We start from the raw sequence: 53,880 nt of genomic DNA, 5'->3' as shown, positions 1-53,880 counted from the left end.
GCCCCGGTTCCCGAGCCGGAAGCGCCGCGCCGCGCACCGGCCGCCTTGCCCCGAACCCCCTATGAGCTCTGACACCAACGCTGCACCACCTTCGCCGCCGCCTGCGCCGGAAGACCTTCCCGAGCCGGTGATCGAGCGCCGGCGCAGCTGGCTGCCGTCGCTGATCTGGGTGATCCCGATCGTGGCCGCACTGGTCGGCCTGTTCCTGGTCGCCAAGATCCTGCGCGAGCGGGGCCCGGAGATCGAGATCACCTTTCTCACGGCCGAGGGGCTGGAGGCCGGCAAGACCGCCGTCAAGTACAAGGACGTGGAAATCGGCACCGTGCACTCGATCCGCCTGACGCGCGACCGCCTGGGCGTGCGTGTGGGCGTCCAGCTCAAGAAGGAGGCCGAGGGCTTCGCGGCGACCGATTCGCGCTTCTGGGTGGTGCGTCCGCGGCTCGGCAGCACGGGCGTCTCCGGCCTCGGTACGCTGCTGTCGGGTGCCTACATCGGCGCCGATGCCGGCGAATCGGAGGAGACCGCCAGCGAGTTCGTGGGACTGGAGCAGCCGCCCATCGTCACCCGTGGCACGAGCGGCCGCCAGTTCGTGCTGCGTGCCAAGGACGCGGGCTCGGTGGACATCGGCTCGCCGGTGTTCTTCCGCCGCATCAACGTCGGCCAGGTCGCTTCGTACAACCTCGACGAGGACGGCAAGGGCGTCACGCTGCGCGTGTTCATCAAGACGCCGTACGACAAGTTCGTGGGCGTCAATTCGCGCTTCTGGCATGCCAGCGGCGTCGACGTGCAGCTCAATGCCAATGGCCTGTCGCTGCGCACCCAGGCGCTGGCGACCATCCTGCTGGGCGGTATCGCCTTCGAGGCACCCGACGGCGATACCGGTCCCCCGGCCGTCGAGGACACGGAGTTCGCGCTCGCGGCCGACGAGACCTCGGCCCTGCGTCCGCCCGACGGCGAGGCGCACACCTTGCTGATGCACTTCAACCAGTCGCTGCGCGGCCTGCAGCCCGGCGCGCCGATCGACTTCCGCGGCATCGTGATCGGCGAGGTCAAGTCCATCGGCGTGGAGTTCGACCGGGAGAAGCGCCAGTTCCGCATGCCGGTGTACGCCGAGGTGTATCCGGAGCGATTGCGCCGTCACGCGCGCGAGACCGCCGAAGACGCCAAGTGGACGCCCGAGCAGCGCATGCAGTTCCTGATCAGCCGCGGGCTGCGCGCCCAGTTGCGCACCGGCAGCCTGCTGACAGGCCAGCTCTACGTGGCGCTCGACTTCTTCCCGAAGGAGCCGAAGGTGCAGGTCGACATGACCAAGGACTCGCTTGAGCTTCCGACGGTGCCCAACAGCCTGGACGACATCCAGACCCAGGTGCAGGAGATCGCCACCAAGATCAACAAGGTGCCGTTCGAGGAAATCGGCCAGGACGCGCGCAAGGCGCTGGCCTCGCTCAACCGCACCATGGTCCAGGTCGAGGGCCTGGGCCGCACCCTCAACAAGGACATCTCGCCCGAACTGCTGGCGGCCATGAAGGACGTGCGTCGCACGCTCGACACCGCCCAGCGCACCATCGGCAGCGATTCGCCACTGCAGCAGGACATGCGCCAGACGCTGCAGGAGCTCAGCCGTGCCGCCAGCTCGCTGCGCGTGCTCACCGACTACCTCGAGCAGCACCCCGAGTCGCTGCTGCGCGGCAAGCCGGAGGACCTGAAGAAATGACACCAAGCCATTCGTTGTCCAACCGCCCGGTCGGCGCCGGCAGGCGGGCGTCGTCGCCGAGCCGGCGGCCGTGGGCCTTGGCCGCGGCCACGCTCGGCGCGCTGCTGGCGCTCGGCGGCTGCGCCGGCTCGGGACCGCCCGCCTACTTCACGCTGGCCGAGCCGGTTCCGCCGGCTGAGGTGCTCCGGGCGCCGGGGCAATCGCCGCTGGCGATCGAACTGGCGCCGCTCCAGATGCCCGAGCGCTGGGCGCGCCCGCAACTGGTGGTGCGCCAGGCCGGCGAGGCGCAGGGCAGGGCGCACATCCTCGAGACGGCGCGCTGGACCTCGACATTCGAGAGCGAATTGCGCGATGCGCTGTCTGCCGGTGTCGCCGGCAGACTGTCGGCGCTCGACCAGAGCCGCACGCCGGCCCCGCGCGGCCAGGTGGTGTACCGGGTGTCGGTGCAGATGGTCGATTTCGATGCCGAGCTCGGCGGCCAGGTGCGGGCGGCATTCAACTGGACGCTCCGGCGGGCCGACTCGGACGAACGGGCGCTGGCCTGCGGACTGGCCTTCAACCAGCCTGCGCCCGACGGCGTGGACGGCGTCGCACTGGCCACGCGGCGCATCAGCGGCCAGCTGGCCGCGGCGATCGCCCGGGGGATCGCTGCGCTGGCCGACAGCCGTCCCGCAACCGGCGCCGACGCCGGCTCGTGCCGTTGAACGGTCGTGGGCGCTTGCTGGCGCGGGCGGTTGCGGCCTCCCGCTGAGCTTTCCGGGCGGGCCCCGCGTGGACGTGACGCAACGGGCCGGGTTGCCGCGCCTTGCTGCTTGCACTTAAGCTTGCCTCCTGCCCGGCGCGGGGGACGCGCCACATGGAGGTCTGTCGCATGGCCACAGCACGTTCGATCGCATCGCTGACGCTGGGTTTCGGCCTGGTGTCGATTCCGGTGCGCCTGTATTCGGCCACCGAGTCGTCGGCCACCATCCACTTCAACCTGCTCGCGCGCGATGGCTCCCGGGTCAAGCAGCAGTACGTGTCGGAGCGCGACGGCGCGGTGGTGTCGCGCGCCGAGATGGTCAAGGGCTACGAATTCGAGAAGGACCGCTACGTCATCTTCCAGCCCGAGGAACTCAAGGCACTGGAAAGCGGCGCCAGCCACGCGGTCGACATCGTGGCCTTCATCCCGCAACAGGTGGTCGATCCGATCTACTACGACAAGGCCTACCTGCTGGCGCCGGACAAGCGCGGCGGCAAGTCCTACAACCTGCTCAAGGCGGCCATGCTCGAGAGCGGCCGCTGCGCGCTGGCGCGCTGGGCCTGGAAAGGCAAGCAATACGTGGTGCAGGTGCGCGCCACCGACGACGGGCTGGTGCTGCAGCAACTGTTCTATGCCGACGAGGTGCGCTCGCTCAAGGACCTGGACATCGAGCAGGCCGATCCTTCGGCCGCCGAACTGAAGCTCGCGCTGCAGCTGATCGACCAGATTGCCGCCGACTCCTACGAGCCGACGGAGTATCAGGACGAGGAGAAGAAGCGCATCCTGGCCGCCATCGACGCGAAGATCGCCGGCCAGGAAGTGGTGGCCCACGAAGCCGCCGACGAACGCGGCGGGGCCGAGGTGATCGACCTGACCGAGATGCTGCGTGCCAGCCTCTCGCGGGCCGGCAAGGGCGCTGCGCCGGTGAAGGCGCAACGCGGCGACGCCGCTGCGGCCGCGCCGGCCGTCGGCAAAGGCGCCAAGCGTGCACCGCGCTCGCAATCGAAGGCGCCGCCCGCGGTGGCGCGAGCCGGCGCACGCATGAAAAAGTGACGACCGCCACGGCCGCGCTCGACAGCACCCATCCCTATACCCTGCGCGGCATCATGCAGATGCTGGGCCTGTCGCGGCATGCCGTGCAGGGCCTGGTCGACATGGGCTTCGTCCGGCCCGAGCGCTCGCCCGGACCCGGGCGCCCCTGGCGGTTCTCGTTTCGCGACGTGGTCCTGCTGCGAACGGCGCAGGAGCTGCGTGCCGCGCGCATACCGACGCGGCAATTGCTGCGCGCACTGCGCCGCCTCCACAAGGCGCTGCCGCACGCCGTCCCGGCCGGTGCGCTGCGCATCCAGGCCGTCGGCGACCGCGTGGCTGTGCGCTGGGGCGGCACGCAATGGGATGCGGAATCGGGGCAACTGCTGATGGATTTCAGTGCGGCGGCCGCGCCTGCCGCGGCCAGCGTGCTCGCGCTGGACGGGCGATCGCGCCGACGCCCGCCTTCCGCGGCGCCGGAACCCCTCTCATCTGCCGCCGACGATGCCGCGGCACTCTACGCCCAGGCGGAGGCCCTGGAGGAGCCGGACCCGGCCGCGGCCGAGCGCCTGTACTGGCGCGTGGTGCGCCTGGCGCCGCGCCATGCGGACGCCTATGCCAACCTGGCTTTCCTGCTGTGCGAGGCGGGCCGCTTCGCCGAAGCGCTGGCGGTGTGCGCACAGGGCGCGGCGTGCTGCCCGGTCGCCCCGCTGATCCAGTACAACCGCGCCGTCGCACTGGAGGCGCTCGGGCGGGTCGACGATGCCATCGCCGGCTACCAGGCGAGCCTGGCGCTCGATGCATCCCTGGCCGATGCGCACCAGAACCTCGCGCTGCTGTACGAACGCCGGGGCGACAAGCAGCGTGCGATCCGGCACTTCAATGCGTTTCGCCGGCTGGCGCCGCACGCTTGAAATCCTTCGATGCCTCCCATGCGCGCCAAGCGGCTATTCTTATGACCTTCGTAACCTGCCGGGGAAACCTGTAGGGTTGCCATCGGTGTGATCTGGAGACTGTGGGATGAACGATGAAGAGACCTCGTCAGGGTCTGGCGATGAAGAGCACGAGACCGGCGCCACGAATGTCGCGCGGTCCTCGCGCCAGGCGGACGGCCCGGGCCTGAATGCGCTTGGCGGCGCCTCGATCCGCGAGAGCGTTCGCAGTGGCATCCGCGAAGCCCGGGCGCGTGGCGAAGGTGCTGCCGACCTGTCGCGCCACTACGCCCAGCAGGCGGGTGCCGCGGCGAGGGGGGCGGCCGCCGGAGCCCGCCACTACGCGCGCGAGGCCGTGAACGCCAGCGGCCGGCCGATCCGTCGTGCGCGGTCCCGCTTCGAAGGCGGGCGCCACCGGTGGCAGGGCGAGGACTACGTGAGCGACCAGCCGGTGCGTGCCGCGCTGCTGGCGGCGGCTGGCGGCGCCTTGCTGACCGCGGTGTTCATCGCGCTGCTGCGCGGCAATTCGCGGCGCTGATTGCTGGCTTCATGACCGGTCGGCGGCGCGGGGCGCCGCCGTGGGGTCAGGACTTCTTGGGTTCGATCCGGGTGGCGTCCAGCGCATAGAGCGCTGGCTTCTCATGCACAAGCTTGCCCGGCGCCGTCATCGGCCCTTCCTGGCCCATGCCGTAGATCTCGCGCTCCAGCCGCTTGGCGCGGTCGGTGTACATCCGGGCCAGCGCCGCGTGGTGTTCGGCCGCTGCCTGGTGCTCCAGGCGTGCCATCTGGGCTTCCTCGAGCAAGGCCATTGCGCGACGCAGATGGCTGTTGCGAGTGAAAAGATTGAACATGCGCCTTCCTCCTTCTCAAGGCAAGGGGAAGCGTGGGGCCCACACTCCCACTTGCACCGCGGGGGCCACTGTCAGCGCCAGTGTAGTGCGAGTTTTGTCTCACGTATGTGTCATTCAATCAACACCCTGGGCCGGGGCTTGCGGCGACCAGCCCAGTTCGGCGCACACGCGCTCGAGCAGGGCACGGGTGCCTGCCAGTTCGCGCTCCAGGTTGGCGACCCGGGCTCGCAGGTCCTGCAACTCGTCCGCCGCGGCGCCGCTCGCCGGGCGCGGCGAGGGGGCGGCGGCCTCGTCCGACTGCGGGGCCGGCTCGCCGGCCAGCAGGTGCGCCCAGCGTTGCTCGCGTGCGTTGGCCTGGCGCGGCAGCTTGCGCACCAGCGGACCGGCCGGGCGCTCGGCCAGCTCGTCCAGGAAGGCTTCCACCGATGAGACGTCGGCGAAGTTGTGCATGCGGTCGCAGGCAATGCGCAGTTCGCCGGCGGTCTGCGGGCCGCGCAGCATCAGCGCGGTGAGCAGCGCCATCGACTGGGACGGGATCCGCAGCACCCGGTCGGCGTTGTGTGCGTAGCGCATGGCGCGTCCACCGCTCGATTCATTGACCAGGCTGCGCCTGGTCAGTCCGGCCAGCGCGTCCTGGACCTGCGCCTCGTCAAGCTCCATCAGCGGGTAGCGGCTGGTCTTCTGGTTGCATCCGGACAGCAGTGCGTTGAGGGTGAGCGGGTAGCTGTCGGGCACGGTGCGCTGCTTTTCGGCCAGCACCCCGAGCACGCGGGTCTCGATGGCGGAAAGCGGAGGAAAGGAAACGGGCAGGTCGGTCATGCCGCCGAGCGTACCCCGGGCGGCAGAGTCGAGTCGAACGCCGCGACCGCCGGTGCGGACGGTCAGCGCTGCGCGGCCTTCAGCGCCTCGTAGCCGCTCAGTTCGAGGAAGCCGTCGCCCGCCTGTGCGCCGCCGACTCGCACCGGCCCTTCCCAATAGATGTTGGCCGAGCTGGCGGCGGCGTCGAATTCGCTGTCGTCATGCAGCGCATCGATCGCGAGTTCGCCCCATGGCACCTTCAAATTCCAGCCGACGACGTAGTCGATGCGGCTGCGCGGGCTGACCCAGCGGCGTGCGGGTTGCAGGCTGATCTCGTTCGCCGCCAGGGCACGCGCGGCGCCGTTCGGCCGGACGACTGTGCCGGTGGTGGCCACCGGCAGGCCCTGGCGGTCGAACAGCTGGTAGACCATGAGGTCGCTGCCGTCCGCCAAGTGCAGCGCAAACCAGCTCCAGCCCAGCCGGCCGACGTCGAACTCGCCCCATTGGTGGTCGAACCAGACCTTGCCGCTGACCGGCTGCGTGGCGCTGCCCGATCCCACGCTCCCCCGGGCCGACATGCGCGGGCGCGAGTAGTAGTAGCTGATGCCGCTGTCGCCGAAGTCGAGCAGGCCGGGCGTGAGCGATCCGGACGCATGGTGGGCCACCACCGGTGACGCATCCTGCAGATCCAGCGTGAGCGCGGCGCCGCCGATGTCATCGAAGCGCAGGTGATGGGCAGGCCCGGCCCCGCCGAGCGTCCAGCCGGTGCCTTGAAACTCGAAACCATGCGCGCTGGCCTGCGCAGGAATGCCGCCGGTGCGGCTTTGGGCGGTGTAGCGGCGGCCGGTGGCCAGGTCGGTCAGCGCCGCATGCATGACGGTGTGCTTGATCATGCTGTTGGCCACGAATACGGCGACGTGGAACGCCCAGCGCTGTCCGCCGGGCCCATCGAGCAGTCCGCTGTAGTACCACCATTCCATCGCACTGCCATGCGGGGCATCGTCGGCCGGCAGGCTAAGGGGGGGCAGTTTCGCGGTGCGCTCGACCGGGCCCGCCGGTGCGCTACCCGCCGGCGACGCGGTCGCGACCTGCGCTGCCGGCAGGTCGGCGTCAAGCACACGAAGGCCGTAGAAGCAGGCGACGGCCGCGAGGAGCAGCAGCGCAACCGGCGCCAGCAAGATGCGCCACAGCGGCCTTCGGCGCTGGCTGCGGCCGAATCGGTTGTAGCGCTGTGGCGGATCGTTACCGGCGAGCTTCATGACGATGAATGAAGAAGGAGCGCGCATGCGGCGCAATTTCGCGCGCGTGAGATCATGACAGGCCGCACCTTGCGGCCGATCCGAGGAGAACCCTTGTCCTGCAAACGGGCCAATCAGCGCAGCATCCAGGCGGCCGCCGCGTCGAGGATGCCGTCGAGCACCTGTGCGTCGGTTCGGCCCGAGCGTGCCGGCACGTGGAAGGAGTGGTCGGCCTGGTCGATCTCCAGCAGCCGGGCGCGCTCGCCCAGGCCGGCCACCAGGGCCTGCACGAGATCCCACTGCGCCAGCTTGTCGCGCGTTCCCTGCACGAACAGCATGGGAAGGTCGACCTGCCGCAGGTGATCGGCGCGGGCGCTGGACGGCTTGTCGGCCGGATGCAGCGGAAAGCCGAGGAACACCAGACCTTCGACGCCTGGCAGCGGCGCCAGGGCCTGGGCTTGCGAGGTCATGCGCCCGCCGAAGGATTTGCCGCCGGCGAAAAGGCGGGCGCCGGCAAAGCGCTCGGCCGCCCGGGCGACAGCGGCACGCACCGTTGCCTGGGCCACGGCCGGTGAATCGGGCCGCCGGCTGCCGCGCTCCATGTAGGGAAACTGGAACCGCAGGCTGGCGACACCGCGTTCGGCCAGGCCGTTGGCGCAGGCATCGAGGAAGGCATGCCCCATGCCCGCGCCGGCGCCATGGGCGAGCACATAGGCCGAGCGCGCTTGCGCTGGCGCCTGGACCAGTCCCGAGACGCTGGTGCCGTCAGGCAGGGCGATGGCGAGCGGCTCGGCCGGCGGGCTCACGAGACAACCTCGGCGCATCCCGCCGCGGCGCGAGCCGTCTTCGGAACAGGCTGGCGACGGCTCATTGCCGGACCGGCGAACGGCGCTTGGCGGAGCCTGCCGCAACGCGCGAGAATGGGTGATGGACCTGACCCACCACGACCTGAAAGACCTGTTCGAGCAATTGGGCCTGCCCAGCGCGCCCGCCGAAATCGATGCTTTCATCGCGCAGCACCGCCCGCTGGCCGACGACGTGCTGTTGCCCGACGCCCCATTCTGGAGCGAGGCGCAGGCGCAGTTCCTTCGTGAGGAATTCGACGAAGACGCGGACTGGGCCGAGATGGTCGACCAGCTCAATATCCGGTTGCGTGCCTGACGGTCCCGGGGCCGGCCGGCTCATCCGCCGCCCCCGATCGCCAGGGTGACCAGTACGTCCGCATCCTCGAGCGCCCGCAGGCCGTGCGCCAGCCCGCCCGCCAGGTAGGCGAGCTGCCCGGCTTCGAGTTGCGTCGAGCGGTCGGGCAGCAGCAGTTCGATGCGTCCGCTCAGGCAGTGCACGGTGACGGAGCCCGGCACGCTGTGCCCGGGCGTCTGCTTGCCGGCGGGCAGTACCAGCCGCATGGCTTCGAGGTCCGGTGCCTTGAAAAGGGCGATCGTGCGATCGGGCGTCGAGGGGCCGCGCAGATCCACCACGTCCCCGGATAGAGCATGTGCAATGGCCATGGCCGTGCAGTGTGGGCAGATGCGGGGCCGAAATCAAGCCGTGCCGGCCGGTGACGCGGGTGGGGGCTTCCCTTGCCTGAGCGGGTCCGCGGGAGTAAAAGACGCTTCCCCCGGATCCTGGTAACCCGATCGAGACGCAGCATGAACAGCGAAGGCTTTGCTCTTTTCGAGACCCGATACGGCAGTTGCGGCATTGCCTGGGGAGAGCGCGGCATCGTCGGCGTGCAATTGCCCGAGGCCGATGCGGCCGCCACCCGCGCACGCATGCACAAGCGGTTTCCGGCCCTGCGCGAAGGCGCGCCGCCACCGGACGTGCGGGCCGCGGTGGCGCGCATCACCCACCTGTTGAACGGCGCCATCGACGACCTGTCCGACCTGGACCTCGATTGGCACGGCGTCAACGAATTCCAGCGCCGCGTCTACCAGTTGGCGCGGCGCATCCCTGTCGGCGAGACCCGCACCTATGGCCAGTTGGCCAGCGAACTGGGCGACAAGGCCCTGGCGCGCGCCGTCGGCCAGGCGCTGGGGCGCAATCCATTCGCACCGGTGGTGCCCTGCCACCGCGTGCTGGCTGCCGGCGGCAAGCCGGGCGGCTTCTCCGCCTTCGGCGGCTCGCGCATCAAGCTGCGCATGCTGGCGGTCGAGGGCGCGGAGGCCGCGGCGCTCAACGGCACCGGGTCGCTTTTCACGCCCGAATCGCTGGGGCAGGGCGGGCCCGCCCAGGCGCGCTCTCCCGGCTAGCACAGCCCCGATGCGGGCGCGCGAGCGCGACCATTGCGCCTTGACGACAATCGGCGCATGACGTCCCGCATGCTGCGCCTTGCCCTGGTCCTGGGCCTCCTTTCGGCTATCGGCCCCTTTGCCATCGACATGTACCTGCCGGCGCTGCCGGCGATCGGCGCCAGCCTGCATGCGGACCCGGCCCAGGTGCAGATGAGCCTGACCGCGTTCTTCATCGCCATCGGCATCGGGCAACTGCTCTACGGCCCGGTGTCGGACATGGCGGGGCGCAAGGCGCCCCTTTTCTTCGGCCTGGGCCTGTACACCCTCGCGAGCGTCGGCTGCGCGCTGGCGCGCGACGTCGAGATGCTGGTGGCGCTGCGCTTCGTGCAGGGCCTGGGCGCCGCCGCCGGGATGGCGATTCCGCGCGCGGTGGTGCGCGACCTGCACACCGGCAACGACGCGGCGCGCCTGATGTCCTTGCTCATGCTGGTCTTCAGCGTCTCGCCGATCCTGGCACCGCTGGCCGGCAGCGGACTGATCGCCCTGAGCGGCTGGCGCGCGGTGTTCTGGTTCGCGGCGGCGGCCGGCCTGGCCGGACTGGCCCTGACGACGTTCAGCCTGACCGAGACACGCAGCCGCAGCCAGCGGCTCGACAGCAGCCTCGGCGGGGCGCTGCGCGCCTACGGCGTGCTGCTGCGCGATGGCCACTACCTCGGGCTGGTGTTCATCGGCAGCTTCGCCATGGGCGGGTTCTTCGTGTACCTCGCCAACTCGTCCTTCGTCTTCATCGACCACTACGGCTTCACGCCGACCCAGTACAGCCTGGCCTTCGGGCTGAACGCCGCGGCCTTCATCGGCGCGGCGCAGTTCACGGCCGCGCTCGGCGCGCGCCTGGGCCTGCCGCGGCTGGTGCGGCGCGCGGCGCTGGCCAGTGCCGCAGCCATGTGCGTCATGCTGGTGTACTTCCTGGCCGGCGGCGACGACTTCCGGGTCCTGATGGCGCTGCAGTTCGTCGGCAGCGCGTTCGTCGGCTGGGTCATTCCGAGCACCAGCGTGCTCGCGCTGGAGACGCATGGCGGCATCGCCGGCACCGCATCCGCGCTGATGGGGACGCTGCAGATGCTCACCGGCGCGCTGATGATGGGCGCCTCGTCGCTGTTCGTCGGCCATTCGCCCGTGATGATGGTGGTGGGCATGGCGGCTGGCGTGTTCGGCTCGCTGCTGCTGACCTGGCTGACGCTGGGTGCGCCCGGCCAGCGCATGCGGGTGCACGGGGCATGAGCCGTCCCGCGGCCACTGTCGAAGCCGGCGCGCGCCGCCCGGACGACGCCATGAACGCCGGTGCAGCGCCTGTACGCGACGGGCTGCCGCAGCCGCAGCGCGCCTATTCCATGGTGGTCATCTTGCTGGGCATCGCCGTGGCGGTGCTCGACGGCACGATCGTCAACCTGGCCCTCCCGGGCATCGCCCGCCAGCTCCAGGCCAGCCCTTCGGCCGCGATCTGGGTGGTCAACGCCTACCAGATCGCCACGCTGGTCATGCTGCTGCCGCTGGCCGCACTGGGCGACCGGGTCGGCTACCGGCGCGTCTACCTGGTCGGCATGGTGCTGTTCACCTTGTCGTCGCTGGCCGCCTGCTTCTCGAACTCGCTGGGCATGCTGATCGCGGCGCGCGCGTTGCAGGGGCTGGGTGCGGCCGGCATCATGAGCGTCAATGCCGCGCTGGTGCGCCTGACCTATCCGTCGGCCGGGCTGGGGCGAGGCATGGCCAACAACTCGCTGACCGTGGCGGCCGCCTCGGTCGCCGGCCCTTCCGTCGCCGCCGCCATTCTCTCGGTCGCTTCCTGGCCGTGGCTGTTCGCGCTCAACGTGCCGCTGGGCGTGCTGGTGCTGGTGCTGGGTTGGAAGGCGCTGCCGCACAACGTGGCCAAGGCCCAGGGCATGCGCATCGCCCCGCTGGACGTGCTGCTCAACGTGCTCATGTTCTCGCTCATCTTCATCGGCGCCGACGGCCTGGGCGTTCGCGACAGCGGCGCGGTCCACGGCGCGCCCCTGGTGGCATGGGCGACGCTGGGCGCGGGCGTTCTGGTCGGCGTCTTCTATGTCGGGCGCCAGCGCCGGATGCCGCTGCCGCTGTTCCCGGTGGACCTGCTGCGCATTCCGGTGTTCGCGCTGTCGATGTGCACATCGGTCATGGCCTTCTGTGCGCAGATGCTGGCCTTCATTGCCTTGCCGTTCCTGCTGCTGGGCGCCTACGGCCGCTCGCATGTGGAGGCGGGCCTGCTGATCACCGCGTGGCCGCTCGCCATCGTCGTGACGGCGCCGCTGGCCGGCCGCCTGATCGGCCGCTATCCGGACGGCCTGCTGGGCGGCGTCGGCATGTGCCTGATGGCCTGCGGCCTGGCGGCGCTCGCGCTGTTGCCGGCGCAGGCCGCCAACGCCGACATCGCCTGGCGCATGGCCCTGTGCGGCATGGGCTTCGGGCTGTTCCAGTCGCCGAACAACCACACCATCGTCAGCTCGCCGCCGCCGCACCGCAGCGGGGCGGCCAGCGGCATGCTCGGCACCGCACGGTTGACCGGCCAGACGCTGGGCGCGGTGCTGCTGGCCGTGCTGTTCAGCTTCGTGCCGACGCAGGGCGGCAAGGGGCCGATGATCGCGCTCGGACTGGCCGCGGCGTGCGCTGCCTGCGCGGCATTGACCAGCTCGCTGCGCGTGCGCGCGCCGCGTCCGGCGCATCTGGTCGGCAGGGTCTGACCCGCGCGTCGGTCCGCCGGCGCCCGGCAGTCGCAGCGAATAGGGTCAAAATGGCCATAATCTCCGAGAAATGTCCATTCCGGCCATAATGTGCGAAAGGAGTCCGACATGACCACCAGCACCTTGCCCAGCCTCGAGCGACTGCCGCGCCAGAACGCCACGCATGTGAAGAACAAGTGGGGCGAGGTGGTGCGCCAGGTCCGCCAGAGCGGCAGCGTGGCCATCACGAACCACGCCTCGGTAGAAATGGTTCTGCTGGACGCCGCCACCTATCAGCAATTGAGCGACGACCTGCAGGCCTTGCGATCGCGCGAGCAGAACCAGCTCGACGAACTGGCGCAGCGGTTCGACGAGCGCCTGGCCGTGTTGCAGCAACCGGACGCCGCGCACCGGGTCGACGCGCTGTTCGAATCGGCCGGCAAGCTCAGCCGGCTGGGCCGCAAGCGTCCCAAGGCGGGCGCCACCTTCTGATGGCCGTTGGCCGCCGCGCCGCTGCCGCGAAGGGGCGGCGGCCCTTCATCTTCGTGCTCGCCGGTGTCAATGGCGCCGGCAAGAGCTCGGTCGGTGGCGCCTTGCTGGCCGAGCATGGCCTGACCTGGTTCAACCCCGACACCCACGCGCGTGAACTGCTGGCGCTCGGCCTGACGCAACAGGAGGCCAACGCACGGGCCTGGCAGCATGGCCGCACCCGCCTGGAGGCCGCCATTGCGCAGGGGCTCAACTTCGCCTTCGAGACCACGCTGGGCGCCAACACCATCCCGCAGCTGCTGGCCGACGCCGCCGCCACGCACGACGTGGTCATGCTCTATTGCGGACTGGCCACGGTGGAGCATCATCTGCAGCGCGTGAAGGCCCGCGTCAGCGCGGGTGGGCACGACATCCCGGCGGCCAAGATCCGCGAGCGCTGGAGCGCTTCGCGCCTCAATCTCGTGCGCCTGATGCCGCACCTGGCCCGCCTGCAGGTCTTCGACAACAGCGTGGAAGCGGCGCCCGGTGAAGCCATCCCCGACCCGGTGCTGCTGCTCGAGACGGTGCACGGCCAGGTGCGATTTCCAGGCCCGGACGACGCCGAGGCCCTGCGCGCCACGCCCGAATGGGCGCGTCCCATCGTGCAGGCAGCGTTCGAGCAGCAGCCCCACCCGCCGGCGGGCCGCGGCGGCCGGCGGCGAACGCTCCAGTAGCATCGACCCGACGAAGGCGGCTGCCGCCGCCCCAGGCATTCAGAAACCAGGAAAGGCAAACCTCCCATGACATTCCAGGCTTTGGTGATCGACAAGGATGACGCGGGCTATCGCGCAGAAGTCCGCCCGTTGGCCAACGACGACCTGCCCGAAGGCGACGTGACGGTCGGCGTGCAGTACTCCACCATCAACTACAAGGACGGCCTGGCCATCACCGGCAAGGCGCCGGTGGTGCGCAAGTTCCCGCTGGTGGCCGGCATCGACTTCTCCGGCGTGGTGCAGCACAGCACGAACGACAGGTGGCACCCGGGCGACCGGGTGGTTCTCAATGGCTGGGGCGTGGGCGAAACCCACGGGGGCGGACTGGCGCAACTGGCGCGGGTCAAGGGCGAATGGCTGGTGGCGCTGCCCGACGGCCTCTCGGCGCGCCAGGCCATGGCCATCGGCACCGCGGGGTACACCGCCATGCTGTGCGTGCTGGCGCTGGAGAAGCACGGCGTCGCTCCGGGCGATGGCGACGTGCTGGTGACCGGGGCCAACGGCGGCGTCGGCAGCGTGGCCATTGCGCTGCTGGCCGGGCTGGGCTACCGCGTCGTGGCGTCGACCGGGCGCCTGGGCGAGGGCGAATACCTGCAGCGGCTCGGCGCCGCCGAGGTGATCGACCGTGCCGAACTGTCCGCGCCCGGCAAGCCGCTTGCCAAGGAACGCTGGGCCGGCGTGGTCGATTCGGTGGGCAGCCACACCCTGGCCAATGCCTGTGCCAGCACCCGCTACCGCGGCGTCGTCGCCGCCTGCGGCCTGGCGCAGGGCATGGACTTCCCGGCCACGGTGGCGCCGTTCATCCTGCGCGGCATCACCCTCTGCGGCATCGACAGCGTGATGGCGCCCGTGGCTGTTCGGCAGGAAGCGTGGACGCGCCTGGCGCGCGATCTCGACCTGGCGCGGCTCGACGCCATGACCCGCGAGATCGGCCTGCGCGAGGCCGTCGATGCCGGACGCGAGATCCTCGAGGGCAAGGTGCGCGGCCGCCTGGTGGTGGACGTCTCGCGCTGAACGCGCCGCAAGCGGCCCGCAGGCGTTGTCAGATCAGCGCCTTGATGGCCTTCTTGCGCCAGACCAGCCGGTAGTAGAGCGCCTGCAGCACCAGCATCGCGCTGAACGCCGCGGGATACGCGATCCACACGCCGTTGAGCCCGATTCGATGGCTCATGAACCACGCCGTGGGCAACTCGACCAGCAGGATGCAGACGACCGAGATCGCGGTCGGCACCAGCACCGAGCCGCTGGCGCGCATGATGCCCGACAGGGCCGAGGCCATGCCGAAGATGACGCAGCTCCACAACATGATGTGCAGCAGCGTCTGCGCCACCTCGATCACCGGCTCGCTGGTGATGAACAGTCCCATCAATTGGCGCGACAGCAGGTAGCCCAGCAGCACCAGGGCGCCGGTCAGCACAACGTTCATCTGGAGCGCCGTGCGCGTGATGGCGCCCAGCCGCTCGGTGCGGCCCGCGCCGATGGCCTGCGCGCCGAGAATCGAAGCAGTGATGGCGATCGAGATGGCCGGGAACTGCACGTACGCCACCACCTGGTTGACCGCTCCGTAGGCGGCCGTGGCGTCCGAACCGAAGCCGTTGACGAAGGAGAGCAGGGCGAGCTCGGCCACCGCCACCACGATCATCTGCACGCCCGTGGGCACGCCGACGCGCAGCACGCCCTTGAGCAGTTGCCCGTTGACGCGCAGGTGTCGGGCGAAGTCCGCGTCCGGCGCCAGCGGGCTGCCCTTGCGGCGCAGGTGGAAGGCCAGCCACAGCGTGGCGGCGACGAAGCCCACCACCATGGCGCATGCGCCACTGGCGACGCCCATCTGCGGCAGGCCGAACCAGCCGCGGATCAGCGCCGGAGTCACCACCAGGCCGGTCCCGGTCGAGATGAACAGCGTGTAGAGCGGCGACACGGTGTCGCCCACCCCGCGCAGCATGGCGGTGGACAGCAGGAAGACGAAAAGCCCCGGCATGGCGATCAAGACGATGCGCGCATAGCGCGTGGCGTCTGGCAGGATGTCCGCCGGCGTGCCCAGCAGGCGCAGCATGGGCTCGGTGAAGGCGCCGCCGAAGACCGCCACCAGCAATCCGAACAGCACGCCCACGGTCAGCGTGGTTCCGGCCACGGCGCGGGCCTTGTCGCGCTGGCGCGCGCCCCAGGCCTGGCCGATCAGCACCGAGGCGCCCGCGCCCAGGCCGATGGTGAACGCGATGAAGAAGAACATCACCGGAAAGAAGCTGGACACTGCGGCCAGGGCGCTGACGCCGATCATCTGCCCGATGTAGACGTTGTTGAGCGTGCCGGAGGCCGACTGCAGGATGTTCGACAGCAGCATCGGCGCCAGGAAGACCAGGAACGTCTTCCACAGCGGGCGCGACTCGGTGCTGCCGGCCGGCTGGTGCGGCGGGGCGGTGGCCCCGGCGTCCCGCGCCTCCGGGCCCGCGCCGGTGACGGCAACGGTTGCGGCCGGCAGGGCCGAGGCGGCCTCGGCCACCGCACCGGCGGCGGCGGTGGCCGCAGCCAGCGCCGGCGCATCGCCCGCGGAAGGCACGGCGGAGGCGGTCGACGGGGATTCGGCGTGCGGCGAAGGCGTGCGCTCGTTCATTGGGCGGTCCACGCGCCCGACGCGAGCCGTCGCAGGAACGTCCTGACGTCCTCCGGCCAGGAGTCGATCAGCGTGTCGAAGCGCGCGCCTTCCCCGGCGAACAGGGATCGCGTCGCTTCCTCGAACCCTGGCAGGTCACCCGCCATCTCGGTCATCACGCGATAGGCGGCTTCGCGCGCGGCGCGCTGCGCATCGCGTTCGCGGTGCACCTGGCGCGCCTCGTCCACCAGCCGGCGCAGCGCCACCGATGCGCCGCCTGGCTGGCGGTTGAGCCAGTCCCAGTGGCGCGGCAGCAGCGTCACCTCGCGCGCCACCACGCCCAGACGCGGGCGCCCGACCGTGCGCGGTGCGGGTGCGGCGGGCGCCGGAACGGCGGTGCCGGCGCCTTCGGGCCGCAGGTCGAGCTCGAGCCGCTCGCCGGTGGCGTCGTCGAATATGCGCAGCAGCGTCTCGGGGCCGGGGGGATTGGCGCGCAGCCGGGCGATCAACTCGTCTTCCGGGCCTTCGTCGAGGCGGCTGGAGCCGGCGAAGGCGATCAGCCTGCGCGTGGATGCGTCAGCAGGGATGGCTTCCTGGGTTGTTTCTGTCGGCATCTCGTTTCTCCGAAGTTGGATTATTGTACCCGGATCAAATGAAATGTGCACCCGTGTTTCCGGCCCGGGGCGCGGGATGCGCTGTGGCAAACTTTCAGGCTTTGCCGGCTGCGCCCGACGCACCGGGGCTTCGCGTTCAGGATTTCATGCAGAAAATCATTCGCCAGATCGCCACCGAATTGAAGGTCGGCGAGACCCAGGTGAAAGCGGCCGTCGACCTGCTCGACGGCGGCTCCACGGTTCCCTTTATCGCCCGCTACCGGAAGGAGGCTACCGGTGGCCTCGACGATGCGCAACTGCGCGACCTCGAAGTGCGACTTTCCTACCTGCGCGAACTCGAAGACCGGCGCGCTGCGGTGCTCAAGAGCATCGACGAGCAGGGCAAGCTGACCGACGCGCTGGTCGCCGCCATCGCCGCGGCGCCGACCAAGCAGGAGCTCGAAGACATCTACCTGCCGTTCAAGCAGAAGCGCCGCACCAAGGGCCAGATCGCGCGCGAGGCGGGCATCGAGCCACTGGCCGACCGGCTGCTGGCCGATCCGACGCTCGATCCGTCGCAGGAGGCGCAGGCCTTTCTGCGACCGCCAGAGACGCTGGACGACGGCAAGCCGGGCCCCGACTTCTCCACCGTGCCGGCGGTGCTGGACGGTGTGCGAGACATCCTGTCCGAACGCTGGGCCGAGGACGCGGTGCTGGTCCAGTCCCTGCGTGAATGGCTGTGGACCGAGGGCCTGCTCAGGTCCAGCCTGGCCACCGGCAAGGACGAGAACAACCCCGACGTCGCCAAGTTCCGCGACTACTTCGACTATGACGAGCCCATCAGCCGCGTGCCGTCGCACCGGGCCCTGGCGGTGTTCCGCGGGCGCGCGCTGGAGATCCTGGACGCGAAGCTGGCATTGCCGGTCGAGCCCGAACCCGGCAAGCCCAGCCTGGCCGAAGGCAAGATCGCGCTGCATCTCGGATGGAGCCATGCCGGCCGCGCGGCCGACGACCTGCTGCGCAAGTGCGTGGCCTGGACCTGGCGCGTCAAGCTGAGCCTGTCGTCCGAGCGGGACCTGTTCACCCGGCTGCGCGAGGATGCCGAGAAGGTCGCGATCAAGGTGTTTGCGGACAACCTGCGCGACCTGCTGCTGGCCGCGCCCGCCGGCCCGCGCGTGGTGATGGGGCTGGACCCCGGCATCCGCACCGGCGTGAAGGTGGCGGTGGTCGATGCCACCGGCAAGCTCGTCGACACCGCGACCGTCTATCCGCACGAGCCGCGCCGCGACTGGGAAGGCTCGCTGCACACGCTGGGCAAGCTGTGCGCCAAGCACGGCGTCAACCTCATCGCCATCGGCAACGGTACCGCCAGCCGCGAGACCGACAAGCTGGCGGCCGACCTGATCAAGCTGCTGGCGAAGATGGCGGCGCAGGCCGGGGCGCCGGCCCCCGCCGTCGAGAAGGTGGTCGTGAGCGAGGCGGGCGCCTCGGTCTACTCGGCCAGCGAGTTCGCCAGCCAGGAGATGCCCGACGTCGACGTGAGCCTGCGCGGCGCCGCCAGCATTGCCCGGCGCCTGCAGGACCCGCTGGCCGAACTGGTGAAGATCGACCCGAAGAGCATCGGCGTGGGCCAGTACCAGCACGACGTCAACCAGAGCGAGCTGGCGCGCACCCTGGGCGCGGTGGTCGAAGATTGCGTGAACGCGGTCGGCGTGGACCTGAACACGGCCAGTGTGCCGCTGCTATCGCGCGTGTCCGGGCTGTCGGCCAGCGTGGCCAAGTCGGTCGTGCGCTGGCGCGAGGCCAACGGTGCGTTCGGCAGCCGCCAGCAACTGCTCGAGGTCAGCGGCTTCGGCGCCAAGACCTTCGAGCAGAGCGCCGGCTTCCTGCGCGTGCGCGGCGGCACCAACCCGCTGGACATGACCGGCGTGCACCCGGAGACCTATCCCGTGGTCGAGCAGATCATGGTGCAGACCGGCAAGCCGGTGGCCGAGCTGATGGGGCGTGCCGACATGCTCAAGCACCTGCGCCCCGAGTTGCTCTCGAACGAGAAGTTCGGCGTCATCACCGTCAAGGACATCCTGGTCGAACTGGAGAAGCCGGGCCGCGATCCGCGCCCGGATTTCAAGGTGGCGCGCTTCAACGACGGCGTCGAAGACATCGCGGACCTGCAGGAAGGCATGGTGCTCGAAGGCACGGTGAGCAACGTCGCCCAGTTCGGCGCCTTCATCGACCTGGGTGTGCACCAGGACGGGCTGGTGCACGTGAGCCAGTTGTCGCACAAGTTCGTCAACGACGCGCGCGAGGTGGTCAAGACGGGCGACATCGTCAAGGTCAAGGTGCTGGAGGTCGACGTGGCGCGCAAGCGCATCAGCCTGACGATGAAGCTGGACGCCCAGCCGGGCCGCCGCGACGGCGCGCGCGAAAACCGTTTCGAAGGAGCCGGCCGTGGCCAGCAGGCGCGGCGCGACAACGCGCCGCAGCCGGGCGGGCAGATGGCGAACGCCTTCGCCAAGCTGCAGGGGCTGCGCCGCTGAACGCATGCGTGACGCGGCAGGCCGCGCACCCACTTCGCACGCGGCGGCAGCGCACATCCTCCTGACACCATGAAGGCACTGCGCATCCATGCCGGGCCGCTCGCACGCCGGCACATCGAGGACCAGGGCCTCGGGCCTCAGGACGTGCGCATCATTCCCGGCGCCGCCGGCGGGCCCAAGGGCCTGATCCTGGGTCCGATCGACCGCTTCCTGTTCGGCCAGTGGCTGCCGCGCTCGAGCCAGCCGGTGGACCTGGTCGGCGCATCGATCGGCGCCTGGCGCCTGGCCAACGGCTGTCTGGACAATGCCGTCCAGGCCTTCGGCGATTTCGAGCAGGGCTACATTCACCAGCAGTTCGAGGTACCAGCGGGCCAGAAGCGCCTGACCGCGCGCCAGGTCAGCGCGCAGTTCGGCGACGGCCTGCGCGCCTTCTACGCCGGGCGCGTGACGCAGGTGCTGTCCAACCCGCGCTACCGCCTGCACGTCGTGACGGCGCGCGGGCGCCACATCCTGGGCCGCGAAGGCGCAGCGCGCACGCCGTTCGGCTACCTCGGGGCCTTCATCGCCAACAGCGTGCGGCGCAAGAGCCTGGGTGCGTGGCTGGAGCGGGTGGTGTTCTCGACGCCGGGCGCCGCGCTGCCGTTCGCCACGCGCGATTTCCGAACACGCCAGGTGACCCTGAGCGAGGCCAACTTCGAGGCCGCGCTGCAGGCCTCGTGCTCCATTCCGTTCATGCTCGAAGCGGTGCACGACATTCCGGGCGCGCCGCCGGGCGCCTACTGGGACGGCGGGATCACCGACTACCACCTGCACCTGGCCTACGACAATCCCGACGGCATCGTGCTGTACCCGCACTTCCAGCAGGCGGTGGTGCCCGGCTGGCTCGACAAGGGGCTCAAGTGGCGCCATCGGGCCACGCACTTCCTGGACCGCACGGTGGTTCTGGCGCCGGATCCGCAATGGGTGGCGACGCTGCCGGACGGCAAGCTGCCCGATCGCACCGATTTCGTCCGCTACGCGCAGGACGGGATGGCCCGGTCAAAGGCCTGGGCGCGTGCCGCAGCCGAATCCCAGCGGCTGGCCGACGAGTTCGCCGGCTGGCTGGAGAAGTGCGATCCGGGCGAACTGCGGCCGTTGTAGGGGCGCGCCGTCGTCCCGAACCGTCAGTCGTCGAGATCCTGGGCTTGCAGGACGATCGGCTGTCCGTGCGGCGTGCGCTCGGCGGCATGCTGCCAGGCATGCCGCAGCCGAGCCAGTTCGCGGGCCGATCCCACGCCCTTGTTCGCCACCAGTTGCTCCAGCGCGGCAAGCCAATGGTGGTAGTAGGTGTCGCCCAGGTCGGCGTCGCCGGCCGCCTGCGCAGCGGCAATCTGCCCGGCCAGGGCCTCGGCCCATTCGCTCCAGGTGAACAGGCCGCGGGCGTGCAGGGCGACGGTCATGGCGAACGCCTGCGCCTGCCAGGGTGCGGCGAACACCGGTGCGCCGCCATCCATAGGTAGCGCCGGCAGGTCCGTCAGCGGCATGTCGGCAGCGCGCGTCACGCGGCCTCCGGCACGGCGTCCATGTAGCTCTCCCAGGCGTCGACGGACACGCGTTGCGCCGATTCGGCGCCGTCGCCCCACAGCGCAGGGCCGTCGAAGACGACGGTATAGAGCCATTGCGGCGCCTCGCCCAGACCTTGCGCATGGCTGTCGGCAAAGACATGCGTGCCATGCACGGACTCGATGGTGCCCGGCTTGCCTTGCACATAGGCCGGCAGGCGCGTGTGGTGATCGGCCGCCGGCATGCGCATCCGCACCCGTTGGCCGACGGCGAAGCGGGCCGGTTGGGCGGCAGGCCGTTCGGTGGGCGAGCCCCTGGCCAGCGCCTGCTGCACCTGCTCGGCACGCAGGACGCGAGCCACCGGCTGCGGCGGATGCAGCATTCGGCCCGCCGCGATCTCGTCCGGCAGCGCCAGTGCGCGCTCGGCCATCAGCTTTTCCAGCGCGGCAAGCCAGATCTCGTAGTAACCCAGGCGCGCATAGTCGGGCAGCGTCTCTCGTGCGGCGCGGCTCGCGTCCAGGTTCCAGCTGCCGGTTGCGCCCATGGCCAGGGTGAGGGCTAGGGCGCGCGGCTCCCAATCGGCATGGAACGCCACGCCTTCGGGCTCGGGCAGGATCGCGCCGCTCACGGGGCTGCCGCCGAGGTCGGCGTGCGTCTGGTAGCTCATCGGGTGTCTTCCTCGGCGCGCGCGGTGGGTGGTCTCGCAAGCCCGGCGCCGATCATCGAGTCGCGCGTGACGAGTTCGGCCAATTGCGGCTCGGACCAGCCATCGGTTCCGTCGGGGCGCTGCGGCACGACGAGATAGCGCAGCTCCGCGGTGGAGTCCCAGACTCGGATGGCGGTGGCTGGCGGCAGGTGCACGCCGAACTCGGCCAGCACGCCGCGCGGGTCGCGCACGGCCCGGGCGCGATACGGCGCGCTCTTGTACCAGGCCGGCGGCAGCCCCAGCACCGGCCACGGGTAGCAGCTGCACAGGGTGCACACCACCATGTGGTGCTGCGCGTCGCTGTTGAAGACCGCCTGCATGTGCTCGCCCTGGCGACCGGAAAAGCCCATCGATGCGATGGCGGCGGTGGCGTCGCGCGCCAGCCAGTCGCGAAACTCGTCATCCGCCCAGGCCCGCGCGACCACGCGCGCGCCGTTGCGCGGTCCGATCTTCGTCTGGTAGGTGTCGATCAGCACGTCCAGCGCGGCCGGGTCGATGTAGCCCTTCTCGGTGAGTACGGATTCGAGCGCGCGCACGCGCAGGTCCATCTCGCCGAGTTCGCTGTGCTCGTGGCCGTGCTCGTGGCCGTGCTCGTCGTGGTGCTCGTGTGCCATGCGCGCATGCTAGCGTGTCGCGAATCGTACGGCCGCCGGCGCGCCCGTGGCGCCGTCGTCTCCGGCTACATCGACGCCCCGAGCATCTGCAGGTAGTCCTCGCGCGTGGCCAGGCGCGGGTTGGTCTTGTGGCAATGGTCGGCCATGGCGCCGTCGATGACCCGGTCGAACAGGTCCGGCGTGACGCCCACCTCGGCCAGGCCGGCGGGCAGGCCCAGCCTCGCATTCATGTCGCGGATGGCCGGGCCGAGGTCGCCGGCCGTATCGAGGTGCATCGCGCGGGCCATGCGCTGGAGGCGCTGCTCCTGGCGCACCGATTCGGCCCCGGCATTGAAGGCGATGACGGCAGGCAGGAAGAGGGCGTTGAGCGTGCCGTGATGCAGCCGCGGGTCGACGCCGCCCAGGCTGTGGCTGAGCGAATGCACGCAGCCCAGCCCTTTCTGGAACGCCATGGCGCCCTGCATCGAGGCGCTCATCAGGTTCAGCCGCGCCTCGCGGTCGCTGCCGTCGGTGGTGGCCCGCTCGATGTGTCCCCAGGCCCGCTCCAGCCCGTCGAGCGCGATGCCGTCGGCGGGCGGGTTGAAGGCGGCCGACATGAAGGTCTCCATGCAGTGCGCGATGGCGTCCATGCCGGTGGCCGCCGTCAGGCGCGGCGGCAGGCCGAGGGTGAGTTCGGGGTCGCAGATGGCTGCCTTGGGCATCAGGAACCAGCTGTGGAAGCCGAGCTTGCGGTGGTCGTCCACGATGATGATGGCGCCGCGCGCCACTTCGCTGCCGGTGCCGCTGGTGGTCGGCACGGCGATCAGCGGCGCCACCCGTTCGGTGATGCGTGGCGAGCCGCCCTCGATGGTGGCGTAGGTCTTGAGCGGCCCCTCGTGTGTGGCGGCGATGGCCACGCCTTTGGCGCAGTCGATGGCCGAGCCGCCGCCCACCGCCACGAGCCCGTCGCAGCGCTGCGCCCGGTAGATCTCGACGGCGGCGCGCACGGCCGCCTCGGTCGGGTTCGAGGGGGTCTGGTCGAAGACGGCGACCTCCAGGTCGCCCAGCGCGTCGAGCGCCTTTTGCAGCACGCCGGCGGCACGCACGCCGGCGTCGGTGACGATCAGCGGGCGGTTGATGCCCACGCGCGCGCATTCGCTGCTGAGCAGACGCACCGCGCCGTATTCGAACTGGACCTGGGTGAGGTATTGGATGAGAGCCATGGGGGTCGGGGGCCTTAGGATTCGAATCCGCCAATCTATCAAGAGGAGCCCGCCTTGCCCATGCCCCGAACCCTTGCGCTTGTCGCCCTCGGCACAGCCGCGCTGCTGGCCGGCTGCCAGATCGCCCCGCCGGCGCTGCGCATCGCCGAAGCGCCCGGCTGCCTGCCGGATGCGCAGGTCAACGCCCTGATGCAGGCGCGCCAGGCCGCCAAGCCGTTTCCCGCCCCGGTCGGGCTGAGCGAGGCCGACGCGGCCTGCACCCGCGCCAAGGTGGCGGCCCGCCTGGCCAATACCGAAGGCATGCGCGTGGGCTACAAGGCCGGCCTGACCAATCCGGCCGTGCAGCAGCGCTTCAAGGCCAGCCAACCGGTGTGGGGCGTGCTGCACAACGACATGCTGCTGGCCGATGGTGCGCAGGTCAGCGCCGCCTTCGGCGCCCGCCCGCTGTACGAGGCCGACATGCTCGTGCGGGTACGCAGCGCCGACGTCAACAAGGCGCGCACGCCGGCCGAGGTGCTGGCGAACATCGACCAGATCATTCCGTTCATCGAGCTGCCGGACCTGGTGGTGGACGCGCCGCCCAAGCTCGATGGCAACGGCGTCACCGCCATCAACGTCGGCGCGCGGCTCGGGGTGCAGGGCCAGCCGCTGGCGGTGCCGACGGACGCTGCCCTGCAGCAGGCGCTGCTTGAACAACTGGCAGCCATGAACGTGGTGCTGCGCGACGCCCACGGCAACACGCTCGGCAGCGGCAAGGGCAGCGACGTGCTCGATCACCCGCTCAATGCCGTGACCTGGCTGGCACAGGCGCTGGCACGCGAAGGCCAGGCCCTGCGGCCCGGCGAACTGGTGAGCCTGGGGTCTTTTTCCGCGCTGCTGCCACCGCGGCCCGGCCTGAAGGTCACGGCAAGCTACGACGGCGTGCCGGGCCTGCAACCGGTCAGCGTGATCTTCAAATGAGGCCGCCGCCATCGCTCACCCCCCGCATGGCAGACGTGGTCGACCGCATGCGGCGCGCCGGGCATCCGCCGCTGCAGACGCTCGCCCCCGAAGCGGCAAGGGCCGCCTACGAAAAAGGCGCCGGCGTGCTGGAGGTGCCCAAGCCGGCGCTGGAACGCGTCGAAGACCTGCGCATCGCCGCGCGCGACGGGCATGCGCTGCCGGTTCGCCTGTACGCACCGTCGCACGAGAAGCTGCCGGTGCTGCTGTACTTCCATGGCGGCGGCTTCACCGTCGGCAGCATCGCCACGCATGACACCCTGTGCCGGGTGCTGAGCCAGCGCGCCGGCTGCGCCGTCCTGTCGCTGGACTACCGGCTGGCGCCTGCGCACCGCTTTCCGACGGCTCACAACGATGCCTGGGACGCGCTGGCGTTCATTGCCGCCCAGGGCGCCGATGCCTGGGGCCTGGACGCCGCGCGGCTGGCCGTGGGCGGCGACAGCGCCGGCGGCACGCTGGCGGCGGCCTGCGCGATCCAGGCGCGCGACGCACAGCTGGCACTGGCCCTGCAACTGCTTTTCTATCCCGGCACGACGGCGCACCAGGACACCGAGTCGCACCGGCAACTGGCCGACGCGCCGGTGTTGCCCGCGCCGGTCATCGACTATTTCTTCAGCCAGTACATCGGCAGCCGGGCCGAGCGGGAGGACTGGCGCTTCGCGCCGCTCCTGGCGCCCGACGTGGACGGCGTCGCGCCCGCGTGGATCTGCCTGGCCGAAGTCGACCCGCTGATCGACGAGGGCATCGCCTATGCCGACAAGCTGCGCATGGCCGGCGTACCGGTCGACCTGGAGATCTACCGCGGCGTGACCCATGAATTCATCAAGATGGGCCGCGCCATTCCCGAAGCCCTGAGCGCGCATGCCGATGCGGCGCGCGCATTGACCCAAGCCTTCCATGCCTGAAGACAACAAGCCCGCCACCCGGTCCGACGCCAGGGCCGAACTGCTGCGCCGGTCCGATTTCCGCTTCTTCCATCGCCTGCGCGTGCGCTGGGCCGAGGTGGACATGCAGAAGATCGTCTTCAACGCGCACTACCTGATGTATTTCGACACGGCGATCGCCGACTACTGGCGCGCGCTGGCCCTGCCGTACGAGGAATCGATGCATGCGCTGCAGGGCGACCTGTACGTGCGCAAGGCGACGGTGGAATTCCACGCCTCGGCCCGAATCGACGAGCTGATCGAGGTGGGCATGCGCTGCACCCGCGTGGGCAACAGCTCGATGGTGTTCGACGGCGGCCTGTTCCGCGGCGACCAGCTGCTCGTGAGCTGCGAACTGGTCTATGTGTTTGCCGACCCATCCACCCAGACGTCACGCCCGGTGCCGCCGCTGCTGCGCGGGCTGCTTGCCGCGTACGAGCGCGGCGAGCCGGTCTGCGCGCTACGCACCGGCACGTGGAGCGAACTGGGCGAGGGCGCCGGCGCGCTGCGGCGCGAGGTGTTCATCGAGGAGCAGGCGATTCCCGCCGAACTGGAATGGGACGCGGACGATGCCACGGCGGTTCATGGCGTGGCGCTCAACGCGCTCGGGCGCGTGATCGCCACCGGACGCCTGCTCGAGGGGGATTCGCCCGGCCTGGCGCGCATCGGGCGCATGGCGGTGCATCGGAACCTGCGTGGCGGCCGCTGGGGCGCGGCGGTGCTGCGTTTGCTCGAGGATTCGGCCCGCGCGCGCGGCGACCGCGAAGTGCGCCTGCACGCGCAGCGCAGCGCCCAGGCCTTCTATGAGCGGCTGGGATACGCCGTGCGCGGCGAACCCTTCGAGGAGGCCGGGATCATGCACATCGAGATGGCGCGAACGCTTTGAGCGTGGACGTTGCTGACGTACATCAAAGCTTTGCCCGCAGGCCACGCCGAAAATTCCGCCAGCCCAACAGGAAAGTCCTCATGGCTAGAAATTGAACTAAGTGTTTCAATTGATTCGTTGCTGTCGCACGAGCCAAAAAAGGCCACGAGGACCTGACCAGCAAGCGCCAACGGCAAGAGCGCGGAGGAACAACAGGTCCCGAATCGGTCGCTCAGAAAGAAATCAACAAGGCCGAAACAACAAGTTCAATGGGCAGGAGGATCACCCCCGAGCGCGCGCACCGCGCCTCGGGGTTTTTTTTGCCCGCTCGCGCCGCGGCACGCCGTCTTCAGATGTCCGCGAGCAGCGCGTAGGGAAGCGGCAGCAGCGTCACCGGCTGCGCGGCCGCGCCATCGGCATGCAACTGGCCGGCCTCGGCGGCCGCCACCTGCAGCGATGCGATCGCCTCGAACCCGCCTTGCGGCGCCGCCGCCGATTGCACCACCGTGCCGACCGGCTGCTCGGCATCGCCGGCTGCGAAAATCTCCTCGCCTGCCGTGAGCGGCGCGGCCGCGTGCAACAGGAACCCCCGGCGCTTGAGTGTGCCGCGGAACTGGCTGCGTGCCACGACTTCCTGGCCGGGATAGCAGCCTTTCTTGAAGTTCACGCCGCCGACGGATTCGTAGTTGAGCATCTGCGGCACAAAGGCGTCGAGCACCGGCGTGCTCAACGTCGCGACGCCGCTGCGCACTTCGCTCCACTGCCACAGCGCCGGGTGGAGCGCGGCGCCCCGAGGGGCGGCGGCGCCGGCCGGCGCAATCCACAGCGCGCGCGCCGTGCCGTCGGCGGGGTAGAGCGAGACCACGCTGGCGTCGCCCACCGCCGTGCGGCGCCAGGCGGGCGCGGCCGGGTCGAGCCCGTTGGCCGCCAGGGCTTCGCCGGCCAGGCCGAACAGCGCGAACTCGTCGCTGGCGTCGCGCAGCTTGAGCTTGGCGCGCAGCACGTACATCTGCAGGCGCTTGAGCGTCGCCGGCAGGATGTCGCGGCCGAGCACCAGCACGACCGTCTCCGGCTGCGGGCGAATGCCGATCATGCTGGCGATCATGCGGCCCTTGGCCGTGCACAGCGCGGCCAGCCGGGCCTGGGTGGCGTCGAGCAGCGAGAAGTCCTGCGTCAGCTGGCCATGGAGGAAGGCGGCGGCGTCGGGGCCCTCGGCCACGATCACGCCGAGTTGGGGCAGGGCGCAGTGCCCGTCGAGGGCGGCAACGTGAGTCATGGGTGAATTATCATGGCCGTCCACGATTCCTCTCGTCGCGAGGGGCCTTGCGACACTGGCTCGCGCTCCTCCTTGCCTACGTGCTGCGCTTTCTTCGAAACCTCTTATTGCTCGCCTTGCTTGCCGTCGTCGGCGCGGGTGCCTGGGGCCTTTGGTGGCTCGACCAGCCGCTCAAGCTCAAGGCGCCCAACATCGACCTGTCGGTCGAGCCCGGCACCACGCCGCGCGGTGTGGCCGAACAGGTCGTCGCCAACGGCGTCCTGACGTCGCCCGACCTGCTGTACTGGTGGTTCCGCCTGTCGCGTCAGGACCGGCAGATTCGTGCCGGCAGCTACGAGCTGACGCAGGGCGTCACGCCCCGGTTGCTGCTGGAGATCCTCGTGCGCGGCAAGGAGGCGACCCGCAGCCTGGTGCTGGTCGAGGGCTGGAACCTGCGCCAGGTGCGCGCCGCCCTGGCCAAGGCCGACCAGCTGCAGGTGCTCACCGCCGGCGACGACGACGCCCAGCTGATGGCGCGCCTGGGCCGTCCGGGCGTGGCGCCGGAAGGGCGGTTCTTCCCGGACACCTACACTTATTCCAAGGGCTCGACCGACGTCGCGCTGCTGCAAAGGGCCATGCGCGCCATGGACCGGCACCTGCAGGCCGCATGGGACGCGCGCGCCGCAGACCTGCCGCTCAAGACGCCGGACGAACTGCTCACGCTCGCCAGCATCGTCGAGAAGGAAACAGGCAAGGCGCAGGACCGCCCAGAAGTGGCGGCCGTCTTCGTCAACCGGCTGCGCGTCGGCATGCCGCTGCAGACCGATCCGACCGTGATCTACGGAATGGGCACAGCCTTCGACGGCAACCTGCGCAAGAAGGACCTGCTGACCGACACGCCCTACAACACGTACCTGCGCCCGGGCCTGCCACCGACGCCGATCGCCATGCCAGGCAAGGCTGCGCTGCTCGCGGCGGTCCAGCCGGCGCAGAGCAAGTCGCTCTATTTCGTCTCGCGCGGGGACGGCACCAGCCAGTTCAGCGAGACGCTGGACGAGCACAACCGGGCGGTCAACCGCTACCAGAGAGGAAACAGGCCGTGAGCCCTTGCCCGGAGTCGAGCCGATGACGGCGCCGCTGTTCCTGACGCTCGAAGGCATCGACGGGGCCGGCAAGTCGAGCCATCTGGATGCCCTCGAGGCGCTGTTCCGCAGCCAGGGCAGGGCGGTCACACGCACTCGGGAGCCGGGCGGCACACCGCTGGCCGAGAGCCTGCGCGAGATGATCCTCAACGACGCGATGGACCCTTTGACCGAAGCCCTGCTGGTCTTTGCGGCGCGCCGGGACCACATCGTCCGGGTGATCGCGCCGGCGCTGGCGCGCGGCGACGTGGTGATCTGCGACCGCTTCACCGACGCCACGTTCGCCTACCAGGGCGCCGGACGCGGCTTCGATGCGCAGGTGCTTGGCCGCCTCGAGCAGTGGGTGCAGGGGCAGGGCGAAGATGGCGAACTGCTTCAGCCGGACCTGACGCTGTGGTTCGACCTGCCGCCCGAAGTGGCGGCCGCGCGGCTGGCCGACGCACGCCAGCCCGACCGTTTCGAGGCGCAGTCGACCGATTTCTTCCGGCGCGTCGCATCCGGCTACGCGGCGCGCGCCGCCGGGGCGGCGCGGTTTGCCCGCATCGATGCCGAGCGCGGCCGGGACGAGGTCTGGCAGCAGGTGCGCGAAGCACTGGCGCAACGGGGACTGGTTCCAGCATGAGCACCGCTGCGGCCGCCGCCGCTCTGCCCACCTGGCTGCAGGGCCCGCTTTCCGAACTGCTGCGCCTGCGCGGGCATGGGCTGCTGCTGGAAGGCCCGTCCGGGCTCGGCCAGTACCAGCTGGCGCTGGCGCTGGCATCGGCCTGGCTGTGCGAGCAGCCCACCCCAACGGGCGCCTGCGGCCGCTGCCCGAGCTGCCATTCGATCGATGTGCGCACGCACCCCGACTTGTGCGTGCTGATGCCCGAAGCAGTGCAGATGGAACTGGGCTGGCCGCTCGACGAGCAGACCCAGTCCGACCTGGACAGCAAGAAGCGCAAGCCCAGCAAGGAAATCCGCGTGCAGGCCATGCGCGAGGCGGTCGTGTTCTCGCAGCGCACCAACGCGCGTGGCCGGGGCAAGGTGGTGCTGGTCTATCCGGCCGAGCGCATGAACAGCGTCACGGCGAACACCTTGCTCAAGACGCTGGAGGAGCCGCCCGGCGACGTGCGCTTCGTGCTGGCCAGCGAGGCTTCGTGGAAGCTGCTGCCCACCGTGCGAAGCCGTTGCATGGCCTTCAACATGCCCTGGCCGCAGACGCCCGAGGCGGTGGCCTGGCTTCAAGCGCAGGGGCTGGCCGAGTCCGAGGCGCCCATGCTCCTGCGTGCCGCCGGCGGCCGGCCGCAGGACGCGCTGGTCCTGGCGCGCGACGGCCTGACGGCGCAAGCCTGGTCCCGGCTGCCCCAGGCCATGCGGCGCGGCGAGGTGGCGGCGCTGGGCGAACGCTCGCCGGCGCAGGCGATCGATGCGCTGCAGAAGCTCTGCCACGACCTGCAGGCCTGCGCCGCCGGCGCCGAACCGCGCTTCTTCGCCAGCGCGGACCTGCCGCCGGCGCCGCCGCTGCGCACGCTGGCGGACTGGGCGCGCGACCTCGCCGATGCGGCAAAAACCGCAGAACACCCCTTCAATGCCGGATTGATGCGTGAAGCGCTTGTGACCCAGGCCAGTGTCCACCTAAACTCCGGCGGCAAACCCAATCGTTCATGAGCACAGCACCCGCCCCAACCTCTGCCGCGCCGGCACGCCCAAGCGTCATCCAGCTCGCGATCAAGGAAAAGGGCGCGCTGTACGCGGCCTACATTCCGTTGTTCGCGGAAGGGGGCATCTTCATTCCGACCTCGCGCGAGTACCGCCTGGGCGACGACGTGTACGTGCTGCTGACGCTGCCGGACGACCCGCAACGCTACCCGGTGGCAGGCAAGGTGGCCTGGATCACGCCGGAGCGCGCCGCCGGCAACCGCGCCCCAGGCGTAGGGGTGCGCTTCCCGTCGGACGAAAAATCGCGCCAGCTCAAGGCCAAGATCGACGAAATGCTCGCTGGCGCGGGCGCGTCCGACCGGCCCACGCAGACGATCTGAAGGCCGTCGCCGGGCGATCGCCAGGCCGAGGCGCCCGCCGCAGGCGTGGCAGCGCGGGTGCCTGGACAATCTGGCATCCTTTGGCCTTTGCGCCCGCGTTCCGGCTTCACGCCCGCGTTTCCCCTTCGCGCTGTCGGGTCCGCCGGCTTGCCTGATTCGGCCCGTCGCGTTCGTTCTTCCTTTTCCCGCCCCCGATGTTCACCGACTCGCACTGCCATCTCAATTTTCCCGACTTCGCCGGCCAGATGCCGCAGCTGCGCGAGGCCATGGCCGCGGCCCGGGTCGACCGCGCGCTGTGCATTTGCACCACGCTGGAGGAATTCGAAGGCGTGCACGCCCTGGCCATGGAGTACGACAACTTCTGGGCCAGCGCCGGCGTTCATCCGGACAACGAGGACATCGAGGAACCTACCGTCGAGCGCTTGCTGGACCTGGCGGCGCGTCCCAAGGTGGTCGCCATTGGCGAGACCGGCCTCGACTACTACCAGATGGAAGAGCGAAAAGGCGGCCGCAGCGTGGCCGACATGGAATGGCAGCGCGACCGCTTCCGCGTGCACATTCGCGCGGCGCAGGCCACGCGCAAGCCCCTCGTCATCCACACGCGCGAAGCCTCCGCCGACACCCTTGCCATCCTGAAAGAGGAGGGCGAGGACGGAAGCGGGAAGGGTGCCGGTGGCGTGTTCCACTGCTTCACGGAGACGGCCGAGGTGGCGCGTGCGGCGCTCGACCTGGGCTTTTACATCTCGTTCTCGGGCATCCTGACCTTCAAGCGCGCGGAGGATCTGCGCCAGGTGGCCGCGTTCGTCCCGATGGACCGCATGCTGATCGAAACCGACAGCCCTTACCTTGCGCCGGTTCCGTTCCGGGGCAAGACCAACACGCCGGCGCTGGTGCCCTATGTGGCGCAGCAGATTGCCGATATTCGAAAGATCAGCCTCGAAGATGTCGCAAGTACGACAAGCAAGAACTTCGAAGACCTGTTCAAGGACGTTCTCAAGTGATCAGAAAATTCATTAACTTCATCTTTTATCTTGCTGTCGCTGCTGGGCTTTCCGGCAACGCGCTGGCGGACGACAAGGTCGATTTCTTCCGGGCCGTGGGTGTCGACAACGCCGCCGGCGTGCAGCGGCTGATCGACCGGGGCTTCGATCCCAACCAGCGCGACGAGCATGGCCAGACCGGCCTGATCCTGGCGCTGCGCGAAGGCTCGGCCAAGGTGACGGATCTGCTCATCGCGTCGCCCAAGGTGAATGTCGAGACGCGCAACCGCAGCGACGAAAGCCCGCTCATGATGGCCGCGCTCAAGGGCCGCAAGGACGCGGTGGCCAAGCTCATTGCGCGGGACGCCGACATCAACAAGACCGGCTGGGCGCCGCTGCACTATGCGGCAACCGGTGGCCAGGTCGAGGTCATGAAGGTGTTGCTGGAGAAGTCCGCCTTCATCGATGCCGAATCGCCCAACGGGACCACGCCGCTGATGATGGCGGCCATGTACGGCACGCCCGAGGCCGTCAAGCTGCTGATCGACGAGGGCGCCGACCTGGCCATGAAGAACCAGCAGGGCATGACCGCGCTGGACTTCGCCAGCAAAGGCAACCGCCCGGACGCTGTAGCACTGCTGACGGCGGCGAAGGCGCCGGCCGGCTCGGGCGGGCCGCCGGCAACGACACCGGCACGGCCGGGCAACGCGCCTGCCGCGCCCAAGGCGGCCCCGGCGCCCGCCGCGCGACCTGCCGACGGCAAGTGGTAGGCGGGCGCGCCGCCGGATCAGAGCGTTTCGCGCAAGCCCAGCACGGCGGTCGACTGGCTCGACAGCGTGCCGCCGTTGCCATGCGCCAGCGCGGTGGTGGCGCCGGCAACCTGACGGTCGCCGCCTTCGCCGCGCAGTTGCCGCACCGCCTCGATCAGCGCAAAGATGCCGTACATCCCCGGGTGCACGCATGACAGCCCGCCGCCGTTGGTGTTGACCGGCAGGCGCCCCCCGGGGCCGATGCCGCCGTTCTCGACGAATGCACCGGCTTCGCCTTTGGCGCAGAAGCCGAGGTCTTCCAGGAACAGAAGCACGTTGATGGTGAACGCGTCGTAGAGCTGCACGACGTCGATGTCGGCAGGCTTGAGTCCAGCCATGGCGAACGCGGCGCGGCCCGAGTCGCGCGCGGCCGTCACCGTCAGGTCCTGCATGGACGAGATCTGGCGGTTCCACACGGCCGTGCCGTTGCCCAGCACGTAGACCGGCGTGCGGGGCAGGTCGGCCGCACGCTCGGCGCGGACCAGCACATAGGCGCCGCCGCCGTCGGTCACCAGGCAGCTGTCGCGCACCGTCAGCGGGTCGCTGACCATGCGCGCACCCAGCACGTCGTCGATGCTCAGCGGGCCGCGCATGAAGGCCTCGGGGTTTCGCTGCGCCCAGGCGCGGGCGGCCACCGCCACCTCGGCCAGCTGCCGACGCGTGGTGCCGTACTGGTGCATGTGGCGGGCCGCCGCCAGCGCGTAGGCCGACAGCGGCATCATCGGCTGGTAGGGGGTTTCGTACGGCTGCGGGTCCAGGAAGCGCCGGCTGGCGACCACCTCCTTGCGGCCGAACGCGGCCGTGCGCTGCGCGCTCCCGTAGCAGACCAGCACCGCGTTGCACTGGCCCGACTGCAGCGCGCGCATGGACGGCAGCAGGTGGGCGATGAAGCTCGAGCCGCCGATCATCGTGCCGTCGATATAGCTCGGGCGCAGCCCCAGGTACTCGACCACCGGCATCGACCACATGGTGGCACTCGCACTGGCGGTGCACAGGCCGTCGATGTCGCTCATCCTCAAGCCCGCATCGGCCACCGCTGCGCGCGCGGATGCAGCCAGCAGTTCCATGTCGGTGTAGCCGGGTGCTTCGCCGCAACCGAAAGTCGCGGCGCCGACGATGGCGGCACTGCCGCGCAGCGTCTTCAAGTCGCTGGTGACGGCGCTCATCGTGTGGCTCCTTGCGCTTCGGTGGAAACGGGGTCGAACACCACCAGTCCGACACCGCCTTCGCGCACCACGCGGGCCTGCACGCGCAGGCCGATCCGGACCGCGCCGGGCGCCACGCCCTCGACGCGGCTCATGAGGCGGACGCCTTCGTCCAGGTCGATCAGCGAAACATTGAGATCGCCGCCGGCCTCCGGCTTGCGGCGCACGGTAGTCACCGAATACACGGTGCCCGTGCCGGCCGGTGCCTCCCAGCCCAGTTCGGCCGATCCGCAGTGCGGACACAGCTCGCGCGGAAAGTACACCGCCGTGCCGCAGCCACCGCAGCGTTGAATGAGAAAACGACCGTCATCGAGCGCCGCCTGATGGCGCGCCTGCACGCCGCCGTGGGTGTCGGGAATGAGAGGAAGAGTCATGGCGCCGAGGATGCGCCGAGGCTTCAGCAGGTGCAATTCGCGAATGCGGAAGGGGGTGTTCGGGCGTGGGTTTTGGATCGGTGTGGGCCAGACGTGTCGGTCTCGTCGAGTCGTTCGTAATTTATACAATGTATATTATGTTAAATAGAGTTCGGGCAACTCGTTCGCTCTTCCGCGGTCATCGGAGCGGGATCCGAGTTGCCTCCTGCCGCTACTGTTGAGCGATGGGCCGGTCAGCCTGGAACCCGCGCGCCTCATGTCTGGGTGAACAAGGCTGGAGTAAAGGTTTCTTCCCTGGATTTGCTCGGCGATGACTTCGTTTTGCTCTCTGCGAACCCCGGCTGGATGGCGGCTGCCAGCGGCTTGGGCATCAACGCGGTTCAAGTTGGCGCTGACATCACGTTCCCCGAAGGCCAACCATTTGAAGCTGTGTTTGGTCTGCCTCAGAACGGCGCGGTCCTCGTGCGTCCGGACGGCATCATTGCTTGGCGGACCCTGAAGCAACCGGACGAGTCCGCAGCCAAAGAGTTGCGAAGGGCGCTATCGCAGGTTGCGTGCGGCTTCTAGCTGGTCCAGCGGCACCGCCCGGACTGTGTTGACGGCCGCTTTCGATGCGACTTCCCCCTCAAGGGGAAGTCAGCTCCTGGCCGGCGGCCGTTGTTCCGGTCATTTGGTGAATCTCTTCTCGACGACTTTGCCAGTACCCTTCATCGTTACGGCAACTGAATCCTGCGAAGTTACCGACCCGCAGTGGTGACTGTTCAAGTACGCCGGTGTATGCGTCGATGTCGCCCAATCCAGATGCCCTCAGCTCTCCAAATGTTGATTGCCATCTGGACCTGATCCGGGTCAGGATTCCATGGAACCAAGGATTGAATCGCCCCGGGGCGATTCAGCGGAGTCGCTTCTGCGCAGCTCGCGTTGGCCATCAAGTAGTCCGGCTCGCCCATCGGATCCGATTGTCAATTCCTTCTTGATTGTGGAGCAAGTTCAATGGGACTAGTGAACAGATGAAGGACTGCCTAGAGTTCAACCGCATGGCAAGTCCCCACCACGCCCAGTCTTCTCCAACACCGCAGCAACCCACCGCCCCGGCCGGCTGGTTGCTGCTCGCTCTACTCAGCGCCCTAATGGCGTTTACCTCATTGTCGACCGACATCTACCTGCCCGCCATGCCCCAAATGCAGCGCGAATTGCAGGGGAATGTCGAACTCACCATCACCGGATTTCTCATCGGGTTCGCCCTGGCGCAGTTGATCTGGGGCCCGGTTAGCGACCGTATCGGCCGACGTAAGCCGCTCTTCATCGGCGTTACGCTGTACGTGATCGGTTCGGTCGGCTGCGCCTTGTCGAGGGGCATCGAGCAGATCGTGTTCTGGCGCGTCTTCCAGGCCTTCGGCGCATGCACCGGTCCAATGCTGGCTCGCGCGATGGTGCGCGACCTCTATGCACGCACGCAGGCCGCGCAGGTGCTCTCGACACTCACGGTCATCATGGCCATTGCGCCCATTTTCGGTCCGTTGCTGGGCGGCCAAATCATCCGATTGAGTTCCTGGCACAGCATCTTCTGGCTGCTAGCTTCGCTCGGCGCGTTGATGGTGCTGGCACTGCGGTGGCTGCCCGAGAGCTACCCCGCCGAGCGGCGCTCCACCGGCCCCCGCCTGGGTGCTCTGCACGACTATCGGAAATTGCTGAGCAATGCCACCTTCATGCGCTACACCCTGTGCGTCACCTTCTTCTACGTCAGCGCCTACGCCTTCATCACAGGGTCGCCTAAGGTCTACATCGACTACTTCGGCATCGATGCGCAGCACTACGGTTGGCTGTTCGCCGCAAACATCGTCGGCTTGATGGCGCTGAGCTTTGCCAATCGCCAACTGGTGCGGCGCTTCAGCATCGACACTCTGCTGCGCGCCGCCACCGCAGTCGCGGCAACGGCGATGCTAATAGGGTTCGCGCTGGCGCAGACGCAGTCCGGAGGACTTGTGGGCATTGCGATCCCGATCTTCGTGTTCTTCTCGACCAACGGCATCGTGGCGGCGAGTGCGACCGTCGGCGCGCTGGATGGCGTGCCGGGCATTGCCGGATCGGCGGCCGCGCTGATCGGCTCGCTTCAATACGGCAGTGGCATCGCATCCTCCTTGATTCTCGCCGTGCGATCGGACGGATCGCCTCAAACCCTTGCCGGCTTGATGGCTCTGTTCGCGTTCGCTGCCGCCGCCATGGCCTTCTGGCCAATCAAAACAAGGCAGGATGCGGTTGCCCCCGCCACCACGTGAACGAAGTCAGCTTGGGTGGCGATACATGACGCAACAGTTCCGCTCGGCACCGGCCGCCTTGAATGTACTGGTGGTCGGCGCAACTGGCAGCGTCGGCACTTTGGTCCTTGCCGAGGCACTCCGACAGGGGTACTCCGTCAGGGCGCTGGTCCGTACCACGCCACGGGCCGGTATGTTGCCCAAGCAGGCGCAGTGCTTCATCGGTGACTTGACACGGGCAGACACACTTTCCGACGCAGTCGATGGCATCGACGCAGTCGCCTTCACGCACGGCGCCAATGGCGGGAAGAGCGAGGCGGAGCGCGTTGACTACGGGGGCGTGCGAAACATAGTCGCCGCGATGCGCGCGTCGGCCGCGAATGGCACGCGTATTCCCAGGATTGCATTGATGACTGCCATCGGTGTGACCAACCGGCAAGGCGCGTACAACCGCGCGACCGAGATCCACGACTGGAAGCGGCGCGGCGAGCGATTGCTTCGCGCCAGTGGTCTCCCCTACACCATTGTCCGTCCCGGCTGGTTCGATTACAACGCGCAAGATCAGCAACGCCTGCTCACGCTGCAGGGAGACAAGCGACAAGCGGGCGACCCGAGCGACGGCGTTGTCTCTCGCCGCCAGATTGCGCAGGTGCTCGTGGCAAGCTTCACATCGGATGCAGCGCTCGGAAAGACCTTTGAACTGGTCGCCGAGCACGGCGCGGCAACCACCAATCTGGAAGTGATGTTCGCCGCCCTCGCTGCCGACGAACCTGGATCTCTGGATGGGGTGTGGGACGCGGGCAACATGCCGCTCACTGGGGAGCCCGCCAGCGTACGAAACGACCTGCAAACGCTGACCGCCGCCGCAGACGCACGGGGTGGGCAGGCTCACGCGAAACTTCAACACGCTGCGGCCATGACGGTGCCGCGCAACCTACAGTAGGAGATTGAGAGATGAAACAGATCGTCATCGTCATCGGCCCAGGCTTGATCGGCCAGGCCATTGCGCGACGCATAGGCACTGGCAAACACCTGATACTCGCTGACGTTCGGGCGCAGAACGCTGAAGCGGCTGCTGAGGTGCTTGGCAATGCCGGCTTCGATGCGAGCACCGCCGTGGTCGACGTGTCTTCGCGAGCCTCGGTCCAGGCACTCGTTGCGCAAGCAGCGGCGCGCGGCCCCGTCACGGGGTTGATCCACGCAGCAGGGGTCTCCCCTTCTCAAGCATCGCCCGAGACCATCCTGAAGGTCGATCTCTATGGAACGGCGGTGGTCCTGGAAGAGGTCGGCCATATCATTGCCCCAGGCGGTTCAGGTGTAGTCATCGCCTCCCAGTCGGGCCATCGCCTGCCCGCACTCACGATGGAAGAAAACAAGGCGCTGGCGATGACCTCGACCGACAACCTGCTCGCGTTGCCCATGCTGCAGCCTGACAAGGTGACCGACTCCCTGCGGGCGTATCAGATCTCCAAGCGCTGCAACTCTCTTCGCGTAGCGGCGGAGGCGGTTCGCTGGGGAAAGCGAGGCGCGCGCGTCAACACAATCAGTCCGGGCATCGTCATCACGCCGCTTGCGAAAGATGAGCTCACGGGACCGCGAGGCACCGGCTATCGCGCCATGATCGAGGGCAGTCCAGTGGGCCGGGCCGCCACACCGGACGAGATCGCCAGCTTGGCTGCGCTGATCATGGGGCCCGACGGCGGCTTCATCACGGGCAGCGACTTCCTGAGCGACGGTGGCGCGACGGCCGCCTACTGGTTCGGCGACCTTGGCGCGGTCGCGCCAAAGTCGTGACGACCCGTGGGTCGCGCGGTGGTCAAATCCTCAGCAGTGTCTTGATTGCCCGGCGCTCATCCATGGCCTTGTAGCCCTCGGCCACGTCCGCCAGCGGAATCTGCAGGTCGAACACCTTGCCCGGATTGATCTTGTGCGTGAGGATCAAGTCCAGCAGGTGCGGCAGGAAACGCCGCACCGGCGCCGGACCGCCGAGCAGGCCTCTCTGCGAGAAGAAAAGTTGCTGGCCATCGAACTCAACGCCGTGCGGCACGCCGACGTACCCGATCATGGAGCCTGGTCGGGCAACGGCAAGCGCCTGCTTCATCGATTCGGCGGTGCCTACGCATTCCAGAACCGCGTCGGCGCCGACGTGCTTGGTCAGTTGCTGGATCTCGGCAACACCTTCGTCGCCACGCGCTGCGACGATCTCGGTCGCGCCGTACTCCAGTGCGAGCTCCTGCCGTGCCTTGTGTCGGCTCATGGCGATGACGCGCGCCGCGCCCATCTGCCTGGCGGCCAGTATACCCATTAGGCCTACCGCACCATCACCGACCACCACTGCGGTGCTGCCCGGCTGCACTCGCGCGGCATCGGCGGCGTACCAACCCGTGCCCAGCACGTCGGATGCGGCCAGCAAGCTCGGGATCAAGTCCTCGTCGGGTTGCTTTTCCAGGGCCACCAGGGTGCCGTCCGCCAGAGGCACTCGCGCCAGTTGTGACTGCGCACCCGTCATGAACTCGCGCTGCACGCACGAGGAGTGAAAGCCGAAGCGGCAATGGGGGCAGGTGTTGTCAGACAGACAAAACGAACCGACGACGAACTGTCCGGGCTTGACCGACGTGACGGCACTGCCGACCTCGACCACCGTGCCGCAGTATTCATGGCCCATGTGCATCGGCGCTTCGACTTTGTTCAGGCCGCGGTAGGGCCAGAGGTCGGAGCCGCAGACGCATGTGGCCGCGAGCTTGATGATCGCGTCGGTCGGCTTGAGGATGGCGGGCTCGGGCATCTCTTCGATGCGCACGTCGCCGGGGGCGTAGAGCTTCGTACCTTGCATTCTGTTCTTTCCTTGCGTGATGTTCAGCCCGTGATGTGCTGCCCAAACTACTCTAGATTGCGCACAGCGACCTGACTAGCCTGCCCCAGCTTGTCAGACTCGCAAGCCGTTCTTGTCAATTTGCGTTTCGAGCCAGCCTAGGTGCTCGCATCGCGCAAGCGAAGCGCGTCGATGACCAACGCCAGCGCCGGTGAAATCTGCCTGCGGTCGGCGTAGTACAGGTGATAACCGGGGAAAGCTGGCCACCAGTTCTCGAGCACAGGTACCAGTCTCCCGTGCTCGATGTGCGCGCGGGCAAGGTCCAGGGGTACATAGGCCATTCCTACGCCGTCCAGCGCAGCCTGCAACATCAGGAAGGTATTGTTGAAGGTGGCCTGGCCATCGACCCGGATCTTCACTGCTTGCCCATCCTTCTCAAGGTCCCACGCGTACAGCCCTCCATGCGTGGGCAGCCGAAGATTGATACAGCGGTGTTCCGTCAGTTCATGTGGCTCGGCCGGCATCCGCCTGCCGCGCATGTAGTCGGGCGACGCAAGCACAGCCATGCGCAGGTCTTGGGCAATGCGCACGGCGATCATGTCCTTGTCCACCCTGTTGCCCACGCGAACACCGGCGTCGAAGCGTTCGGCCGCAATGTCCGTGAAGGCGTAGTCCACGCTCAATTCGATTCGCACGTCCGGGTACGTGCGCAACAAAGGCACCAGGCGTGGCCACAGAACGGTGGTGATCGCGTGGTCGTGCGCGGTGATGCGCACCGTCCCGGCTGGCTTGTCACGCATGGCCGTGAGCGAGCTCAATTCCAGGTCGATCTCCTCCAGGCGAGGCGCAAGCGCGTTGAAAAGGCGCGCGCCTGCCTCCGTCGTGGAGACGCTTCGCGTCGTTCGGGTCAGCAGGCGAACGCCAAGGCGTGCCTCCAGCGCCAGCATGGCATGACTGAGCGCAGACCGCGAAAGCCCCAGGTGGGCGGCCGCGCGCGTGAAGCTGCGTTCGCGCGCGACGGTTACGAACGCCTGCAGGTCATTGAGGTTTTCGCGCGTCATTGGTGAGCAGGTTGCACAAGGGTGTATTCATTTTGCAGTCTTCTCAACCAATCGACTGCTTCATAGAGTAGAGACCACGCTTCCATCCCATAGCAACTGACGACATGTACAAACGATTCCTGAACTTCGCGGTGTGTGCGGCCGCGGCCCATTCCTCCGGCGGCGCGGGCGCCGCGCCCCCTTCCGACGCGCCCGCGCAGCAGATCGCGCGCGCCGGCAGCCAAGCCTCCGCCACAGGCCCCGCCGAGTTCTTCACCGGACGGGTCCGCGTCGATCCCGTCTGGCCGGCCGACAATGACATCAATGCATCGGGTGCACTGGTCACCTTCGAGCCCGGCGCGCGCTCCGCCTGGCACACCCACCCCGCCGGCCAGCGCCTAGTGGTGACTTCGGGCGTGGGCCTCACTCAGGAATGGGGAAAGCCCGTTCAGGAAATCCGTCCGGGCGACGTCGTGTGGTGTCCGCCCGGCGTTAAGCATTGGCACGGCGCGGGGCCCTTGACCGCCCTCACCCACCTGGCGGTCACCGGGTCGGTGGATGGGAAGAACGTTCATTGGATGGAGAAGGTCAGCGATGAGCAATACAGCACTCGTTGAACGCGCCAGCTCTCGCTCCCTTGCCCGTGCATCAGCCCTGCTGTTGAGTGTGGCAAGCGCCTTTCCAAGCTTCACTTCTGCTGCCCAGGAGACCCCGAAAATGCACCAAGAACCGGCCGCGACGCAGGGCGCTTCCGACTCCTTGAACGCCCGTCAACAAGCCATCGTACCCATCGCGGCATTCGCAGCGGCAGGCCACCTGGACAAGCTCAACGCAGCGCTCAATCAGGGGCTGGATGCGGGCTTGACGATCAACGAGTCCAAAGAAGTGCTCGTACAGCTCTATGCGTATGCCGGGTTTCCGCGCAGCCTCAATGCGCTGGGCGAGCTGATGAAGGTTGTCGACGCAAGAAAACAGCGCGGCAAGCAAGATCCCGTGGGCCGCACGCCCTCCAGGCCGATACCGAAAGGAGATGCCCTTCTTGCAGCGGGCACGTCCAACCAGACGCGTCTTTCGGGTGGGCCTGTCCAGGGCGCGTTGTTCGAGTTCGCACCTGCAATTGACCAGTACCTGAAGACGCACTTGTTCGGCGACATCTTCGAGCGCGACACCCTCGACTGGCAAAGCCGCGAACTGGCCACGGTCAGCATGCTGTCTGCCTTGCCAGGTGCCGAGGCTCAACTGCAATCCCACATGCGCATCAGCATGAATGTGGGGCTGACTGCTGGCCAACTGAAGCAGCTCACCCAGGTCCTCGAAGATCGCGTCGACACCGAAGGTTCGCGGCGCGGCCGCGAAGCATTGGAGCGACATCTGGCGTCGCAACAAGGCAGGTAGCGGCGACCCGGGTGGGGCACCCGGGGCCCCGTCAACTAGAACGAGTGGCGGATACCGAGGTCGTAACCCGTTGCACTGCGCGGCGCATAGCCCAAGGTGCCGTTTCCTGTCGACAGGTATGTAGGCGACCCTCCCGCAATGGCGCCCATGATGGCAGGGTTGTTCTCGCCGTTCTTGATTCGGATATAGGCAGCGGTCGCATATACCCACGGGTCCAGGAACTGGTGAAGAAACTGAACATCAAGCTCGATTGAGGAAGGACGAAGGCGCCACGTAGCGCAGCCGGAGCGCCTGCCTGATCGTCTTTAGTCCGTTGAGAGGTTGAGAGGACTGAGTAGTAGATCCTCCCAACTGAGTTAGCGTGCCACGGCCGCGGACTCGCCGATTCGCCCATGGCGAGTCCGAATCAAGCGGCCGTCAGCGCCTACTCGGACAAGGGGGAGGTTTCCTAGGATCAATCACTCCATCGACTCATTGGGCGGAACTGCTCGCCACAGAGCGTTCTCAAAAATGCCTAGACGTGCCGAAAACAGACGCGCTGCTTGGCGCGATGCCGAGTCGCTCGCTGGCGGCCGAAGCAGATTCTGAGGTTTGAAGCGAACTTCCTTATGTAGATTCTGAACTCTCGGGGCTAGCGCGGCAGATTTTGAACTTCTCTAGCCTACTCACGAAAAGTTCAGAATATCGCAAGTCATTGTTGTACAACGCATTTTTATTATTCTGTCAGCTCACTAGGCTGCCCAGCACGAAGGCAGCACCCACGCTGACCAGGGTGTCGAGCATGGAGCCGAGGGTGAGATGCTCCAGGGCCTGCATGATGCTGGCGATTGTGCGAGGCGGATGCTGCCGCGAAGGCCGCCGGCGTCCCATGCCTTGACGCCGCGTCGCAAGACGGCGAAGCCCGGCCGATGCGTCCTAGCGCGAGGTGGCGGTGCGGCGGCCCGCCGCGGCCATCACCAGTGACAGCACCGCCATCCCCGCCAGCATGCCGCCCATGCGCTGCAGCACCGGTGCCTCCTCCATCCGCCAGCCGTGGTCTTGCACGAAGACCATGATGAAGCCCACGCCGAACTGGATGGCCGCGTAGCGCGCGCTGGCGCTGCCGCTCTGCAGATAGGCTGCGCACCAGACACCGGCCGCCAGCGCGAGTTGGCATGCCGGCGGATGGCCCGAGATCCAGGGCAGCAGCAGGCCCGCCAGCGCAATGGCGAGCAGGCAGCCCGCCACGCGCTGCACCATGCGCCGCAGCACGCTGCCGACCGGATCGCTGGCCAGGCCCTCGAGCGGCACGACCAGCACCGCGACGGTGGTGACCATGGCCTGGGCGAAGTGGCGCAACTCGCCCGCGAGCAGGATCAGCGCCAGCACCGCGACCGCCACTGCCCCCTGCGCGGCATGTCGGGCGGCGTTCGGCCGCAGGTCCGCGGGCGCTGGCGCCGCCCGCCAGGGCGCGTCACCCGGCGCCGTGCGTCGGCTGGCAAGATCGGCCAGCCAGGCCACCAGCATGCAGGACGCACTGCCGACCGCGACGTTGGCCACCCGATCGCGCGCGAATTGCGCCAGGGCGACGCCGTCGGCCTGCAGCGCCTGGCATGCCACCATGGCAAATGTGACCAGCGCCAGCACCCAGGCGTAACCATGGCGCAAGGCCAGCGCGCAGAACAATCCCAGCCACGCGACCAGCGCCAGCCCCAGCACGAAGGCCCAGGAATGATGGGCCAGAAGAGGCCCGAGCCACCAGGCCAGGGCGGCACCGGCGATCGTGCCCAGCACCCGCAGAACACCGCGGTAGAGCGAGGCGGCGCCGCTCGCCTGCATCACCGTGAAGGCGGTGATGGCGCCCCACCAGCTGTCCGGCAGGCGCAGCGCATGGCAGGCCGCCACCGCCAGCGCCACCGAGACCACTGGCCGCAGGGCCTCGAGATTGCGTGAATGGCGCCAGCGCCAGCCGCGCGCTTCGGCGCGCAGGCCGGTGCCGAGTTCGCGCAGGGCCGTGGCGGCGTCATCCATCATGCGTCCAGCCGGTGGCCTCCGACACGCCGCTGGAGTCGTCCACGCCAATGCCGCCGGTGCCTCCGACTGCGTTGATGGGTGTTGATGATCGGCTGGCTGTTGAGTCCAGGCTGGCCATGCCCGACGCTGCCCTCGGTGTAGTTGATCTGGCAGGCCGTTCCGCCGCCCTGCTGGCAAGGCGAGCCGCTGTCGGCCAGGACCGCGATGGACGTCAAGGTGACGGAGCCCCGATGGCCAGTTGGACCAGAAGTCGCAAGTGACGGCGCGCAGGACGTGGCAGGGCGGAAACTTGCGTGAGAACCAGCGTTGAAGTCAAGACAACCTTCTTAAGGTAAGAGGTTACTGAATCTTATGGGGCAACCGACCAATCGGCCAGAGCACGGAACCCAGGCCATCGGCGACGGAGCGACCGCGCCGTCATGACGGCGCTTCTTCGTCGTGCACTAGCAGCACGAGCAGCACGAACATGGCGCAACTGAGGAACATCACGGCCTTGGCCTGCCCGTTCCAGATGGTCGACTGCCACATGCAGAACCATTCGCCGCCGATCACGACGAAGCCTACAAAGTACAGCAGGAAGACCAGGCCCAGGCCCCAGGCTGCCAGGGCCTTGGCGGCGCTGAAGGCGCCTGCGTGGCGGCGTGCGGCGAAAAGCCGTGCGGCGCCGGCGAGGCACAGCGCGCTCATCAGCCATTGGGTAGCGATGATGGCCCAGTAGCCCAGCGCCTGCAGCCGGGGGTCAGTGATGGCGCGCCAGCGCAGGCGATTGTCCGGGAACACGGTGTCCATCGAGAGCACGTGCCGCACGAACTGCCAGTTGCTGTCGTAGTCAACGAGGTTGTCGCTTGCGATCAGCAATGCCCACAGGCCAACGGCCAGCACCATTGCGATTTTCAGCAGGCGGATTGCCCTGGCGCCAATCGCGGGTTCAGAAACTTTCATGTCGTGGTCCAGATGAAATGAAGTGCGCTGCGTAAAGGACGAATTCTGGGAATCGCATCGCTTTCGATGTTTGACTTGCGTCCCAGTTCTTGACCGAAAGCCCATTGCATCCGGTCTGCACACCGGCGCCTGCGGGGGCCACGCGTGCAAGAAGTGAGACAACCGGACAAGTGCGACCGCGCCTGCCTTCCTACGATCGACGCACCCTCTTCTTTTCACTTTCTTTTTGTCTCCACCCTCCATGAACACGCTGCGCGCTGAGCGCTGGCTGGCACAGCTCGACCCCGGCGGCAGCGCATGCCTGTTCGGCATCCGGCTCATCCTGGGCTATGCCTTGGGGGCCTGCCTGGCCGCGCCGACTGCGCGCTGGCTGGGTTGGCGCTTCGACGCGCACGTGCCGCTCGACCTGATGGCCGGCGGCATCGCCCTGTGGGCATTGGTCTCGGAAACCGCGCCGACCCGCGCGCAGGCTTCGCGTCAGATCCTTGCTCTGGGCCTGGCGGCCTGTGCCGGCGCTGCTCTGTTCGCCGCTTGCACGCCGGCATTGACACCACGCTTTGCACATGCGCCGGAGCTGCTGCTGGCAACGGGCGCCTTCGTCGTGGCGTACCTGCGCCGGTCAACGCCGCTGCGGGCGGGCATGGGATCGCAGTTCTATATCGGAGAGATCTTTGTCTATGGCGTCGGGGCCCAGCACGTGGACGCGCACATGGTGGTGCTGCTGGGCGTGGTCGGTACGGTGTCGGCGCTGGCCGCTCGGCTGGTGGCAAGTCCTGCGCCGGGGCTCGCCTTGCTGCACGCGCCGCAGCAGGAAGCGCCGTGGCCGGTGCCCGAGCGCATGCGCATGGGGCTGCAAGCCACCCTGGGCGCGCTGGCCATCGTCGCGCTGGACGCGATGCTGCAACTCGAGCAAGCCGGCTGGGCCATCACCGGCTGCATCTACGTGATCGCCGGCAGCCGCAGCGACACCTTCCTCCGCGGGCGCCAACGCATGCTGGGCAATTGTGTGGGCGTGTTGGCCGGCCTGGCCGCCCTGCCCCTGGCCGAACACCTGCCCTGGCTGGGCTGGTCGTTCGCCGCCGCGGCCATGATGCTCTTTGCCTGGAGTAACGCGCTGCGCTATGACATTGCGTGTGCGGCCTATGCCTTCACGCTGGTGCTGACCTTGGCCGCACATGGAGAACATTCGGTGGCCCTGCTCGCCTCCCGAGCCTGGGAAACGCTGTTAGGCAGCGCACTGGCGCTGCTGTTCGCGCACGTGGTGCTGCCGCTCGAACGAAAGTGAGACCGCGCGACCGCAAATGCGACGGCGCGGCAAGTCAGGGCACGCGCGGCTCCTACGATGCTGTCATGCCTGCCAAGACGCCCCCCTCCCCCCACGACAACACCGAGGACACGCGACGCCACAGTGCAGGAGCACTGGGAATCGGGATTGCGGGACATATCTCAATCCTGTCAGCTCACGTTCTCCTCTCCATAACCACCTCGGTTTCAACAAGATCATCCTGCCAAAGCGGCAAAAGCGCGGCGACTATCGCGAGTCAGATCATCCGTTCAAGATCGTTCCCGAGAAGTACTAGCGCGCTTGTCTCCGGCCCCGATTCAGTCCCGCGGGCCGGGCTCCGGCTGGCGATGCACCGGCAGCGCATTCAGCGGAATACGAAGATAAGCGACACCGTTGTCGTCCGCAGGCGGAAGCTGCCCGCCGCGTATGTTCACCTGGATCGACGGAAGAATGAGCGTCGGCACGTCCAGCGTTGCGTCCCGTTGTGTGCGCATCGCCACGAAGGCTTCTTCGCTGATGCCATCGTGCATGTGGACGTTATGCGCTCGCTGCTCGGCGACAGTGGTCTGCCAGCGCGGCTCCCGAGACGGCGGCGGATAGTCGTGACAGACGTATACCGTCGTCTCGGGCGGTAGATCCAGCAACTTGCGCATCGAGGCATAGAGCTGGCGCGCATCGCCACCCGGGAAATCAGCGCGCGCGCTGCCAACGTCGGGCATGAACAGCGTGTCGCCCACGAAGACCGCGCCGTCGATCAGGTAAGCCATGTCGGCCGGCGTATGGCCAGGGACCAGCATCGCGGTGGCCTGTGTCTCGCCGATCCGAAAGACCTCGCCGTCCTTGAACAGGTGATCGAACTGGCTGCCGTCCGGCAGGAAGGATCGCTCCAGGTTGTAGAGCGTCCTGAAGGTTGCCTGGACCGTGCGGATGTTCTCCCCGATGGCGATCAGGCCGCCCACCTGCGCCTGCACGTGACGGGCACCGGACAGGTGGTCGGCATGCGCGTGCGTTTCCAGGATCCACTCGACCTGCAGCCCCAACTCGCGGACGTAGGCCAACAGCCTGTCTACCGAGACTGTGCTCGTGCGCCCCGACTTGAAGTCGTAGTCCAGCACCGGATCGATCACGGCGGCGCGACGCGTTGCATGGTCCCAGACGACATAGGAAACCGTCCAGGTGTTGGCATCGAAGAAACCTTGGGTGGTCGTGCGGTTGGACATGAGGCACTCCTTGGATGTGCGTTAGTTTCTTGAATAATATTATATTGAAGTACATAATATTGCAATCGAATTTGTTTCGGCTTGACCCCCATGAAGCATCCTGCCTCGACCATCGACCCCGAAGCCCTGCGCAGCGCTGCCGGCAAGGCTGTCGGCGCCCTCAAGGTGCTGGCCCACGAGGCGCGCCTGCTGCTGCTGTGCCAGCTCTCGCAGGGCGAGATGTGCGTCAGCGACCTGGAGGAAGCGCTGGGCATCCACCAACCCACCCTCTCACAGCAGCTCGGTGTTCTTCGCAACGAAGGCGTTGTCAACACGCGCCGCGAGGGCAAGAACATCTTCTACAGCGTGGCAGATCCTTCCATGCTCGAGATCCTGTCGCTCCTCTATCGCCTCTACTGCCCCAAGAAAGAATGATGTCCGTCGATTGGAACCACTTCACGCCGCTTGCCTCGCTCGCCGGCGGCGCGCTCATCGGCATTGCCGCAGCGATGTTCGTGCTGCTCAACGGACGCATCGCCGGCATCAGCGGAATACTGGGGGGCCTGGTCAGGCCGACCAGCGGCGACAGCGCCTGGCGCATTGCCTTCGTTCTGGGACTGGTCGGCGCACCGCTCGTCTACCTGCTGTCTGCCGCCGTGCCCGAGCCGCAAATCGATGCCGGTTACGGCAGCCTGATCGTCGCCGGGCTCCTCGTAGGAATCGGCACGCGCTACGGCGCGGGCTGCACCAGCGGCCACGGCGTCTGCGGCCTGTCCCGACTGTCGCCGCGATCGCTGGTCGCCACGGTCATTTTCATGGGGGCGGGCTTCGTCACCGTGTTCGTCATCCGTCATCTGCTGGGCATCTGAGGAGAGTCGTTCATGGCTGCATTTGCCTCCTTCGTGGCCGGCCTCGTCTTTGGCCTGGGCCTCATCGTGTCCGGCATGGCCAATCCGGCCAAGGTGTTGGGCTTTCTCGACCTTGCGGGCCTCTGGGACCCCTCCCTGGCCTTTGTCATGGCCGGCGCCATTGCCGTGGGCGCGGTGGCCTTCACCGTGGCGAACCGCCGCGCGCGGAGCTTCCTGGGCGCCGAGATGCGCCTGCCTTCGGGTCGCCGGATCGATCGGCGGCTCGTCCTGGGCAGCGCCCTCTTCGGTATCGGCTGGGGCATTGCCGGCTTCTGTCCCGGCCCCGCGCTCGTTGCGCTCGGCATGGGCGAAGTCAAGGCAGTCGTCTTCGTGGCGGCCATGCTGCTGGGCATGGCCGTCTTCGAAGTCTTCGAGCACCGCAAGCGCATGCCTGCGCCAGGCACGCCCTGAGGTCTCGGCGAGCCGCCGCGGCCCTGCGGCGCCTGGCATAGCCGCCCCGCAATCTCGCTGCATCGAACGCGTGCCACCGACGCCTCGTTTGATCCGGCGCAACGCACGCTCCTCGTTCGCTTCCTACAGTCAAGTCACTGTCGTCAACGAGCAAGAGGAACGTCATGACCAGCCTGGGCCTTGCCATGTGCAGGTTGATGTTGCTCATGGCGACGCCATCGGTAGCCTTCGCCACGTGCAACGCGCCCCCGCCGGAGCCCGGGCCCACTGCTGTGGCGCTGCGCACACCCAGCGTCGTGGACGTCCGCACATTGCGCGTCGGCCGCACCATTGACCAAGGCGAGTTCGAGCCGGATCTGCAGCCGGAAGTGGACTTCGGCGACCGGCTCTCCTGGCCTTTGCCCGCTTCCATGCCGGTGAGCCAACAGCGCGACCTCGCTTCTGGCCTCATCGTCGGCAGCGACGGCCTCATTCTGTCCAGCGCGCATGTCGTCGATGATGTCGACGAGATCCAGGTATATCTGGCCGACGGGCGCCGCTATCCCGGTCGCCTTGTCGGTAGCGACCGGCGCACGGACATCGCTTTGCTCGCAATCGAGGCCCATGGGCTCCCGGTGGCACCCGTAGGCGACTCGTCCGAGCTTCGTCCGGGCCACTGGGTAGCCGCCATCGGCTCGCCCTTCGGCTTCAGCGGCAGCCTCACCAGCGGCGTGGTCAGTGCCCTCGACCGATACATCCCCGGCGCGGGAGAAGTGCCGTTCATCCAGACCGACGTGGCCATCAACCCGGGCAGTTCGGGCAGCCCCCTCTTCAATCGCTGCGGCGAAGTCGTGGCCATCAATTCGCTGATCTACTCGGGCAGCGGCGGCTACATGGGCATTTCCTTCGCGATTCCGATCAACGTGGCGATGCGTACCTTCGGGCAACTGCGCAGCGACGGCGCGGTGCATCGTGCGCGGCTCGGCGCGCAACTCCAGGCGCTGACACCGGCGCTTGCCGACTCCTTCGGGCTGGCACAGGCCAAGGGCGCTCTGGTAGCGATGGTTGAGCCTGGATCGCCCGCTGCCGCGGCCGGCATGTCGATCGGCGATGTGCTCCTGGCGCTCGATGAGCGGCCCGTCGCCACCCTTGCGGCGCTCATGCAGCAGATCTTCGATCGACCCGCCGGCAGCCTCAGCCGGCTGACCGTCTGGCGCCAGGGCCGGACCAGGAGCCTGTGGGTGACGTGGGCCGAAGAGCCGAGCAGCCCGCGCCGCAACTATCCTTCGGGCGCCGTTGCCGACGAATGGAACGACGGGCTCGGCCTGCGCCTGGGGGAGCTCGACGCCAAGCAGCGGCGCCAGTTCAAGTTGGAGGGAGGCCTTGTCGTGCGCGAGGCCAGCGGCTCGGCGCGCAGCGAAGGCATCCGCCCCGGGGACCTGGTGATGGCCGTGAACGACCAGCGCGTGGCACGCGTCGAGGAATTTCGCGCCGCCGTGGAGAGGCTGCCACGCAAGCGCACGGCCGCCCTGCTGATCATGCGCAACATGCGCTTGATCTACGTGCCGGTGGCGATATCCGCCACTGCCAGGCCCTAGGCACTCCTTGCGCTGCGTCAAACCGGGTCCATGCGGCGCGTGGCAACGTCGGCGCCAAGAAGACCGAGGCCATCGCACCATGAAGCAGTCCCTCCTTTTCGCATCGATCGTCCTGCTCGTGGCGGCTGTCGCCTGGCTGGCGTTTCGGGTCATTCTTTCCATCCTGACCCGGGACTGAGCAGCCCCGCGTTGCCGGCGCCCGGCGTGCGGGAGCCGGTGCGCGTGGGTGGCTGGTTCGCGCCGCCGCGCACCAGCAGGACCGGCACGGGCGCCTGCCTCAGGATCTGCTCCGCGTCGCTGCCCAGGAAGAACCGCTCCAACCCGTGCCGTCCGTGCGTTCCGATGACTATCAGGTCCGCGCCCCAGGAGCGGGCCTTTGCCACCACCACGTCGCATACCCGGTCCGCCGACGCCATGAACAGAGCGCAGTCGGCCTCGACATCTGCACGGGTTGCATGCTCGGCGGCGTTCTTCAACACCAGTTCGCCGCCAGCGCGCAAGCGCGGCAGCACGTCGTGGGCATAGGCGGTGAACGTCTCGTAGCCGGTGAGGTGCTTCATCTCGTCGACCACGTGCAAGAGGCACAGCCGGGCATTGCCCAGCTTCGCCAGGCGCAGCGCCTCTTCCAATGCGCACGCAGCCGTCGGGCTGCCGTCGATCGCAACCAGGATTCGCCGGTACATCACAGCCCCCTCAGGACGGCTTCGTTTCGGGGTTGAAGGAACTCGTATGAATCGAGGCCACATCGTCCTGCGCGCGGGCGGCGTCAGGCTTGATGACGATCAAGGACCCGAACGGTCGCGCCGGCCGATCGCCGCCGCGGGCGCGCGTCTTGATGCAGCGCAAGCTCCCCCGCTGGCGCCGCTCCTAGAGTGACGGTGCCGGGGCCGCTCCGTACTTCCTGGGCGTCACCCCGACCCAGATGATTTCCCATCTTCCAAGGAGCCAAGCATGAACGCACTGACACGCCTCGATCGCTTCGAATCGATGTTTCCCGAACTCATGCGCCGCTGGGCGCGCCCCATGCCGTTCTTCGACGACGCGGAACTGCCATCCGAGATCCGCATCGACGTGACCGAGAACGAAAAGCAGTTTCTGGTCACCGCCGACCTGCCCGGCGCCAGGAAGGAGGACGTCCGCGTGTCGGTCGACGGCAACTACGTGTCCATTACCGCCGAAGTGAAGAAGGACGAGGAAAAGACGGAAGGCCGCTCGGTGCTCAAGGAAACCTACCGCGGCACCATGTCGCGCGGTTTCACGCTTGCGAGCGACATCGACGAGAAGGCGGCCTCCGCCAGGATGGAGAACGGCGTCCTGAGCCTCACCCTGCCCAAGCGCCAGGGCGAGTCCGGAAACAAGCTGCTCAACATCCAGTAGGCCGTTCAGAACGCACAAACGGCCATCGCCATGTACGGCTGCGGCAGCGACAACATCGCTGCCGTGCCACAACGCTTGCGAGAGTCCACATGAAACATCTCACTGACGCAGACCGATCCGCACTGGCCGAACGGCTCGGCGCCATGCGGCGCCAGGTCCTGGACGAACTGATCCCCGCGTCGCCCACGGTGCTGGCTCGCGGCGCCTTGAATGCGACGCAGGAAGTCCACACGCGGGCCGACGAGGCCGAGGCGGGTCGGGAGGATGACGTGCTCCTGGCCGAAGCCGAAGTGGACCGCCAGCGGCTGCGCGACATCGAAGTTGCGCTCAATCGCATGGCTGACGGCCGCTATGGCATCTGTGTCTGCTGCGGCGACGAGATCCCGCGTGAACGCCTGATCGCGCAACCCATCGCCATCCGCTGCGCCACCTGCCAGGCAAATTTCGAGAAGCGGTCGGCCTGAGTCGGGACCAGGGCGCTTCGTCGGCCGCCTTTCAAGACGGCGCCCTGGCGGCGCCGCGGCTCGATTCAGGCCTCAGGGCCCAGCCCGAGCGGAGCGGGCACCCGGTTCACGATACGGGTGAACAGGGCCTGGTATTCGGGCTCGGGTTCGCTGCCGGCCAGCGCATCGCGGTTGGCGAGGAAGGCGCGGTCGAGTTCGGCCCAGTCGTCCTCGGTCAGCACGCGCTCGGCCAGGGGCAGGATCTCGCGCTCCTCCAGCGCCATGTGGGCCAGATAGAAATCCACATAGCGCTCCACCGCAGTCTCGAAGGCTTCGCGCCGCGATTCGCCCAGCATCTCGAAGGCCAGCAAGGCGTGCTCCACGTTGCGGATCTTGCGCTCGCCGCGCTCGTGATCGTCGTCGAGCCGGTCGAGCAGTTCGCGCGAGATGGGCGTGCGGGCGCGAAGCTTCGGAAAGAGCAGCTGCGATTCCTTGCGGTGGTGCCGCTTCTCCGGGAACTCGTCGACATAGAACAGCATGGCGCGCAGGACTGCGAAGTCCGGCATGGTGCCTTTGCGCCGATGCTCGACCAGCAGAAGCAGGATCGAGCGCAGCATGGCAGACAGTGCGGCATGCTCTTCGCGGATGATTCGGGTGGCTGCGTGCATGTTGGAGATCTCCTCGGTCGGCAGTCGAGGATCACGCATGTGCCGCCGCGCGGCCTTGCGCCAGCGCAAGGGTTCACGCCGCTCGTGCCGGGCCGGAGCGAGTGCGTCGCGCCCTTTGCGCCACATCAAGGCAGCGCGGGTGCATGGCAACCCATACTGCGGCTCCCAAGATCAGGAGGCCCTATGTACGAGCACATTCTTGTCCCCTTCGACGGCAGCAACACCTCCAAGCTCGGCCTGGCCGAGGCGATCCGGCTTGCCCGGCTCACCGGCGGCCGCCTGCGCCTGATGTATGTGATCGACGAACTGTCTTTTGCCCTGACGATGGACGCCTACGCCGGCTTGGCGGGCGACTGGCTCAACGTGCTGCGCGAAGAAGGCGCCAGGCTGCTGGATGAGGGAAAGTCCATCGCCGCCGCGAGCGGCATCGAGGCCGACACGGCACTGCACGACGCCATCAGCGGAAAGCTGGCCGACAGTGTGGCACTGGAAGCCCTCCAATGGCCGGCCGACGTGATCGTCCTGGGCACGCACGGCCGCCGCGGCATCGGCCGTTGGGTGTTGGGCAGCGGAGCGGAAAGCATCGTTCGGAGCGCCCCTGTACCGGTGCTGCTGGTGCGTGCGCCCGAGGCCGTCGCGGCGCAGATGCCAGCTTCTGCCGGGACCCAAGCCCAGGCTCATGTCCAGGTGCCGAGCGCCGCGCTGTCCATCGAGTGAGCTTCCAGCTGGCCCGGTGCAGCCTTCGCGGCGGTCGCTGGGCTGGCTTGATCTGGCGCAATGCGGGCGACGAAGGCGCTTCTACAGTGACATCACGGTCGCTCCAGAAGCAATCCGCGAGCTGCCGAACGCTCCACCAACTCAAGAGGAACATGCCATGAAGACAGATGCAGAACTCCAGCGCGACGTCGAGGCCGAACTGGCCTGGGATCCGGCGGTGACACATACGAATGTCGGCGTGCTCGTGAAGGACGGCGTGGTGACGCTCACCGGCCATCCTGCGAGCCACGCCGAGAAGTACGCCATCGAACACGCGGCGCAGCGGGTGGCCGGGGTGCGGGCCGTAGCGGTCGAACTCCAGGTCAAGCTCCCCGCGGGAGACGAGCGGATCGACAGCGACATTGCCGCAGCGTCGGAGCGCGCACTTTCGTGGAACGCTTTCGTGCCTCCCGGCAAGGTCCGGATCATGGTCGAGAACGGCTGCGTCACGCTCACGGGCGAGGTGGAATGGGAATACCAGCGCCATGCCGCGGAAGCCGCGGTCGGCCAGCTGTTCGGCGTCAGGTCGGTCGCCAACCAACTGGTGCTGCGGCCCCAGATCAACCCGGCCGACATCGCCGCGAAGATCGAGCGCGCGCTCCAACGCCAGGCGCAGCGCGACGCAAGGGCGATCACAGTCAGCGCCGATGGCCCGTACGTGACGTTGCGGGGCAAGGTCCACTCCTGGGCCGAACGGCAGGCGGTGCAGGGTGTCGCCTGGTCCGCGCCCGGCGTCGCCAGCGTCAGGAACGAGTTGGCCATCGTGCCCTGAGCGCAGGGTCGGCCGGGCCGGGCCTGCGTCAGTGCGCAATCAGCACGGGCACCGTCATTCGCGCCAGGATCTGGCGCGTGGCGCCGCCCAGGACGAGTTCGCGAAAGCGCGAATGCCCGTACCCGCCCATGACCAGGAGATCCGCGCCCAGTTCGCCGA

General features: G+C 68.3%; 61 protein-coding genes (2 of these 61 running past the window's edge). 39 read left to right on the top strand and 22 right to left on the bottom strand.

Annotated features, from left to right (window positions below; all coding sequences use genetic code 11):
- The 6 genes from VES41_RS21930 to VES41_RS21905 form a co-directional block, all read left to right on the top strand.
- Positions 1–72, top strand: the end of a protein-coding gene (locus VES41_RS21930) for a paraquat-inducible protein A (RefSeq protein ID WP_324821464.1). 621 nt of this gene lie to the left of the window's left edge; the window shows 72 of its 693 coding nt (coding positions 622–693); its start codon lies beyond the left edge, outside the window; the stop codon is at positions 70–72.
- The gene (locus VES41_RS21925) at positions 62–1,714 is read left to right on the top strand and encodes an intermembrane transport protein PqiB (RefSeq protein WP_324821462.1); all 1,653 of its coding nucleotides are present in this window, start codon (positions 62–64) and stop codon (positions 1,712–1,714) included. The genes VES41_RS21930 and VES41_RS21925 overlap by 11 nt, the downstream gene beginning before the upstream one ends.
- Positions 1,711–2,418 (top strand): PqiC family protein, encoded by a 708-nt coding sequence (locus tag VES41_RS21920; RefSeq protein WP_324821460.1) that lies wholly within the window; start codon positions 1,711–1,713, stop codon positions 2,416–2,418. Before VES41_RS21925 ends, VES41_RS21920 begins: the two co-directional genes overlap by 4 nt.
- Positions 2,419–2,585: 167 nt before the next feature.
- The gene (locus VES41_RS21915) at positions 2,586–3,509 is read left to right on the top strand and encodes a Ku protein (protein WP_324821458.1); all 924 of its coding nucleotides are present in this window, start codon (positions 2,586–2,588) and stop codon (positions 3,507–3,509) included.
- Complete coding sequence (locus tag VES41_RS21910) at positions 3,506–4,399, top strand: tetratricopeptide repeat protein (protein ID WP_324821456.1); 894 nt, start codon at positions 3,506–3,508, stop codon at positions 4,397–4,399. Before VES41_RS21915 ends, VES41_RS21910 begins: the two co-directional genes overlap by 4 nt.
- 106 nt (positions 4,400–4,505) lie before the next feature.
- Complete coding sequence (locus VES41_RS21905) at positions 4,506–4,955, top strand: hypothetical protein (protein WP_324821454.1); 450 nt, start codon at positions 4,506–4,508, stop codon at positions 4,953–4,955.
- 46 nt (positions 4,956–5,001) lie between these two features.
- Here VES41_RS21905 and VES41_RS21900 read toward each other — a convergent pair whose 3' ends face one another.
- The 4 genes from VES41_RS21900 to VES41_RS21885 all read right to left on the bottom strand — a co-directional run bounded on the left by VES41_RS21900 (position 5,002) and on the right by VES41_RS21885 (position 8,110).
- Positions 5,002–5,268: a hypothetical protein gene (locus tag VES41_RS21900; protein ID WP_324821452.1), complete on the bottom strand. Its 267-nt coding sequence runs from the start codon at positions 5,266–5,268 to the stop codon at positions 5,002–5,004.
- Between the two features lie 114 nt (positions 5,269–5,382).
- Complete coding sequence (locus VES41_RS21895) at positions 5,383–6,087, bottom strand: YceH family protein (protein WP_324821450.1); 705 nt, start codon at positions 6,085–6,087, stop codon at positions 5,383–5,385.
- Positions 6,088–6,149: 62 nt separating this feature from the next.
- Entirely contained in the window at positions 6,150–7,352 is a 1,203-nt protein-coding gene (locus VES41_RS21890) for a lipocalin family protein (protein WP_324821448.1), read from the bottom strand.
- A gap of 86 nt (positions 7,353–7,438) precedes the next feature.
- Entirely contained in the window at positions 7,439–8,110 is a 672-nt protein-coding gene (locus VES41_RS21885) for an alpha/beta family hydrolase (RefSeq protein WP_324821446.1), read from the bottom strand.
- Positions 8,111–8,231: 121 nt separating this feature from the next.
- Here VES41_RS21885 and VES41_RS21880 point away from each other — a divergent pair, with 121 nt between their 5' ends.
- Positions 8,232–8,465 (top strand): DUF2789 domain-containing protein, encoded by a 234-nt coding sequence (locus VES41_RS21880; RefSeq protein ID WP_324821444.1) that lies wholly within the window; start codon positions 8,232–8,234, stop codon positions 8,463–8,465.
- A 20-nt stretch (positions 8,466–8,485) separates the two neighbouring features.
- Here the strand turns inward: VES41_RS21880 and VES41_RS21875 are convergent, their stop codons facing one another.
- On the bottom strand, positions 8,486–8,812 hold the full coding sequence (locus tag VES41_RS21875; protein ID WP_324821442.1) for a cupin domain-containing protein: 327 nt from the start codon (positions 8,810–8,812) through the stop codon (positions 8,486–8,488).
- A 141-nt stretch (positions 8,813–8,953) separates the two neighbouring features.
- Between VES41_RS21875 and VES41_RS21870 the strand changes: the two genes are divergently transcribed.
- The 6 genes from VES41_RS21870 (at position 8,954) to VES41_RS21845 (ending at position 14,525) form a co-directional block, all read left to right on the top strand.
- A complete protein-coding gene (locus VES41_RS21870) occupies positions 8,954–9,553 on the top strand; it encodes a methylated-DNA--[protein]-cysteine S-methyltransferase (protein ID WP_324821440.1) in 600 nt (199 codons plus the stop codon).
- A gap of 57 nt (positions 9,554–9,610) precedes the next feature.
- A complete protein-coding gene (locus VES41_RS21865) occupies positions 9,611–10,816 on the top strand; it encodes a multidrug effflux MFS transporter (protein ID WP_324821438.1) in 1,206 nt (401 codons plus the stop codon).
- A 50-nt stretch (positions 10,817–10,866) separates the two neighbouring features.
- Positions 10,867–12,291: an MFS transporter gene (locus VES41_RS21860; protein WP_324821776.1), complete on the top strand. Its 1,425-nt coding sequence runs from the start codon at positions 10,867–10,869 to the stop codon at positions 12,289–12,291.
- 108 nt (positions 12,292–12,399) lie between these two features.
- Positions 12,400–12,762, top strand: coding sequence for a type II toxin-antitoxin system prevent-host-death family antitoxin (locus VES41_RS21855; protein ID WP_324821436.1), 363 nt, complete (start codon positions 12,400–12,402; stop codon positions 12,760–12,762).
- Complete coding sequence (locus VES41_RS21850; protein WP_324821434.1) at positions 12,762–13,472, top strand: AAA family ATPase; 711 nt, start codon at positions 12,762–12,764, stop codon at positions 13,470–13,472. The genes VES41_RS21855 and VES41_RS21850 overlap by 1 nt, the downstream gene beginning before the upstream one ends.
- 66 nt (positions 13,473–13,538) lie before the next feature.
- Positions 13,539–14,525 (top strand): MDR family oxidoreductase, encoded by a 987-nt coding sequence (locus tag VES41_RS21845; RefSeq protein WP_324821432.1) that lies wholly within the window; start codon positions 13,539–13,541, stop codon positions 14,523–14,525.
- Between the two features lie 28 nt (positions 14,526–14,553).
- On the opposite strand, the gene VES41_RS21840 is transcribed toward VES41_RS21845, so the two are convergent.
- Both VES41_RS21840 and VES41_RS21835 read right to left on the bottom strand, forming a co-directional pair.
- Positions 14,554–16,122, bottom strand: coding sequence for an MATE family efflux transporter (locus VES41_RS21840; RefSeq protein ID WP_414719207.1), 1,569 nt, complete (start codon positions 16,120–16,122; stop codon positions 14,554–14,556).
- Complete coding sequence (locus tag VES41_RS21835) at positions 16,119–16,715, bottom strand: DUF2239 family protein (RefSeq protein ID WP_324821430.1); 597 nt, start codon at positions 16,713–16,715, stop codon at positions 16,119–16,121. The genes VES41_RS21840 and VES41_RS21835 overlap by 4 nt, the downstream gene beginning before the upstream one ends.
- 146 nt (positions 16,716–16,861) lie before the next feature.
- On the opposite strand from VES41_RS21835, the gene VES41_RS21830 reads away from it, so the two are divergent.
- Together VES41_RS21830 and VES41_RS21825 are read left to right on the top strand one after the other, a co-directional pair.
- On the top strand, positions 16,862–19,231 hold the full coding sequence (locus VES41_RS21830) for a Tex family protein (RefSeq protein ID WP_324821428.1): 2,370 nt from the start codon (positions 16,862–16,864) through the stop codon (positions 19,229–19,231).
- Between the two features lie 69 nt (positions 19,232–19,300).
- Positions 19,301–20,371, top strand: a complete 1,071-nt coding sequence (locus tag VES41_RS21825) for a phospholipase (RefSeq protein ID WP_324821426.1) — start codon at positions 19,301–19,303, stop codon at positions 20,369–20,371.
- Positions 20,372–20,394: 23 nt separating this feature from the next.
- On the opposite strand, the gene VES41_RS21820 is transcribed toward VES41_RS21825, so the two are convergent.
- From VES41_RS21820 to VES41_RS21805, 4 genes are all read right to left on the bottom strand, one after another.
- Entirely contained in the window at positions 20,395–20,754 is a 360-nt protein-coding gene (locus tag VES41_RS21820) for a nitrile hydratase accessory protein (protein ID WP_324821772.1), read from the bottom strand.
- A 14-nt stretch (positions 20,755–20,768) separates the two neighbouring features.
- Positions 20,769–21,440 (bottom strand): nitrile hydratase subunit beta, encoded by a 672-nt coding sequence (nthB, locus tag VES41_RS21815; RefSeq protein ID WP_324821425.1) that lies wholly within the window; start codon positions 21,438–21,440, stop codon positions 20,769–20,771.
- Positions 21,437–22,093 (bottom strand): nitrile hydratase subunit alpha, encoded by a 657-nt coding sequence (nthA, locus tag VES41_RS21810; RefSeq protein ID WP_324821423.1) that lies wholly within the window; start codon positions 22,091–22,093, stop codon positions 21,437–21,439. The genes nthB and nthA overlap by 4 nt, the downstream gene beginning before the upstream one ends.
- A 65-nt stretch (positions 22,094–22,158) precedes the next feature.
- On the bottom strand, positions 22,159–23,295 hold the full coding sequence (locus VES41_RS21805; protein WP_324821420.1) for an iron-containing alcohol dehydrogenase: 1,137 nt from the start codon (positions 23,293–23,295) through the stop codon (positions 22,159–22,161).
- A 60-nt stretch (positions 23,296–23,355) separates the two neighbouring features.
- Here VES41_RS21805 and VES41_RS21800 point away from each other — a divergent pair, with 60 nt between their 5' ends.
- Genes VES41_RS21800 through VES41_RS21790 form a run of 3 tightly spaced genes read left to right on the top strand, consistent with a single transcriptional unit; the run spans position 23,356 to position 26,103 of the window.
- Positions 23,356–24,255 carry a fumarylacetoacetate hydrolase gene (locus VES41_RS21800; RefSeq protein WP_324821770.1) on the top strand — a complete coding sequence of 300 codons (900 nt, stop codon included), beginning with the start codon at positions 23,356–23,358 and terminating at the stop codon, positions 24,253–24,255.
- A gap of 26 nt (positions 24,256–24,281) precedes the next feature.
- Entirely contained in the window at positions 24,282–25,199 is a 918-nt protein-coding gene (locus VES41_RS21795) for an alpha/beta hydrolase (RefSeq protein WP_324821418.1), read from the top strand.
- The gene (locus VES41_RS21790; RefSeq protein WP_324821415.1) at positions 25,192–26,103 is read left to right on the top strand and encodes a YbgC/FadM family acyl-CoA thioesterase; all 912 of its coding nucleotides are present in this window, start codon (positions 25,192–25,194) and stop codon (positions 26,101–26,103) included. Before VES41_RS21795 ends, VES41_RS21790 begins: the two co-directional genes overlap by 8 nt.
- 328 nt (positions 26,104–26,431) lie before the next feature.
- Here VES41_RS21790 and VES41_RS21785 read toward each other — a convergent pair whose 3' ends face one another.
- Positions 26,432–27,358: a folate-binding protein gene (locus VES41_RS21785; protein ID WP_324821413.1), complete on the bottom strand. Its 927-nt coding sequence runs from the start codon at positions 27,356–27,358 to the stop codon at positions 26,432–26,434.
- Positions 27,359–27,438: 80 nt separating this feature from the next.
- Between VES41_RS21785 and mltG the strand changes: the two genes are divergently transcribed.
- The 6 genes from mltG (at position 27,439) to VES41_RS21755 (ending at position 32,247) form a co-directional block, all read left to right on the top strand.
- A complete protein-coding gene (gene mltG, locus VES41_RS21780; RefSeq protein ID WP_414719218.1) occupies positions 27,439–28,440 on the top strand; it encodes an endolytic transglycosylase MltG in 1,002 nt (333 codons plus the stop codon).
- A gap of 22 nt (positions 28,441–28,462) precedes the next feature.
- Positions 28,463–29,101 (top strand): dTMP kinase, encoded by a 639-nt coding sequence (gene tmk, locus VES41_RS21775; RefSeq protein WP_324821411.1) that lies wholly within the window; start codon positions 28,463–28,465, stop codon positions 29,099–29,101.
- Complete coding sequence (locus VES41_RS21770) at positions 29,098–30,126, top strand: DNA polymerase III subunit delta' (protein ID WP_324821409.1); 1,029 nt, start codon at positions 29,098–29,100, stop codon at positions 30,124–30,126. Before tmk ends, VES41_RS21770 begins: the two co-directional genes overlap by 4 nt.
- Positions 30,123–30,497: a PilZ domain-containing protein gene (locus VES41_RS21765; protein WP_324821407.1), complete on the top strand. Its 375-nt coding sequence runs from the start codon at positions 30,123–30,125 to the stop codon at positions 30,495–30,497. Before VES41_RS21770 ends, VES41_RS21765 begins: the two co-directional genes overlap by 4 nt.
- A gap of 194 nt (positions 30,498–30,691) precedes the next feature.
- Positions 30,692–31,498, top strand: a complete 807-nt coding sequence (locus VES41_RS21760) for a TatD family hydrolase (RefSeq protein ID WP_324821405.1) — start codon at positions 30,692–30,694, stop codon at positions 31,496–31,498.
- Positions 31,498–32,247: an ankyrin repeat domain-containing protein gene (locus VES41_RS21755; protein ID WP_324821766.1), complete on the top strand. Its 750-nt coding sequence runs from the start codon at positions 31,498–31,500 to the stop codon at positions 32,245–32,247. Before VES41_RS21760 ends, VES41_RS21755 begins: the two co-directional genes overlap by 1 nt.
- 17 nt (positions 32,248–32,264) lie before the next feature.
- Here the strand turns inward: VES41_RS21755 and VES41_RS21750 are convergent, their stop codons facing one another.
- The gene (locus tag VES41_RS21750; protein WP_324821403.1) at positions 32,265–33,452 is read right to left on the bottom strand and encodes a thiolase; all 1,188 of its coding nucleotides are present in this window, start codon (positions 33,450–33,452) and stop codon (positions 32,265–32,267) included.
- A complete protein-coding gene (locus tag VES41_RS21745) occupies positions 33,449–33,865 on the bottom strand; it encodes a Zn-ribbon domain-containing OB-fold protein (RefSeq protein ID WP_324821401.1) in 417 nt (138 codons plus the stop codon). The genes VES41_RS21750 and VES41_RS21745 overlap by 4 nt, the downstream gene beginning before the upstream one ends.
- Positions 33,866–34,063: 198 nt before the next feature.
- Here VES41_RS21745 and VES41_RS21740 point away from each other — a divergent pair, with 198 nt between their 5' ends.
- The 4 genes from VES41_RS21740 (at position 34,064) to VES41_RS21725 (ending at position 37,917) form a co-directional block, all read left to right on the top strand.
- Positions 34,064–34,432, top strand: coding sequence for a hypothetical protein (locus VES41_RS21740; RefSeq protein WP_324821399.1), 369 nt, complete (start codon positions 34,064–34,066; stop codon positions 34,430–34,432).
- A 470-nt stretch (positions 34,433–34,902) separates the two neighbouring features.
- Entirely contained in the window at positions 34,903–36,144 is a 1,242-nt protein-coding gene (locus tag VES41_RS21735) for a multidrug effflux MFS transporter (protein ID WP_324821397.1), read from the top strand.
- A 25-nt stretch (positions 36,145–36,169) separates the two neighbouring features.
- The gene (locus tag VES41_RS21730; RefSeq protein ID WP_324821396.1) at positions 36,170–37,066 is read left to right on the top strand and encodes an SDR family oxidoreductase; all 897 of its coding nucleotides are present in this window, start codon (positions 36,170–36,172) and stop codon (positions 37,064–37,066) included.
- 11 nt (positions 37,067–37,077) lie between these two features.
- On the top strand, positions 37,078–37,917 hold the full coding sequence (locus VES41_RS21725) for an SDR family oxidoreductase (protein ID WP_324821394.1): 840 nt from the start codon (positions 37,078–37,080) through the stop codon (positions 37,915–37,917).
- A 22-nt stretch (positions 37,918–37,939) separates the two neighbouring features.
- Here VES41_RS21725 and VES41_RS21720 read toward each other — a convergent pair whose 3' ends face one another.
- Complete coding sequence (locus VES41_RS21720; RefSeq protein WP_414719206.1) at positions 37,940–38,956, bottom strand: zinc-dependent alcohol dehydrogenase family protein; 1,017 nt, start codon at positions 38,954–38,956, stop codon at positions 37,940–37,942.
- A 137-nt stretch (positions 38,957–39,093) separates the two neighbouring features.
- Entirely contained in the window at positions 39,094–39,996 is a 903-nt protein-coding gene (locus tag VES41_RS21715; RefSeq protein WP_324821390.1) for a LysR family transcriptional regulator, read from the bottom strand.
- A gap of 104 nt (positions 39,997–40,100) precedes the next feature.
- Here VES41_RS21715 and VES41_RS21710 point away from each other — a divergent pair, with 104 nt between their 5' ends.
- Complete coding sequence (locus tag VES41_RS21710; protein WP_324821388.1) at positions 40,101–40,592, top strand: (R)-mandelonitrile lyase; 492 nt, start codon at positions 40,101–40,103, stop codon at positions 40,590–40,592.
- The gene (locus VES41_RS21705; protein ID WP_414719205.1) at positions 40,570–41,370 is read left to right on the top strand and encodes a carboxymuconolactone decarboxylase family protein; all 801 of its coding nucleotides are present in this window, start codon (positions 40,570–40,572) and stop codon (positions 41,368–41,370) included. The genes VES41_RS21710 and VES41_RS21705 overlap by 23 nt, the downstream gene beginning before the upstream one ends.
- A 915-nt stretch (positions 41,371–42,285) precedes the next feature.
- Here VES41_RS21705 and VES41_RS21700 read toward each other — a convergent pair.
- The gene (locus VES41_RS21700) at positions 42,286–43,380 is read right to left on the bottom strand and encodes an FUSC family protein (protein ID WP_324821386.1); all 1,095 of its coding nucleotides are present in this window, start codon (positions 43,378–43,380) and stop codon (positions 42,286–42,288) included.
- Between the two features lie 420 nt (positions 43,381–43,800).
- Positions 43,801–44,325: a DUF2165 domain-containing protein gene (locus VES41_RS21695; RefSeq protein ID WP_324821384.1), complete on the bottom strand. Its 525-nt coding sequence runs from the start codon at positions 44,323–44,325 to the stop codon at positions 43,801–43,803.
- A 241-nt stretch (positions 44,326–44,566) separates the two neighbouring features.
- On the opposite strand from VES41_RS21695, the gene VES41_RS21690 reads away from it, so the two are divergent.
- Entirely contained in the window at positions 44,567–45,610 is a 1,044-nt protein-coding gene (locus VES41_RS21690; protein ID WP_324821382.1) for an FUSC family protein, read from the top strand.
- Between the two features lie 317 nt (positions 45,611–45,927).
- Here the strand turns inward: VES41_RS21690 and VES41_RS21685 are convergent, their stop codons facing one another.
- A complete protein-coding gene (locus VES41_RS21685) occupies positions 45,928–46,830 on the bottom strand; it encodes an MBL fold metallo-hydrolase (protein WP_324821380.1) in 903 nt (300 codons plus the stop codon).
- Between the two features lie 90 nt (positions 46,831–46,920).
- On the opposite strand from VES41_RS21685, the gene VES41_RS21680 reads away from it, so the two are divergent.
- From VES41_RS21680 to VES41_RS21665, 4 genes are all read left to right on the top strand, one after another.
- Positions 46,921–47,244 (top strand): metalloregulator ArsR/SmtB family transcription factor, encoded by a 324-nt coding sequence (locus VES41_RS21680; protein WP_324821378.1) that lies wholly within the window; start codon positions 46,921–46,923, stop codon positions 47,242–47,244.
- A complete protein-coding gene (locus VES41_RS21675) occupies positions 47,244–47,678 on the top strand; it encodes a YeeE/YedE family protein (protein ID WP_324821376.1) in 435 nt (144 codons plus the stop codon). Before VES41_RS21680 ends, VES41_RS21675 begins: the two co-directional genes overlap by 1 nt.
- A 12-nt stretch (positions 47,679–47,690) precedes the next feature.
- Complete coding sequence (locus VES41_RS21670; RefSeq protein ID WP_324821374.1) at positions 47,691–48,128, top strand: YeeE/YedE family protein; 438 nt, start codon at positions 47,691–47,693, stop codon at positions 48,126–48,128.
- Between the two features lie 164 nt (positions 48,129–48,292).
- Positions 48,293–49,705 (top strand): trypsin-like peptidase domain-containing protein, encoded by a 1,413-nt coding sequence (locus VES41_RS21665; RefSeq protein WP_324821372.1) that lies wholly within the window; start codon positions 48,293–48,295, stop codon positions 49,703–49,705.
- 149 nt (positions 49,706–49,854) lie between these two features.
- Here VES41_RS21665 and VES41_RS21660 read toward each other — a convergent pair whose 3' ends face one another.
- The gene (locus VES41_RS21660) at positions 49,855–50,388 is read right to left on the bottom strand and encodes a universal stress protein (protein ID WP_324821370.1); all 534 of its coding nucleotides are present in this window, start codon (positions 50,386–50,388) and stop codon (positions 49,855–49,857) included.
- A gap of 268 nt (positions 50,389–50,656) precedes the next feature.
- Here VES41_RS21660 and VES41_RS21655 point away from each other — a divergent pair, with 268 nt between their 5' ends.
- Together VES41_RS21655 and VES41_RS21650 are read left to right on the top strand one after the other, a co-directional pair.
- Positions 50,657–51,082 carry an Hsp20/alpha crystallin family protein gene (locus VES41_RS21655; RefSeq protein ID WP_324821368.1) on the top strand — a complete coding sequence of 142 codons (426 nt, stop codon included), beginning with the start codon at positions 50,657–50,659 and terminating at the stop codon, positions 51,080–51,082.
- 89 nt (positions 51,083–51,171) lie between these two features.
- The gene (locus VES41_RS21650; protein WP_324821366.1) at positions 51,172–51,546 is read left to right on the top strand and encodes a TraR/DksA family transcriptional regulator; all 375 of its coding nucleotides are present in this window, start codon (positions 51,172–51,174) and stop codon (positions 51,544–51,546) included.
- A gap of 65 nt (positions 51,547–51,611) precedes the next feature.
- Here VES41_RS21650 and VES41_RS21645 read toward each other — a convergent pair whose 3' ends face one another.
- Positions 51,612–52,232 carry a hemerythrin domain-containing protein gene (locus VES41_RS21645; RefSeq protein ID WP_324821363.1) on the bottom strand — a complete coding sequence of 207 codons (621 nt, stop codon included), beginning with the start codon at positions 52,230–52,232 and terminating at the stop codon, positions 51,612–51,614.
- Positions 52,233–52,376: 144 nt separating this feature from the next.
- Here VES41_RS21645 and VES41_RS21640 point away from each other — a divergent pair, with 144 nt between their 5' ends.
- A complete protein-coding gene (locus VES41_RS21640; protein ID WP_324821361.1) occupies positions 52,377–52,910 on the top strand; it encodes a universal stress protein in 534 nt (177 codons plus the stop codon).
- A 157-nt stretch (positions 52,911–53,067) separates the two neighbouring features.
- Positions 53,068–53,721, top strand: a complete 654-nt coding sequence (locus VES41_RS21635) for a BON domain-containing protein (RefSeq protein ID WP_324821359.1) — start codon at positions 53,068–53,070, stop codon at positions 53,719–53,721.
- A gap of 28 nt (positions 53,722–53,749) precedes the next feature.
- Here the strand turns inward: VES41_RS21635 and VES41_RS21630 are convergent, their stop codons facing one another.
- Positions 53,750–53,880, bottom strand: partial view of a universal stress protein gene (locus VES41_RS21630; RefSeq protein WP_324821358.1) — the end only. It continues 712 nt past the right edge of the window; only the last 131 of its 843 coding nucleotides appear in the window; its start codon lies beyond the right edge, outside the window — the gene reads right to left on this strand; it ends in the stop codon at positions 53,750–53,752.

This window comes from Variovorax sp. (assembly GCF_035634955.1).
GTDB lineage: Bacteria > Pseudomonadota > Gammaproteobacteria > Burkholderiales > Burkholderiaceae_C > Variovorax.
Note: the sequence above shows the minus strand (reverse complement) of the source record. Positions and strands in the feature narration are given on the sequence as shown.

Bases quoted from the DNA above. Each gene is read 5' to 3' on its own strand.
- VES41_RS21925 (WP_324821462.1), top strand. From the start codon at position 62: ATGAGCTCTGACACCAACGCTGCACCACCTTCGCCGCCGCCTGCGCCG.
- VES41_RS21920 (WP_324821460.1), top strand. From the start codon at position 1,711: ATGACACCAAGCCATTCGTTGTCCAACCGCCCGGTCGGCGCCGGCAGG.
- VES41_RS21915 (WP_324821458.1), top strand. From the start codon at position 2,586: ATGGCCACAGCACGTTCGATCGCATCGCTGACGCTGGGTTTCGGCCTG.
- VES41_RS21905 (WP_324821454.1), top strand. From the start codon at position 4,506: ATGAACGATGAAGAGACCTCGTCAGGGTCTGGCGATGAAGAGCACGAG.
- VES41_RS21900 (WP_324821452.1), bottom strand. From the start codon at position 5,268: ATGTTCAATCTTTTCACTCGCAACAGCCATCTGCGTCGCGCAATGGCC.
- VES41_RS21895 (WP_324821450.1), bottom strand. From the start codon at position 6,087: ATGACCGACCTGCCCGTTTCCTTTCCTCCGCTTTCCGCCATCGAGACC.
- VES41_RS21890 (WP_324821448.1), bottom strand. From the start codon at position 7,352: ATGCGCGCTCCTTCTTCATTCATCGTCATGAAGCTCGCCGGTAACGAT.
- VES41_RS21880 (WP_324821444.1), top strand. From the start codon at position 8,232: ATGGACCTGACCCACCACGACCTGAAAGACCTGTTCGAGCAATTGGGC.
- VES41_RS21875 (WP_324821442.1), bottom strand. From the start codon at position 8,812: ATGGCCATTGCACATGCTCTATCCGGGGACGTGGTGGATCTGCGCGGC.
- VES41_RS21870 (WP_324821440.1), top strand. From the start codon at position 8,954: ATGAACAGCGAAGGCTTTGCTCTTTTCGAGACCCGATACGGCAGTTGC.
- VES41_RS21865 (WP_324821438.1), top strand. From the start codon at position 9,611: ATGACGTCCCGCATGCTGCGCCTTGCCCTGGTCCTGGGCCTCCTTTCG.
- VES41_RS21860 (WP_324821776.1), top strand. From the start codon at position 10,867: ATGAACGCCGGTGCAGCGCCTGTACGCGACGGGCTGCCGCAGCCGCAG.
- VES41_RS21855 (WP_324821436.1), top strand. From the start codon at position 12,400: ATGACCACCAGCACCTTGCCCAGCCTCGAGCGACTGCCGCGCCAGAAC.
- VES41_RS21850 (WP_324821434.1), top strand. From the start codon at position 12,762: ATGGCCGTTGGCCGCCGCGCCGCTGCCGCGAAGGGGCGGCGGCCCTTC.
- VES41_RS21845 (WP_324821432.1), top strand. From the start codon at position 13,539: ATGACATTCCAGGCTTTGGTGATCGACAAGGATGACGCGGGCTATCGC.
- VES41_RS21840 (WP_414719207.1), bottom strand. From the start codon at position 16,122: ATGAACGAGCGCACGCCTTCGCCGCACGCCGAATCCCCGTCGACCGCC.
- VES41_RS21835 (WP_324821430.1), bottom strand. From the start codon at position 16,715: ATGCCGACAGAAACAACCCAGGAAGCCATCCCTGCTGACGCATCCACG.
- VES41_RS21830 (WP_324821428.1), top strand. From the start codon at position 16,862: ATGCAGAAAATCATTCGCCAGATCGCCACCGAATTGAAGGTCGGCGAG.
- VES41_RS21825 (WP_324821426.1), top strand. From the start codon at position 19,301: ATGAAGGCACTGCGCATCCATGCCGGGCCGCTCGCACGCCGGCACATC.
- VES41_RS21820 (WP_324821772.1), bottom strand. From the start codon at position 20,754: ATGCCGCTGACGGACCTGCCGGCGCTACCTATGGATGGCGGCGCACCG.
- nthB (WP_324821425.1), bottom strand. From the start codon at position 21,440: ATGAGCTACCAGACGCACGCCGACCTCGGCGGCAGCCCCGTGAGCGGC.
- nthA (WP_324821423.1), bottom strand. From the start codon at position 22,093: ATGGCACACGAGCACCACGACGAGCACGGCCACGAGCACGGCCACGAG.
- VES41_RS21805 (WP_324821420.1), bottom strand. From the start codon at position 23,295: ATGGCTCTCATCCAATACCTCACCCAGGTCCAGTTCGAATACGGCGCG.
- VES41_RS21800 (WP_324821770.1), top strand. From the start codon at position 23,356: ATGCCCCGAACCCTTGCGCTTGTCGCCCTCGGCACAGCCGCGCTGCTG.
- VES41_RS21795 (WP_324821418.1), top strand. From the start codon at position 24,282: ATGGCAGACGTGGTCGACCGCATGCGGCGCGCCGGGCATCCGCCGCTG.
- VES41_RS21790 (WP_324821415.1), top strand. From the start codon at position 25,192: ATGCCTGAAGACAACAAGCCCGCCACCCGGTCCGACGCCAGGGCCGAA.
- VES41_RS21785 (WP_324821413.1), bottom strand. From the start codon at position 27,358: ATGACTCACGTTGCCGCCCTCGACGGGCACTGCGCCCTGCCCCAACTC.
- tmk (WP_324821411.1), top strand. From the start codon at position 28,463: ATGACGGCGCCGCTGTTCCTGACGCTCGAAGGCATCGACGGGGCCGGC.
- VES41_RS21770 (WP_324821409.1), top strand. From the start codon at position 29,098: ATGAGCACCGCTGCGGCCGCCGCCGCTCTGCCCACCTGGCTGCAGGGC.
- VES41_RS21765 (WP_324821407.1), top strand. From the start codon at position 30,123: ATGAGCACAGCACCCGCCCCAACCTCTGCCGCGCCGGCACGCCCAAGC.
- VES41_RS21760 (WP_324821405.1), top strand. From the start codon at position 30,692: ATGTTCACCGACTCGCACTGCCATCTCAATTTTCCCGACTTCGCCGGC.
- VES41_RS21750 (WP_324821403.1), bottom strand. From the start codon at position 33,452: ATGAGCGCCGTCACCAGCGACTTGAAGACGCTGCGCGGCAGTGCCGCC.
- VES41_RS21745 (WP_324821401.1), bottom strand. From the start codon at position 33,865: ATGACTCTTCCTCTCATTCCCGACACCCACGGCGGCGTGCAGGCGCGC.
- VES41_RS21735 (WP_324821397.1), top strand. From the start codon at position 34,903: ATGGCAAGTCCCCACCACGCCCAGTCTTCTCCAACACCGCAGCAACCC.
- VES41_RS21730 (WP_324821396.1), top strand. From the start codon at position 36,170: ATGACGCAACAGTTCCGCTCGGCACCGGCCGCCTTGAATGTACTGGTG.
- VES41_RS21725 (WP_324821394.1), top strand. From the start codon at position 37,078: ATGAAACAGATCGTCATCGTCATCGGCCCAGGCTTGATCGGCCAGGCC.
- VES41_RS21720 (WP_414719206.1), bottom strand. From the start codon at position 38,956: ATGCAAGGTACGAAGCTCTACGCCCCCGGCGACGTGCGCATCGAAGAG.
- VES41_RS21715 (WP_324821390.1), bottom strand. From the start codon at position 39,996: ATGACGCGCGAAAACCTCAATGACCTGCAGGCGTTCGTAACCGTCGCG.
- VES41_RS21710 (WP_324821388.1), top strand. From the start codon at position 40,101: ATGTACAAACGATTCCTGAACTTCGCGGTGTGTGCGGCCGCGGCCCAT.
- VES41_RS21705 (WP_414719205.1), top strand. From the start codon at position 40,570: ATGAGCAATACAGCACTCGTTGAACGCGCCAGCTCTCGCTCCCTTGCC.
- VES41_RS21700 (WP_324821386.1), bottom strand. From the start codon at position 43,380: ATGGATGACGCCGCCACGGCCCTGCGCGAACTCGGCACCGGCCTGCGC.
- VES41_RS21695 (WP_324821384.1), bottom strand. From the start codon at position 44,325: ATGAAAGTTTCTGAACCCGCGATTGGCGCCAGGGCAATCCGCCTGCTG.
- VES41_RS21690 (WP_324821382.1), top strand. From the start codon at position 44,567: ATGAACACGCTGCGCGCTGAGCGCTGGCTGGCACAGCTCGACCCCGGC.
- VES41_RS21685 (WP_324821380.1), bottom strand. From the start codon at position 46,830: ATGTCCAACCGCACGACCACCCAAGGTTTCTTCGATGCCAACACCTGG.
- VES41_RS21680 (WP_324821378.1), top strand. From the start codon at position 46,921: ATGAAGCATCCTGCCTCGACCATCGACCCCGAAGCCCTGCGCAGCGCT.
- VES41_RS21675 (WP_324821376.1), top strand. From the start codon at position 47,244: ATGTCCGTCGATTGGAACCACTTCACGCCGCTTGCCTCGCTCGCCGGC.
- VES41_RS21670 (WP_324821374.1), top strand. From the start codon at position 47,691: ATGGCTGCATTTGCCTCCTTCGTGGCCGGCCTCGTCTTTGGCCTGGGC.
- VES41_RS21665 (WP_324821372.1), top strand. From the start codon at position 48,293: ATGACCAGCCTGGGCCTTGCCATGTGCAGGTTGATGTTGCTCATGGCG.
- VES41_RS21660 (WP_324821370.1), bottom strand. From the start codon at position 50,388: ATGTACCGGCGAATCCTGGTTGCGATCGACGGCAGCCCGACGGCTGCG.
- VES41_RS21655 (WP_324821368.1), top strand. From the start codon at position 50,657: ATGAACGCACTGACACGCCTCGATCGCTTCGAATCGATGTTTCCCGAA.
- VES41_RS21650 (WP_324821366.1), top strand. From the start codon at position 51,172: ATGAAACATCTCACTGACGCAGACCGATCCGCACTGGCCGAACGGCTC.
- VES41_RS21645 (WP_324821363.1), bottom strand. From the start codon at position 52,232: ATGCGTGATCCTCGACTGCCGACCGAGGAGATCTCCAACATGCACGCA.
- VES41_RS21640 (WP_324821361.1), top strand. From the start codon at position 52,377: ATGTACGAGCACATTCTTGTCCCCTTCGACGGCAGCAACACCTCCAAG.
- VES41_RS21635 (WP_324821359.1), top strand. From the start codon at position 53,068: ATGAAGACAGATGCAGAACTCCAGCGCGACGTCGAGGCCGAACTGGCC.